This is a genomic window from Thauera sp. DNT-1, assembly GCF_055393985.1.
In genome coordinates, this window is the sequence record NZ_AP043752.1 from 3208222 (window position 1) to 3262453 (window position 54232).

Below are 54232 nucleotides of genomic sequence, written 5' to 3' on the forward strand. Positions count from 1 at the left end.
GCGGCGCGGCGCGGGCACGAGGTGTGGGCGCTGCAGCGCGCCGGCCTCACCTGGCGCGAGGGCGTGGTGGTTGGCACCGGCTGCGTGGCGCTCGCGGTGTGCGACGACGACGCGGCCTGGTATCGCGCGGGCGAGGCGCAGGCCCTGCCGCTGGCCGCCTTCGACGCGGTGCTGATGCGCCAGGACCCGCCCTTCGACTTCGAGTACGTCACCGCCACCTGGCTGCTCGAGCGCGCGGCGCAGGCCGGCGTGCGCGTGTTCAACGACCCGCGCGCGGTGCGCGACCACTCCGAGAAGATCGCGATCACCGAATTCCCGCAGTTCACCGCGACCACGCTGGTGGCGCGCGACCCGGCGGACATCCACGCCTTCATCGACGAGCTCGGCGACGTCATCCTCAAGCCGCTTGACGGCATGGGCGGCAGCCAGATCTTCCGTGTGCGCGCCGACGACCCCAACCGCAACGTGATCGTGGAGACGCTCGCCCACGATGGCACTCGCACCATCATGGCGCAGCGCTACCTGCCGCAGATCGTCGACGGCGACAAGCGCGTGCTGATCATCGGCGGCGAGGTCGTGCCCTTCGCGCTCGCGCGCATCCCGCGGGCGGGCGAGACGCGCGGCAACCTCGCCGCCGGCGGGCGCGGGGTGGCGATGGCGCTCACCGCGCGCGAACGCGAGATCGCCGGGTTCCTCGCGCCGACGCTGTGGGCGCGCGGCCTGCTGATCGTCGGCCTCGACGTGATCGGCGGCCACCTCACCGAGATCAACGTCACCAGCCCCACCTGCATGGTCGAGATCGCCGCGCAGCAGGGCTTCGACGTCGCCGGCCTGGTGATCGACAAGCTGGAGCGTGCGTGCGGCTGAACCTGCGCATCCTTGCATTGGCCGCGTGCGCGCTGCTGCTCGCGGCCTGCTCGCGCGCGCAGGTCTTCCATCACGAGGCCTACGTCTTCGGTACCCGGGTCGATGTCGCGGTGTATGGCGAGAACCAGGCCGAGGCCGACCGCGCCGCCGCCGCGGTGCTGCGCGAGTTCGACCGCCTGCATCGCGCCTACCACGCCTGGGAGCCCTCCGAGCTCACCGCGCTCAACGCCGCGATCGCGCGCGGCGAGGCCGCCACCGTGTCCGACGAGCTCGCCGCTATGCTGAAGGACGCGCAGGCGATCGCCGCCACCGGCGACGGGCTGTTCGACCCTGCGCTCGGCGGCCTGGTCGCGCTGTGGGGCTTCCACACCGACACCTTCGTGCCGCAGCGCCCCGACCCTGCCAAGCTGCAGGCCCTGCTCGCCGCGCACCCGTCGATGGCCGACCTCGTCCTCGACGGCAATCGGGTCGAGAGCCGCAACCCGGCGGTGCAGCTCGATCTCGGCGGCTACGCCAAGGGCTACGCGCTCGACCGCGCGGCGGCGATCCTGCGCGCGCAGGGCGTGGCCGACGCGCTCATCAACATCGGCGGCAACGTCATGGCGCTCGGCGCCAAGGGCGACCAGCCCTGGCGGATCGGCATCCAGCATCCGCGCGCGCCCGCTCCGCTCGCCACCCTGCCTTTGTACGCCGGCGAGGCGATCGGCACCTCGGGCGACTACCAGCGCTACTTCGAGCTCGACGGCGAGCGCTACGCCCACCTGCTCGACCCGCGCACCGGCCAGCCCGCGCATGGCACGCAGTCGCTCACCGTCCTGATCACGCCGCGCGCCAATGCCGGCACGCTGTCGGATGCACCGAGCAAGCCCGCCTACCTCGCCGGAGATGGCTGGCGCGAACAGATCCGCCGCTTCGGCATCGAACATGCACTGCGCGTGGCTGCGGACGGCCGCGTCGAGGTCACCCGCGCGTTGCGCGCGCGCCTGCAGTTCCCGTCGCCGGTGGAGGCGACGGTGGTCGATTGAGATCCACAAAGGAGGGAGGACAACATGGACATGACCCCGCAAACCGCCTGGCTGCTCGCCATTTCCGCCGTCGTCATCGTCGGCGTGATCGCGTTCTTCGTCGGGCGTTCGAGCGCCGGTACCAAGGGACGCATCGACGAGCTCGAGGCCGAGCTGGCGCGCAAGGCCGAGGAGGCCGAGCGCTACCGCAAGGAGGTCGACGCCCACTTCGACAAGACCGCGACCCTGTTCGTGTCGATGGCCGGCTCCTACAAGGAGCTCTTCGAGCACCTGTCCGCCGGCTACGACAAGCTCTCCGGCGCCTCGGCGCGCGAGCGCTTCCAGGAGCGCGTCGATGCGCTGCTGCCCCGCCGCGTGTTCGAGCCCGCCGCGGCCGGCGCGCTGCTCGCGGGGGGAGCGGCGGGCGCTGTTGCGGGTGCGGACGCCGCGGAACCGACGGGATCGAGCGCGGATGCAGTGGTCGGGGCCGCGCCGGTCAGCGTGGTGGATGCGGCCCCTGTTCCGGAGGCGGAGGATCTCGCCGAATCCGTCCCGCCAAGCGTCGGGGCGACTTCCGGAGTGTCTGCGGACGAGGCGGAGAAGGCTGCAGCCGAGTCGGTCGCCGCACCTGCCGGAGCCGAGGAACCCGGAAGTGCTGGCGCCGATGCGGATGCCGCGGAGCGCGTCCGTCGTGCCGAGGGGGCGGCCGCCGAGACCGTCGGCGAGTCGGGCGCCGAGTCCCGCGGCGAGACGCGCTGAGCGGGGCGCGCGCGAGCGGACGGAGCGGGCGAACTTGCCCGCTGCCGGTGCGGTCACAAGCCCCATGTCCGCCCGTGCGCTCCACCGTCTCTTCCTGATCGCCTGCAGCGCGTTGCTGCTCGTCGGTTGCGGTCTGCGTTTCGCGTACTCGCAGCTCGACTGGCTGCTGCCTTGGTATCTGCGCGACTACGTCACGCTCGACGCCGGCCAGCGTGGCGAATTCGACCGCCGTCTGGCCGGCCTGCTCGACTGGCACTGCCGCAGCCACCTCCCCGAGTACGTCGCCCTACTGCGTGCGGCGAACGCGACGCTGGCGGCCGAGCGCGTCGAGCCTGCGCAGCTCGAACGCTTCCTCGAGCGCGGAGAGGCGCTCTGGCGCGAGATCGTCGGGGAACTCGAGCCCGAGCTGCGCAGGCTGGCGGCCGGCCTGGGCGACGAGCAGGTGGAGGAGCTCGCCGCCGCCTTCGTCCGCCGTGGCGAGGAGGCGCGCGCGGAGTTCCTCTCCGGCGACGAGTCCGCGCAGCATGCCGCCCGCGTCGAGCGCATGGAGGAGCGCCTGCGGCGCTGGTTCGGCCGCATGACGCCGGCCCAGCGCGAGCGCATCGCGGCGTGGAGCCGGGCGCTGCAGCCCACGACCGAGGCCTGGCTGGAGGATCGCGCGCGCTGGCAGGCCGAGCTGCTCGACGCCTTGCGCGTGCGCGCGGACGCCGCCGCCTTCGCCCCCCGCCTGGCGCAGGCGCTGGCGCCGCGCGAGGCGCGCTGGAGCGCGCAGCATCGCGCGGCGGTCGCCCACAACCGCGCACGCACGCTGGAGCTGCTCGCCGAACTGCATGCATTGTCCAGCGCAGCACAACGCCGCCAGCTGCGTGACGAGATCGACATGCTCGCCACCCAGTTCGCGGGCATAAGCTGCGCCGAACCGGCTCGCGTTTCCGCGGCTGGCGGCCGATAATCGCGCCCTTCGTCTACCGCCGCCCGCGCCCTGGTGCGGGCTCTCCCGCATGCACAAGACCGAACTCGACCGTCTCGCCATCGGCCTCATGGTGGTGCTGTGCTCGATCTGGGGCCTCCAGCAGGTTGCCATCAAGCTTGCCAGCGCCGGCATCTCGCCGGTGTGGCAGGCCGGCCTGCGCTCGATCGGCGCCACGGCGATCGTCGTCGTTTGGGCGCTGCTGCGTGGGGTGAAGCTCTTCGAGCGCGACCGCAGCCTCGCGCCCGGCCTGCTCGCCGGGGCGCTGTTCGCCGGCGAGTTCGCGATGATCTTCCTCGGCCTGCAGCACACCAGCGCCTCGCGCGGGGTGATCTTCCTGTACACCGCGCCCTTCTTCGTCGCCCTCGGCGCGGTCTGGCTGCTGCCGCAGGAGCACATGCGGAGGCGGCAGTGGATGGGCATGGCGCTCGCCTTCGTCGGCGTGCTCGCGCTCTTCGGCGAGAACCTCTTCGCCGCCACCGAGGGCGCCTGGGTGGGCGACCTCATGCTGCTCGGCGCCGCGCTGCTGTGGGCGGCGACCACGCTGACCGTGAAGGCGAGCGCGCTGGCGCGCGCATCGGCCGAGAAGACGCTGCTCTACCAGCTCGGCGTGTCGGCGCTGGTGCTGCCGCCGCTCTCGCTGGCGATGGGCGAGCCGGGCGTGTTCGCGCCCACGCCCATGGTGTGGGCCAATCTCTTCTTCCAGGCGGCGATCGTCGCCGGCGTGTCGTATCTGGCCTGGTTCTGGCTGGTGCGCGAGTATCCGGCCACGCGCCTGTCCTCGTTCTCCTTCCTGACCCCGGTGATGGGCGTGCTCGCCGGCGGGCTGATCCTCGGCGAGCCGCTCACGCCGGCGGTGTACGCCGCGCTCTTCCTCGTCGGCAGCGGGATCTGGGTGGCGAACCGGTCGTAGCGTGACCGGCTGCCCGGCTGCACTCCACTCTCTTGCGCGTGCGGGCTTGGCGCCCCGCGGTGGGGCGGGGCGCGGGGCGATCGCCTATAGTGACGGCGTCCACCGTCTTCCGAGGAGCCTCCCCATGTCGCGACCCGTCGTCGAGTTCTGGTTCGAGTTCGCCAGCACCTATTCCTACCTGTCGGTGATGCGCATCGAGCGCGCAGCGGCCGCGACCGGCGTGGACATCGAATGGAAGCCTTTCCTGCTCGGGCCGGTGTTCCTCGCGCTGGGCTGGAACGACTCGCCCTTCAACATCTACCCGCCCAAGGGGCGCTACATGTGGCGCGACCTGGAACGTCTGGCGGAGAAGGAGGGCCTGCCCTTCCGCCACCCCAGCCGCTTCCCGCGCAACGGCCTGCTCGCCGCGCGGGTGGCGCTGGTGGGGGTGGAGGAGGGCTGGGTGGCGCCCTTCGCGCGTGCGGTGATGAGCGCGAATTTCGCCGAGGACCGCGAGATCGGCGAGGAGGCGGTGATCGTCGAGATCCTCGGCGCGCTCGGCCTGCCCGCAGCGGAGCTGATGGCGCGCGCGCAGGCGGATGCCAACAAGCTCGCGCTGCGCTGCCAGACCGAGCGCGCAGCCGAACTGGGCCTGTTCGGGGCGCCGAGCTTCCGTGTCGGTGAGGAGTTGTTCTGGGGCAACGATCGCCTGGAGGATGCGCTCGCCTGGGCGTGCCGTGCCGATCGCCGGTAGGCGCGACGCGAGTCGCGAGCGGGCGGTTCGACGGCTGCGGCGCCGGTCCGGGGGCCGTATCGCGACTTGCGTCGCTCCTACCGGGGTTTCGGGATCCGCGTCGGTTTCTTTTGGGAGCGACGCGAGTCGCGAGCGGGAGGTTCGACGGCTGCGGTGCCGTTCCGGGGGCCGTATCGCGACTTGCGTCGCTCCTACCGGGGTTTCGGGATCCGTGTCGGTTTCTTGTGGGAGCGACGCGAGTCGCGATCGGGGCGCGAGCACGACTTGTGTCGCTCCCGCCGGCGTCTCGCCGAGGGTCCTCGATTGCGGGCTTGCGGCAGGTCTTACTTCTTCCCCGCCTGCTCCTGCTCGTACTCGCGCAGGCGCTTTTCGTAGCGCGCGCGGTCTTCCTCGGCCTGGCGGGCGCGGCGGGCGGCGGCGTCTTCGGCATCGCGGCGCGCAGACGCGCGCTCGGCGTCCTGGGCTGCACGCTGGCGTGCCGTGGCGGCTTCGGCCTCGCGGCTGGCCTCGACGCGCTGGGCGCGGATGCGCTCGGCTTCGGCAGATGGCGCGATCGTCGCGTCCCCGCTCGGCCCGGAAGGGACCAGGGGGGAGGCGGCGGGCGGGGCGGCAGGTGGGGCAGGGGGGCTGGGGCGTTCGCCGGCGGCCGGCTTGGCCGCTGCTGCGCGTTGGCGCTCCGCCAGGGTGATGCCGCGGCTTTCGGCTTCGAGCTCGCGGGCACGCCGGATCGTCTCCAGGCGCTGCTTCTTTGCCTGGTCGATGCAACGGTTGACGAGGAACTTCTCGTAACAGCCCGGCACGGTGGCCTGGTAGGTGGCCTCGGCTTCGGCGCGCAGCGCCTTGCCATCGGCTGCGAGCGCCTCCGCGCGGGTACGCTCGGCGGCGCGGATGGCCTCGTCCGCGGTCTGCGCGTGGGCGGGCAGGATCGTGGAGGCGAGTAGCGCCGCGCACAGGCCGGGCATGATGGAGCGGTGGGCGACGACGAGAGACAGGGAGCGGATACGGATCATGCGTGCGGTTTCCGGATTCGGGTGGCCGAGCGGGGCGATCGAAGACATTCATCGCGTTGCTGCGGCCGAGTGGTCGGCTCGGGTTTCCGGAATGCGTGTTCCGGCTTCGATCGAGCCGGCGCGTAGAATAGCGCCTTTGCAACCGCCCGCGGCCTGCCGGCCGTGTATCCGTTCGTGATCAGTCTTCGTAACTTGCGCCTCGCGCGCGGCGCCAAGGTCCTCATCGAGAGCGCCACGCTGCAGATCCACCCCGGCTGGAAGGTCGGCCTCACCGGCGCCAACGGCAGCGGCAAATCCAGCCTGTTCGCCATGCTGCGCGACCAGCTCCACCCCGATCAGGGCGACCTCGACATGCCGCCGGGCTGGGTGATCGCCCACGTCGCGCAGGAAACCCCCGGGCTGGCGCAGCCGGCGATCGACTACGTGCTCGACGGCGACGCCGAGCTGCGCCGCATCGAGGCCGAGCTGGCCGCAGCCGAAGCCGCGCACGATGGCTCGCACATCGGGGAACTCCACGCCCGCCTGCACGAGATCGGCGGCTATGCGGCGCGCGCGCGCGCGGCGGCCCTGCTCGACGGCCTGGGCTTCCTGCAGTCGGACATCGAGCGCCCCGTGGCGGACTTCTCCGGCGGCTGGCGCATGCGCCTGAACCTGGCGCAGGCGCTGATGTGCCGTTCCGACCTGCTGCTGCTCGACGAGCCCACCAACCACCTCGACCTCGACGCGGTGATCTGGCTCGAGGCCTGGCTGCGCGACTACCGCGGCACGCTGCTGCTGATCTCGCACGACCGCGAGTTCCTCGACGCCTGCGTGACCCATATCGCCCACATCGAGCAGCAGAAGCTCGGCCTCTACACCGGCGGCTATTCCGACTTCGAGCGCCAGCGCGGCGAACGCCTCATCCAGCAGCAGGCGATGTTCGAGAGGCAGCAGCGCGACATCGCGCACATGGAAGACTACATCCGCCGCTTCCGCGCCAAGGCCACCAAGGCCCGCCAGGCGCAGAGCCGGATCAAGGCGCTCGAGCGCATGGAGCGCATCGCCGCGGCGCACGTCGACACGCCGTTCAGCTTCGCCTTCCGCGATGCGCCGCCGGCGCCCGACCCCTTGCTGCAGATCGAGGACGGCGCGGTGGGTTACGGCGACAAGACGATCCTGGAGCGCATCACGCTGACCCTGCGCCCGGGCGAGCGCGTCGGCCTGCTCGGGCGCAACGGTGCCGGCAAGTCGACGCTGATCAAGCTGCTCGCGCACGAGCTGCAGCTCGCCAGCGGCCGCCGCCTGGAAGGCAAGGGCCTGGCGACCGGCTACTTCGCCCAGCATCAACTGGAAACGCTGCGCCCGGACGAGTCGGCGCTGCAGCACATGGTCAGGCTCGATCCGCAGACGCGCGAGCAGGAGCTGCGCGACTATCTCGGCGGCTTCGACTTCCGCGGCGACGGCGTGGGCGGCACGTCTACCCCGGCGACCACGCCCTGCGGGCCGTTCTCGGGCGGCGAGAAGTCGCGTCTGGCGCTGGCGCTGCTGATCTGGCAGCGGCCCAACCTGCTGCTGCTCGATGAGCCCACCAACCATCTCGATCTCGAGATGCGCCACGCGCTGACCATGGCGCTGCAGGACTACGAGGGCGCGATGGTGCTGGTGTCGCACGACCGCGCGCTGCTGCGCACCACCTGCGATCGTTTCGTGCTGGTCGATGGCGGCCGCATCCAGCCCTTCGACGGCGACCTCGACGACTACCGCGACTGGCTCGCCAGCCGCCGCGCCGAAGTTGCCGCGGCCGCTGCCTGCCCCGACCAGGCTGCCGACAAGGCCGCGCGCAAGGCCGACCGCGCCCAGGCCGCCGCCGACCGCCAGGCGCGCCTGGTGGCGCGTCGGCCGCTGGTGAAGGAGCTCGAGCAGATCGACAAGCGCATGGCGGCGTGGAACAAGGAGAAGGCCGAGCTCGACGCGAAGCTCGCCGATCCGGCGCTGTACACCGGCCCGCAGGCGGGCGAGGTGCCGGCGCTCAACAAGCGTCAGGCCGAGCTCGCCGAGCGCATCGAGGAGGCCGAGCTGCGCTGGCTGGAGCTGCACGAGGCGCTGGAGGCGATCCCGGCGGATTGAGGGGGCCGAACCCCCTTCGCGCCGGGCGGCGCTCCTGCGCGGCGTCGAGCGTGCAGGCCTACTTCGGTAACCAGTGCGCCGGGTTCAGCTTCCAGGTGGCGAAGTCCTCATGGCCGACGATGCGGTCCTGCGCGTGGCGCAGGTCGAGGTCCTGCGGTGTCAGTGCGTAGCCATCGGTGTGAAACATCACCGTCACCTTCGGCGCGATCAGTTTGTCGGGGTTCTGCGCCTGCACGACCGCAAGGCGCTTGCTTTCGAGCCGCACCAGCGAACCGGCCGGATAGATCCCGACCGCGCGGATGAAGGCGTGCACGAGTTCGGGCTTGAAGTGGAACTTGCTCCAGTCCAGCAGCTTGCGGAGCGCCTCGGTCGGCGGCATGCCCTTGTGATAGACGCGGTTGGACGTAATGGCGTCGTAGACATCCACGATGGCGCCCATCTGGCCATAAAGGCTGATCGCGTCCCCCGCGAGCTTGTTCGGGTAGCCGGTACCGTCGAAGCGCTCGTGGTGCTGGGCGGCGACGTCGAGCGCGATGGCGCTGATGCCGGGTGTGGCCTGCAGGATGATCTTGCTCTGCACGACATGGTTCTTCATCTTCGCGAACTCGGCGTCGGTGAGCTTGGCCGGCTTGTTCAGGATCGCGTCGGGGACGCTGGCCTTGCCGACGTCGTGCAGCAGGGCGCCCACCGCAATTTCGTGGATGACCGGGCGGGGCAGCTGCAGGTTGCGGGCGAACGTGGTCATCAGCGCGCAGACCGACACCGAGTGCTGGAAGGTGTAGGCGTCGTGCTGCTTGAGCCGGGCGAGCGGGATCAGCGCGTCCTGCTGGGTGAAGATCGAGTCGACGATGCGTTCGACGAGCGGCTCGATCAGCTCCATCTCGATCTGTTTGCCCAGGCGCACGTCGGCCATCATGTCGCGGACGATGAGATTGGCCTCGCGGTGCAGCGCGCGCGCGCGCTCGATCTCGCACGCCACCTCCTGCGCTGCAATGCGCGGGGCGGCCTCTGCGGCGATGGCGTCGATCTTCTCGTCGACCTCGTGCTCGATTTCTTCCCGGGTCGGTGCTTCGGGGAGGTCGAGACCGCGCGCGGTGTCGATGTAGATCTCGTGCGTGCCGATCGCACGCACTTTCCGCACGACCGCTTCGTCCTTGACGGCGAAGCGGCTGCGAACGAAGTTGTGCTCCATCCAGCTGCAGTTCAGGTCGTGGACGTACATCCCCGGCTGGAGTTTTTCGATGGGGATGAGCTTGATCATGGTCGGTCAGCGGATGTGATGCGACATTATCGGCGATGCGCTGGAGCGGGAAACGCGCTTGCGTCGCCCGGATCGAGAAATACGCCACGCAGGACGATGCAAATGGGCCGTCCCGCCCTGCGACGTGTCTGCCAACGGGGTATGGATGCGCCGCCCTGCTAGAATCCTGGTCTTTCCGACAAACTGCCCTCAGGAGTCCGCGGTGCGTATCGTCTGTCTCGACCTCGAAGGTGTGCTCGTCCCCGAAATCTGGATCGAATTCGCTGAGCGTACCGGCATCCCCGAGCTGCGCCGCACCACCCGCGACGAGCCGAACTACGACACCCTGATGAGGTACCGCCTGGACATCCTCGCGCAGAAGAAGCTCGGCCTGCCCGACATCCAGGACGTGATCGCCAGCATGGGGCCGATGCCGGGCGCGCGCGAGTTCCTCGACGAGTTGCGCGACGCCTACCAGGTGGTGATCCTGTCCGACACCTTCTACGAGTTCGCCAAGCCGTTGATGAAGCAGCTCGGCATGCCGACGCTGTTCTGCCACAGCCTGGAGGCCGACGCCGGGGGCATCCTGGTCGACTACCATCTGCGCATGCCCGACCAGAAGCGCGAGGCGGTCAGGCGCTTCAAGGAGCTCAACTTCAAGGTGGCCGCCGCGGGCGACTCCTACAACGACACCGCGATGCTCGGCGAAGCCCACGGCGGCATCCTCTTCCACCCGCCCGAGAACGTGATCCGCGAGTTCCCGCAGTACCCCGTGGTGCGCGACTACGCCGGCCTGCGCGCCGAGATCGACAAGGTCTTCGCGCGCGTCTGACCCGCTCCGCTCCCCGCTCCCGACCCCTCACGCCTCACGCCCAGCATGCACCGCCAACGCTTCTTCACGCTGTCCGCCTCCTGCCCCGACCGCGTCGGCATCGTCGCCAAGGTCTCCGGTTTCATCGCCGAGCACCGTGGCTGGATCCTCGAGACCTCGCTGCACGCCGAGCCGCCGCTCGAGGCGGGGGAGGTCGGGCGCTACTTCATGCGCATCGAGATCAAGGCCGATTCGCTGCCCTTCCATCTCGCCGAGTTCCGCGAGAAGTTCCGCCCGCTCGCCGAAGAGCTGGAGATGGACTGGAAGATCACCGACTCCGCGGTGAAGAAGCGCGTGGTGGTGCTGGTGAGCAAGCAGGAGCATTGCCTGTACGACCTGCTCGCGCGCTGGCAGTCGAAGGAGCTCGACATCGAGATCCCCTGCGTGATTTCCAATCACGACACCTTCCGCGGCTTCGTCGAGTGGCACGGCATCCCCTTCCACCACGTGCCGGTCGGGACCGACAACAAGTCCGCGGCGTATGCCGAGGTGCGGCGCATCTTCGAGGAAGTGCGCGGCGACACCATGGTGCTGGCGCGCTACATGCAGATCCTGTCGCCGGACCTGTGCGCGGCCTACCCGGGCCGCATCCTCAACATCCACCACAGCTTCCTGCCCAGCTTCGTCGGCGCCAAGCCTTACCACCAGGCGTACGCGAAGGGTGTCAAGCTGATCGGCGCCACCTGCCATTACGTGACCGCCGACCTCGACCAGGGCCCGATCATCGAGCAGGACGTGATCCGCATCGACCACTCCGACGCGGTCGAGGACATGGTGCGCTACGGCAAGGACATCGAGAAGACCGTGCTCGCGCGCGGCCTGCGCTACCACCTGGAAGACCGCGTGCTGGTGCATGGGAACAAGACCATCGTGTTCCGCTGATGACGGGCGCTTACACCCGATAGGTTTTCAGGTGGATGCTGGTCTCGCTGCTCTGGATGCCCTTGATCAGGCGGATGCGCTCGAGCACGGTCGATAGCTCGGTGAGGTTGGCCGCGCGCAGGCCGACGAGCAGGTCCCAGCGGCCGTTGGTGTCGTGCAGCTCGGCGACCGCGGGCTCGCCGAGCAGGCTGGCGATCACCGCGCGCGTCTCGTTTCCCTCCACCGCGATGCTCGTCCATGCGTGGATGTCGTGCGGCTGCGCGTCGGGGCGCAGGCGAACGGTGTAGCCGACGATGATGCCCTGGTCCTCCAGGCGCGCGATGCGGTTGGTGACCGTGCCGCGCGAGACCTGGAGCTTGTGCGCGAGCGCGGCCACGCTCAGGCGGGCGTCGTTGCGCAGCAGGCCGATCAACTGATGGTCCAGGGTGTCCATTCGATTATTCCGGCAATTCAGCCTGGCGATTTTGCCTAAAGGCTGACGTTTTCGATACAGAGTTGCGGATTCTGTTTGGCGGGGTATTCGGTCAAGATGGCGTCATCGCAGCGCCACATCCGAGAACGAGGACGGAGACCGATCATGAGCGCCCCTGAAGCCAGACGCCTGGACACCCGCTACCTGAGCGCCGAGCATGTCGCCGGGATGGTGCGCCGCAAGGGCCTCGCCGAGTGCATCGCCGGCGTCGCCAGCTACCTGCGCCAGGACTTCCTGCGCTGGAACGATTTCGACAAGTGCGCCCGGGTCGCCACGCACTCCGAAGTCGGCGTGATCGAGCTGATGCCGGTGTCCGATGCCCGCAGCTACGCGTTCAAGTATGTGAATGGCCACCCGTCGAACCACCGCTACCAGCTGCCGACGGTGATGGCCTTCGGCGTGCTGGCCGACGTCGAGACCGGCACCCCCGAGCTGGTCAGCGAGCTGACCCTGACCACCGCGATCCGCACCGCGGCGATGTCCGCGGTGGCGGCGCGGGCGCTGGCGCGCGAGGACGTGCGCAGCATGGCGCTGATCGGCAACGGCGCGCAGAGCGAGTTCCAGGCGCTCGCCTTCCACCACCTGCTGGGGGTCGAGGTCTTCCACCTCTTCGACGTCGACCCCTCCGCCACCCGCAAGCTCGCCGCCAACCTCGAGCGCCTGGGCCTGGCCTGGCGCGCCTTCGGCAGCGTGCGCGCGGCCGTGCGCGGCTGCGACATCGTGACCACGGCGACCGCCGACAAGACCCGGGCCGCCATCCTCACCGCCGACATGATCGAGCCCGGCATGCACCTCAACGCCGTGGGCGGCGACTGCCCGGGCAAGACCGAGCTGCACCCCGACGTGCTGCGCCTCGGCCCGGTGTTCTGCGAGTTCGAGCCGCAATCGCGCATCGAGGGCGATCTGCAGCAGATGCCCGCAGACTTCCCGGTGACCGAGCTGTGGCAGGTCCTCGCCGGCCGCATCCAGGGGCGGAGCGGTGCCGCCCAGGTCACGATCTTCGACTCGGTCGGCTTCGCGCTGGAAGACTACTCGGCGCTGCGCTACATGCGCGACCTCGCGCTGGAGCTGGGCATGGGCGAGCGCCTGGCGCTGATCCCGGCGCTCGACGATCCCAAGGACCTGTTCGGCTTCATCGCCGCGGAGGCCTCCATCGCGGCTGCATCGGGCGCGGCGACGCTGGCGGCCTGCTGAGCCGGTCGGAAGGCCGCTCCGCTTCGGGCGGAGCCGCCCGCGGGCGGCGTGTCCGCTGGTCCGGACGAGAAAATCACGCCGAAATGGCGCCGAATTCGTCCGCAGCTATGTCCATTTCCGCGCCAAAACAATAGGATGACGGGTTTCGGTCGGTCTCTAATCAGAACTGGAACACACGTCATGCAAAGCTCGGGAAAACGGATGATCTCGGTTGAAAAGATCGGTGGCACCTCGATGTCCGCCTTCGGGGATGTGCTGCGCCACATCATGCTCTACGACAAGTCGCGCATCCTCGGCCGCATCTACGTGGTGTCGGCCTATTCCGGCGTGACCAACCAGCTGCTGGAGCACAAGAAGACCGGCGAACGCGGCATCTACGCCCTGTTCGCGGAAGGTTCCGACTACCACGGCGCGCTCGACGCGCTCGCGGTCAGCCTCAAGAAGCTCAACGCCGGCTTCGCCGAGCTCGCCCTGCCGCTGGACGTCGCCGACGCCTTCGTCGACACCCGCATCGGCGAGGTCAAGAAATACCTCGACGCGATGCAGCATGTGCTCGCCAGCGGCTACATCCGCCGCCAGGACGTGCTGCTCGCCGCGCGCGAGGTGCTGGCCTCGGTGGGCGAGTCGCACAGCGCCTTCAACAGCGTCGAGATCCTCAAGGCCAATGGCGTCAACGCCATCCTGCTCGACCTCGCCGGCTTCCACGACGACAAGGCGTGGACCATCGACGAGCGCATCCACAACAGCTTCAAGGGGCTCGACCTCGACAACAGCGTGATCGTCGCCACCGGCTACACCAAGGGCACCGAGGGCATCATGCGCGAGTTCGACCGCGGCTACTCCGAGGTCACCTTCAGCAAGATCGCGGTCGAGGTGCGCCCCGCCGAGGCGGTCATCCACAAGGAATTCCACCTCTCCTCGGCCGATCCCAACATCGTCGGCCTCGAGAATGCGGTGATCGTGGGCGCGACCAACTACGACGTCGCCGACCAGCTCGCCGACGTCGGCATGGAGGCGATCCACCCCAAGGCGGCCAAGCCGATGGAGCTCGCCGGCATCCCGATCCGCCTCAAGAACACCTTCGAGCCCGAACACCCGGGCACCCTGATCACCAAGGACTACGTCGGCGAGCGCGCCCGCGTCGAGATGGTGACCGGCAGCGACAAGGTGACCCTGGTCGAGATCCACGACCCCAGCATGGTCGGCACCGTCGGCTTCGACCTCGGGATCATGGAGATCTTCTGCAGGCACGACATCTCCTACATCCTCAAGGCGACCAACGCCAACTCGATCGCCCACGTGCTGTGGGAGAACTCGGTGACGCCCGCGCTGATCGCCGAGCTCGAGGCGCGCTACCAAGTGGTGACCGTCAAGAACAGCGCGATCGTCTGCGCGATCGGCTCCAACATCAGCATCCCGGGCGTGCTCGCACGCGCGGCGCAGGCGCTCGCCGACGCGCAGATCAACGTGAACTGCGTGTCGCAGACCCTGCGCCAGGTGAACATGCAGTTCATCATCGAGCGCAGCGACTACAAGAAGGCGATCATCGCCCTCAACCATTCGCTGTGCGTGACGCCCGGCGTGCCGGTGCCGCGCGCCTGATCGTTGCCTCGCGCCCTGCGGGGCGCTGCAGGCTGCGGCGCGTATCCGCGCCCGCAAGCCTGCCCGTGGCCCCGGTGCGTGCCCGCCACGCCCGGGGCTGCGCCATTTCTTGCAAGGGAGCATGCATCCATGCCGAAACACTCCACCCCGGCGGAGCTGCCGGTGCAGTTCGAGCCGGAGTTCATCGCCGGCATCCGCGAGATCTTCGAGCAGAAGATCGCCTTCAACGCGCTGCTCGGCCTGCAGATCGACGACATCGGCGGCGAGCGCGTGCATGGCCGCATCGCGATGCGCCACGAGCTCGTCGGCCATTTCGTGCATAACCGCATCCACGGCGGCGTGATCGCCGCCTGCCTCGACGCCATGGGCGGTCTCGTGGTGATGGCCGCGATCGGCGCCCGCCACCTCGACGAACCGCCCTTCCAGCGCCTGCACCGCTTCTCGAAGCTCGGCACCATCGACCTGCGCATCGACTACCTGCGCCCCGGCATCGGCGAATCCTTCCGCATGGAAGCCGAGGTCCTGCGCCTGGGTTCGCGCGTCGCGTCGACGCGGATGAGCTTCCTCGACGCCGACGGCAAGCTGCTGTCCACCGGTTCGGCGGCGTACATCGTTTCGTGAGCGGGGAATGAGCGTCGAGATCCAGGCTGCCGGGCGCGGCAATCTCTTCGCCGCGCTGCCTCCGCCCGCAGGCGGCGAGATCTTCCAGACCCTGTTCGCCAATCCGCGCTGCCGTGTCGAGCGCATCGTCTCGCACGGCCATGCGAGCGCGCCCGGCGAGTGGTACGACCAGGCTGGCGACGAGTGGGTGGTGCTGCTGGCGGGCGCGGCGGTATTGCGCTTCGAGGGGGGCGACGATGACGGCGACGACGTGAAGCTGAAGGCCGGTGACTGGCTCGTGATCCCGGCGCATCGGCGTCACCGCGTCGAGTCGACCTCGGCGGATGCGCTGTGGCTGGCGGTGCACTGCGCAGCCGACCCCGCAAAGTGAAACGGCCCCGGGCGAACCGCCGGGGCCGTGGTGTCAAACCGCCTGCACTGCGACGCGTGTCTCAGGCGCGCTTGCGGCGCAGCCCCAGCCCCGCGAGGCCGAGCGCGATCAGCGCGATCGACGCCGGTTCCGGCACCGCCTGCACGCCGACGCCGAAGTCGGCGGCGTCGATGAAGTTGCCGACCGAGGGGCTGCCATTGGCGGTGCTGATGGCCTGATACGAGAAGCGCGTGGCATTGCCGAGGGCGCTGATCGGCGCCTCGCCGGCGCTCGTGTAGAAGGCCCAGGCGGTGTTGCCGGTCGAGTAGTTCTTGGAGAACAACACCGTGTCATCGCCACCGCCGAGCAGGTTGTCGAGGCCGAGGTCGGTGATCATCATGCGCATCGTGTCCACCCCCGAACGTCCGCGGTGGGCGAACTCGAAGCCGACGACGCTGCCCGTGGCGATGCCGAACACGTCCTGGTACAGGGTGGCGAACTGGGTGGCGTTGATCTCGGCGAACTGGCGCCCCTCGTAGGCGGGCACCGGGCCGCCGCTCACCGAGCTGAAGTTGTTGCCCCAGATCTCGATCTGGTTGTCGGTGGCGGTGGTTTCCCAGCCGGGTACCGCCGACTCGTTGAACAGCGCCCAGTTGGCGTCGGCGACGAAGGGCGTCCCCGTTCCGGTTTCGAAGCCGCCGTTGATCAGGCTGGCGTGGGCGGTGCCCGCCGCGGCCAGACCGCCGATCGCGGCGAGGGTGGTGAGGAGGCGGGGGAGCGAGGCGGACATGGGTGGTTCCTTTATTTTTGGGCGACACGTTCGGTGACGGGCGTCGACGCGAAAGGTCGGCCCGAGAGTTTCGACCAGATCTTAAGCAATGATCGCGCCAGCACGCGCGGTAGAAGGTCACAGCGCGTTGATTCCAGTGGGAAATGGGCCTCTGGAGAGGAATGCACGGGCCATCCCGGGCGTGCTCGAGTTGCCGCAGTGTCAATTTTTCCGACAGCCATCGACCGGGGGCGGCCGCGTCCATCGCGACGGATTCGCCGTTTGCCCGATCGGGTGTCGCAAGGCGCAGCAGGGCCTGCAGCGCGAGGGGGCGCGGCGGGACCTCGGCACGGCGCCGCAACCGCAGGGCCGACCGGCGCTTCAGCGCTCCAGCGCCTTGGCGACCGCGACGATCGGCGCGGGCGTGACCGAGCTCGGCTGCTGGAAGGGGTTGCCCTGGATCAGCACGATGGCGGCGGTGGGGGCGGCGGCGAGCGCGAACAGCAGCACCGCCGCGAAGGCCGCGCGCGGGCGTTCGAGGTGGGCCATGGCCACCGAGACCAGGGTCAGGAAGCCCAGGAAGGCCATTCCCAGCCACTTCAGCGGGTTGACGTGGGTCTGGCTGAGTGCGACGCGCAGGTCGTGGTCGGAACGGATGTCGCTCGCCTTGCGCAGCAGCAGGGCCTGCACGTTGGCGCCCGCGGCCTCGGCGAGCGCGGGGGCGGCGAGCAGCGCCAGCAGCGCGTCGGCGCGGGCGAGCACCTCCGGCGCCTCGCTGCGGCGCGCGAGCTGGGTCCATTCGGCGGCGCTGGCGCGGGCGTAGCCGGCTGCCGCCGCGCGCAGCTCGCCGCCGAGCGGCTCGGGCAGCGTGGCGGCGAGCGCGCCGATGCTGCGCAGGCCGTCCGCCTCGCGATACACCGCGCTCATCGCGCGGTCGTGCGCGCTCCAGGTGTCGTTGGCGAGAAAGGCCAGCACCAGGCCGAAGAGCACGCCGAGCGCGTTCATGAACGGGGGCGCCACCCCCTGCAGGGACTGCATCCATCCCGCCCAGCGCGAGCGCATCATCACCCACTGGATCAGGAACACGGCGGCGAGGGTGCCGAAGAAGGCGACGAAGGCGAGGCCGTAGTGGTCGTAGCTGTGCCAGTCGGAGAAAAGCATGGAGATCCAGGAGGTGCGTTCGGCAGGTCCTCGCAGTCTACCCGTCCGATCGCTCCCCGCCCATGCTCGGGGGCGGTCGCAGCAGTGCGTGCAGGGCTTCGATCGAAGGCCGGGCGCTGGTAGAAGCCGAGCAGCGGGTCGAGTCCCGCGGCGTGCGTGCTCAATCAGTCCGCACTTGCGCGCAGGGCGACATCAGCGAGATCGTCTTGCGGCCGAGGCGTCGGTAGATGCCGAAATTTCTGCCGAGAGTCAGGATGCTGCAGGGCTCGAAGAGCTCGGACATGCGCAAGAGACAGGCGTCGGCCAGCGAGGCTGGCACATTGTCGTCGCGTTCGAACAGCCTGCGCACGGGAGCGATCTGCGACTCCAGTGACAAGGCGATGTGCACGGCGCTCCGTTCGAGCAGCATGAGTGCCCGGGCGAGGTCGAAGCCGGCACGAGCGAGGAGGAGACAGGCCTCCGCGACCACCGCCTCACAAGTCGGGAAAGGTCCTGGGTATTGCGCAAACTGCGCCTTGGCTCATTCATGGTGCGTGTCATCACGGCAAGGCAGGGCGACCCAGGGGCCGGCATCGAGAATCAGCCGGTAACGAGTGCGGCGAGGGAAAGCAGGCGGAGAGGGGCGATCTTGTGACGCATGGGGCGTTGCCTCGGGGTGGATTGGACCCCGGGGATTCTCCCGATGTCATCGTGCGGAGGGTCGAACGGCAAGCTTGCGGTGTCGGTGCCGCTGGCAGGCTTGCGCTGCGCGAATGCCGGCAGGGCGTTGCGCCCGATCGCTTCCATTGGGGGCGCGCCAAAGAAAAACGGCGCCCCGAAGGGCGCCGCGAGTGGATCGGAACCGGAGGAGCACGGTTCCGCAAGCCGGCTCAGTAGCGGTAGGCGGTCTCGCCGTGCGCCGTGGTGTCGAGGCCCTGACGCTCCTCGTCTTCCGGCACGCGCAGCCCGACCAGCAGGTCCGCGACCTTGTAGGCGACGAAGGCGACCACGGCCGACCACACGATGGTCACGAGCACGCTCCAGGTCTGGATCCACACCTGCGAGGCGATCGAGAAGTCCTCGGCGCCGGTGCCGCCCAGGCTGGGCGCGGCGAACACGCCGGTGAGGATCGCGCCGACGATGCCGCCCACGCCGTGCACTCCGAACACGTCGAGCGCGTCGTCCGCACCGAGCATGTGCTTGAGCCCATTCACGCCCCACAGGCAGATGAAGCCGGAGAGGGTGCCGATCACGATCGCGCCCATCGGGCCGACCGAGCCGCAGGCCGGGGTGATCGCCACCAGGCCGGCGACCGCACCCGAGGCCGCGCCCAGCATCGAGGGCTTGCCCTTGATGAGCGCCTCGCCGAGCGACCAGGCGAGCACCGCGGCGGCGGTGGCGACCAGGGTGTTGATGAAGGCGAGCGCGGCGCCGGCGGTGGCTTCGAGGTTGGATCCGGCGTTGAAGCCGAACCAGCCCACCCACAGCAGCGAGGCGCCGACCATGGTCAGGGTCAGGCTGTGCGGTGCGAGCGCCTCACGGCCGTAGCCGATGCGCTTGCCCACCATCCAGGCGCCCACCAGACCGGCGATGCCGGCGTTGATGTGCACCACGGTGCCGCCGGCGAAGTCGAGCGCGCCGTCTTCGAGCAGGTAGCCGCCCGGACCCCACACCATGTGGCAGATCGGCAGGTAGCACAGCGTGAACCAGATCACCGAGAAGATCAGCACCGCGGAGAACTTCATGCGCTCGGCGAAGGCGCCGACGATGAGCGCACCGGTGATGCCGGCGAAGGTGGCCTGGAAGGCGATGAAGGCGAACTCGGGCAGCTTCACGGTCTCGGTGAAGGTGTCGGCGAGCGTCTCGATCGTCACCCCGGACAGGAAGACCTTGTCGAGCGAGCCGATGAAGGGGCTGGCTTCGGTGAAGGTCAGGCTGTAGCCGTAGATCGCGAACAGCAGGGCGTTGAGCGAGAACACGGTCATGACCTGCATGAGCACCGAGAGCATGTTCTTGGCGCGCACCATGCCGCCGTAGAACAGCGCCAGGCCGGGCAGGGCCATCATCAGCACGAGCAGCGTGGAGGTCATGATCCAGGCCACGTCGCCCTTGTGCACCTCGGCCACGGCGGCCGCGGCCTCCTGGGCGAAGGCGCCGCCGGAGACGCCGGCGAGCAGGGCTGCTGCCGGCAGGTATGCGAGGAGTTTTCTCATTTTGCGTTGCTCCCTTACAGCGCGTCCGGGCCGGTCTCGCCGGTGCGGATGCGGATGGCCTGCTCGAGTTCGAAGACGAAGATCTTGCCGTCGCCGATCTTGCCGGTGGCGGCGGACTTCTCGATCGCTTCGATCGCCTGGTCGAGGATGTCGTCGGGGATGGCGGCCTCGACCTTGACCTTGGGCAGGAAGTCGACGACGTACTCGGCGCCGCGATAGAGCTCGGTGTGGCCCTTCTGGCGGCCGAAGCCCTTGACCTCGGTCACGGTGATGCCCTGCACGCCGATGGCCGAGAGCGCCTCGCGGACCTCGTCGAGCTTGAAGGGCTTGATGATTGCAGCGATGAATTTCATGTCTTTCTCCGGTTCCGGATGGGCGATGCTCAGAAGCTCTTGGCGATCGACAGGATCACGCGCTCGTCGGCGAGGTCGGCATTGTCCACGTCTGTGTCGACGTAGTGCAGGCCGAAGTTGAAGCCGCCGAACTCCTTGGTGACGCCCAGCTTCCAGTCGGTGTAGTCGTCCTGGCCCTTGATGTCGCTGTAACCGACGTGGGCGGCGAGGGTGAAGCCGCCGCCGACATCGACCGCGGCGCCGAGGTCGTAGTACTGGCTGCCGTCCGACTTGTCGTAGCCGAACAGGTCGGTGAAGGCGTACGAGTACTTGAAGGACAGGAACTCCCACGACAGGCCGACATAGCCCTCGAGCGTGTTCGGGCTGTTGTAGGGCTTGGGGTAGCTGCCGGGGTAGTAGTACTGCAGCAGGCCGACGTCGTAGCCGATGGCGCCGACCGTCCCCTTGTAACCGCCGTAGAGGTCGAGCTCGAGGCTGTTGCTGACGTCCGTGTTGGCGTCCGACAGCCACGATACGTTCGAGCCCCACACGCCGGCGTACAGGCCGCTGTCGTGGGCGTAGTCGAAGCCGCCCTGCAGCGCGGGACGCTCGTCGGTCTGGCTCCAGCCGCGGTAGGCGTAGTCGGACACCAGGCCGACGTTGGCGGTGAAGGGGCCGTCGCCGGCATGGGCGGTGCCGGCGGTGGCGATCGTGGCGAGGATGGCGAGCGCGGTGGCGAGCGGTTTCGTGTGCATGGTCATCTCCTGACGAGGTTTGGAAAGTTCGCGACGAGACTCCCTAAGCACGTGGCGTGCCAGGGTGCGGAAAGCCTGGTGATTCCTAGGTTTCCGCTTGTCGGCGGGCGGATCTTGCTGCGCTGCGGCAGGGATGGGCGCGCGATTTCGGGGCGTTGCGCACCAATGTGGTGCGCCATTCGTGTTGTGCGAGCGATGGTTGACGGTTCTTGGCGCCAGATCGCGACTTGCGTCGCTCCTACGAAAACCTTCGCCCACCCCTGCGTCGCCCGGGCTCCCGCCGGAGCGACGCAAGTCGTGATCACGGCAATGTCGCGCGCACCGCGCCTGCGCCGAACGTGTGCGGCGGGCCGCCGGCGCTCCAGTCGGCAGGGGCGTGCGTGCTAGACTCCGACGCCTCTGCAACCCGGAATCCACGCCATCATGAGCACGCCCCGCATCCTCGACGAAATCGGTGCCCGCCTCTCCGAACTCGCCGCCAACAGCCCCGTCCGCGACATCGAGAAGAACGCCAAGGCCATGCTCGGCTCGGCCTTCGGCAAGCTCGACCTGGTCACCCGCGAGGAATTCGAGGTGCAGCGCGAGGTGCTCGCGCAGGCGCGGCGCAAGCTCGCCGAGCTCGAGGCGCGCGTCGCCGAACTGGAAGCGAAGCTGGCCGGCGGCGACAAGGCCTGATCCAGCTGCGTTTCCACACGCTGCATTCGCGTCTGGCGGCGCTCCTGCGGAAACCGGCAAGGTTCCCGGAAACCTCGTAGGAGCGGCGCCAGCCGCGAACGGACGGTGGGCGGCGATGGGCGTCGCGACACGCTACATGCTGCGCTCGCGTCTGCATGAAACACCGTATGCGTCTCGTGACCGAATGCCCCCGGTCCCGCGTTCCGCATATTTCTTTGTCATCGACCGCGGCTCCGCTAGACTGACGATTCCTTTCCGTCCGGAGTCGCAGATGTCGCTCGCCCTCGTTCATGCGCGCGCGCTCGACGGGATCGAGGCGCCCCCGGTCACGGTCGAGGTCCACCTGGGCAACGGCCTGCCCCAGTTCCATCTCGTCGGCCTCGCCGACACCGAGGTGCGCGAGGCGCGCGACCGCGTGCGTGCGGCGATCCAGTCGGCGCAGTTCGAGTTTCCCCAGCGCCGCATCACCGTCAACCTGGCGCCTGCAGACCTGCCCAAGGAGGGCGGGCGCTTCGATCTCGCGATCGCGATCGGCATCCTCGCCGCCTCCGGCCAGGTGGCCGAGCGGCTGCTCCCGCGCCTGGAGCTGTGCGGCGAGCTTTCGCTGAACGGCGGATTGCGCCCGGTGCGCGGGGTGCTCTCGGCAGCGCTCGCCGCCGCGCGCGCCGGACGCGCGCTGGTGCTGGCGCCCGCCAATGCGGCCGAGGCCGCGCTCGCGCGCAGCGCCACCGTGCTCCCGGCCGACAGCCTGGGCGCGGTGTGCGCGCATCTCAACGGACACACCCGCCTCGAGCCGGCGCTCGCGGCGGCCCCCGAGGACGAGGATGGCACCGGGCTGCCCGATCTCGCCGATGTGCGAGGTCAACTGCAGGCGCGGCGTGCGCTCGAGGTCGCCGCGGCGGGCGGGCATTCCCTGCTGCTGTTCGGACCGCCGGGTACCGGCAAGTCGATGCTGGCGCAGCGCCTGCCCGGCGTGCTGCCGGCGATGGACGAGGACGAGGCGATCGAGGCCGCCGCGGTGGCCTCGATCGAGGGGCGCCTCGATCCGCGCAGCTTCCACCGCAGACCTTTTCGGTCGCCGCATCACTCGGCCTCGGCGGCGGCGCTGGTGGGCGGCGGCGCGGTGCCGCGCCCGGGCGAGATCTCGCTCGCGCACCACGGCGTGCTGTTCCTCGATGAACTGCCCGAGTTCGACCGCCGTGTGCTCGAGTCCCTGCGCGAGCCGCTCGAGACCGGCACCGTCACGGTGTCGCGCGCGCGCCGGCGCGCCGAATTCCCCGCCCGCTTCCAGCTCGTCGCGGCAATGAATCCCTGTCCCTGCGGCCACCTCGGTGATCCGCGCCGCGCCTGCCGGTGCACGCCCGACCAGGTGGCGCGCTACCGCGGGCGGCTGTCCGGCCCCTTGCTCGACCGCATCGACCTCACCGTCGAGGTGCCTGCGATCGCGCCGGAGGTTCTGCTCGAAAGCCCGCCGGGCGAGCCCTCCAGCGCGGTGCGCGCGCGGGTGGCGGCGGCGCGTGCGCTGCAGGCAACGCGTCAGGGCTGTCCGAACGCCCGCCTGCCGGCCGGCGAGGTGGAGCGCCACTGTCGCCCCGATCCGGGCGGCGAAACCCTGCTGCGCCAGGCGATGCAGCGGCTCGACCTGTCGGCGCGGGCGTATCATCGTGTCCTGCGCGTCGCGCGCACGCTCGCCGATCTCGCCGGCGCGTCCCGTCCGGGGGCAGCCCAGGTGGCCGAGGCGATCCAGTACCGGCGCAGCCTCGACTCCCGCTGAACGACCCCGCGCCCCGTGCGCCGTCGGCTGCGGACGACGACACCAGGAGTCCGCCCGAAGGCGTACATGATCCGACCGCTCACCCACGCCCGCCTCGCTTCGCTGCTGGCAGCCCTGTCCTCGATCGGCCCGTTCGCGATCGATGCCTATCTGCCCGCCTTTCCGGCGATCGCGGCGGCGTTGGGCGCGAGCCGGCTGGAGGTGCAGCAGACGCTGACGATCTACATGGTGGCGCTCGCGTCCATGGTGCTATGGCACGGTGCGCTCGCCGACCGTTTCGGGCGTCGCCGCGTGCTGGTCGCGTTGACGGTGGTGTTCGCGCTCGCCTCGCTGGTGTGCGCGCTGGCGCCGAGCATCGAGTGGCTGTGGTTCGGGCGCGCGCTGCAGGGGCTGAGCGGCGGCGCGGGCATCGTGGTCGGGCGTGCGGTGGTGCGCGACCTGCACGAGGGGCCGCAGGCGCAGCGCCTGATGTCGCGGGTGATGCTGATCTTCGCGCTCGCTCCGGCGCTGGCGCCGATGCTGGGCGCGGGCCTGCTCGCGCTCGCAGGCTGGCGGGCGATCTTCTTCTTCCTGGCCCTTTTCGGGCTCGCGCTCGCGTGGACGACGTGGCGCTTCCTGCCCGAGACGCTCGCCGAGGAGGACCGCCAGCCGCTGCATCCGCGGCCGCTGCTGCGCGCCTACCTGGCGATCTTCCGCCACCCGGCCTTCATGCTGCTGGCGCTCGGGGTGGCGCTGAACTTCAACGGTTTCTTCCTCTACGTGCTCTCGGCGCCGGTGTTCATCCTCGAGCATCTGAGCCTGGGCAGTGGCGGTTTCGTGTGGCTGTTCGGTCCGGCGGTGGGCGGGATGATGATCGGCTCGACGCTCTCCGAGCGCGTGGCCGGGCGCTGGTCGCCGGTGCGCACGGTGGGCTTCGGCTTCGTCTTGATGTTCGCGGCGGTGGTGGCCAACGCCGCGGTGTCGGGCCTCCTCGTCCCCGCGGTGCCGGTCTCGGTGCTGCCGATCGGCTTGTTCAGCTGCGGCATGGCGGTGGCGATGCCGAGCATGAGCCTGCTCGGGCTGGAGATCTTTCCCGAGCGCCGCGGAATGGCGTCGAGCTGCCAGAGCTTCCTGCAGATCGGCTTCAACGCGGCAAGCTCGGCGCTGGTGGCGCCGCTGTTGTGGTCGAGTCCGCTCGGGCTGGCGTCGGGGATGGGCATGTTCACCGCGCTCGGCCTGTGTGCGTGGATGGCATGGTGGCGGCTGGGCGCGCACGTGCGCGAGGGTGCGGCGTAGCAAGGTCGCGCCACGCCCGTAGTGGTTGGCCCCTATTTTTGTCGCGGATGCATTCGGCTAAGGTCACGCCTCGTTCTAGTATCCGTGTGTTATCGACCGCCCTGCTCGGGGCGTCACGTTCATGTGCCGGTGGGCCGGCTCACGCCGCCTCTGTCGCGCTCTTCTCGCCGCAAGGAATCGCAACGCTATGCTCGAAGTGGATGGCCTGGTCAAAGCCTTCGGCGGCTTCCATGCCGTGGATGGCTGCACCCTGCGGGTGGCCAAGGGCGAGATCCTCGGCCTCATCGGCCCCAACGGCGCGGGCAAGACCACGCTGTTCAACCTGGTCGCCGGCGCCCTGCAGCCGACCGCGGGCACCATCCGCTTCCTCGGCGAGGACATCACCGCGCTGCCTACCGACGCGCGCTTCCACAAAGGCCTGGTACGCACCTTCCAGATCCCCCACGAGTTCCACAACCTCACCGCGCGCGAGAATCTGATGATGGTGCCGCCGCGGCAACCCGGCGAGAACCTCTTCGCCAACTGGTTCGCCGCCGGCAAGGTGCGCGCGGCCGAAGAGGCGGTGCGCCAGAAGGCCGACGACACGCTCGCCTTCCTGGAACTGACTCACGTCGCCGACGAGCGCGCGGGCAACCTGTCCGGCGGGCAGAAGAAACTGCTCGAGCTCGGCCGCACGATGATGACCGACGCCAAACTGGTGTTGCTCGACGAGCCCGCCGCCGGTGTCAACCGCACCCTGCTGCGCAAGCTCGAGGAGAAGATCCTCATCCTCAACCGCGAGCGCGGCTACACCTTCATCCTCATCGAGCACGACATGGAGATGATCGAGAAGCTGTGCGCTCCGGTGGTGTGCATGGCCGAGGGCAAGGTGCTGATCCAGGGCGATTTCCATACAGTGCGCTCCGATTCCCGCGTGCTCGAGGCCTACCTCGGCGAGACGCCGACCGCGGTCGAGCGCGAGGCTGCCGAGCACGACCCCAAGGTCGAGGAACTGCGCGAGCAGGAACTGCACCGGGAGGACCTGTGATGGCGCTCCTCGAAATGAAGGACGTGCGCGGCGGCTACGGCGACGCCGACATCCTGCACGGGGTGTCGATGACCGTGGGCGAGCGCGAGATCGTCGTCATCGTCGGCCCCAACGGCGCCGGCAAGTCCACCGCGATGAAATCCGTGTTCGGCCTGCTCACGATCCGCGGCGGCAATATCGTCTTCGACGGCGAGGACATCACCGGCTGGGCGCCCGACCGCATCGTGCAGCGCGGCATCTGCTACGTGCCGCAGGTGGACAACGTGTTCCGCGAGATGACGGTGCACGAGAACTTCGAGATGGGCGCCTTCCTGCGCCGCGGCGACCTCGCCGCCGCCTACGATCGCATCTACGGGCTCTTCCCCGACCTCAAGGCCAAGCGCCGCAACCTTGCCGGCGACCTTTCCGGCGGCCAGCGCCAGATGGTGGCGATGGGGCGCGCGCTGATGCTCGATCCCAAGCTGCTGCTGCTCGACGAACCCACCGCCGGCCTCTCCCCCAAGTACATGGAACAGATCTTCCAGATCACCCGCGACGTGCGCGACGCCGGTGTCTCCATCCTGCTCGTCGAGCAGCACGCCAAGCAGGCGCTCGCCTTCTGCGACCGCGGTTACGTGCTCGCCACCGGCGCCAACCGCCACGAGGGCAGCGGACAGGCCCTGCTCGCGGATCGCGAGGTGGCCGAAATGTTCCTCGGCGGCTAAGGGAGTCCGGCGCTCATGAGCTTCATGGACTTCCTCAACTTCCACATCGTGCCCGGCGTCGTGCTCGGCTCGATCTACGCGGTGGGCGCGATCGGGATCACGCTGGTGTTCGGCATCCTGCGCTTCTCCCACTTCGCCCACGGCGACATGGCCACGCTGGGCGCCTTCGTTGCGCTGGCCCTGGTCACCGCCGGGCTCACCCCGTGGGCGGCGCTGCCGATCGCGATGGCGGCGGTCGCGGTGGTGGCGATCGTCGTCGACAAGCTGTTCTACGACTACCTCAAGGCACGGCCCAAGATCATGACCGTGATGGCCTCGCTCGGCGTCGCGCTGATGCTGCGCGCGGTGGTGCAGGTGGTGTTCGGCGTCGATCCGCGCACCTACGCCAGCGGCATCGTGCGCCCGGACGAATACTTCGGCATCCTGCTGCGCGACCGCGAGCTGTACACGCTGGCCGCGGTGGTGGCGATCGTGATCGGGCTGACCCTTTTCCTGCGCCATTCGCGCTGGGGCAAGGCGATGCGGGCGATGTCGGACAACCCCGACCTCGCGCGGCTTTCGGGCGTGGATAACCGCAAGGTCACCATGCTCACCTGGGCGATCGTCGGCGCGCTGTGCGCGGCCTCGGGCTTCATGCTCGGCATCAACAACGAGCTGCACTCGATGATGGGCTGGCAGGTGCTGCTGCCGATGTTCGCCGCCGCCATCCTCGGTGGTGTGGGTCGGGTCGAGGGCGCGGTGCTCGGCGGGCTGATCGTGGGCATCGCCGAGGAGCTGTCGATCTTCATCCTGCCGGCGCAGTACAAGGCGGCCACCGCCTTCGCGCTGCTGCTGCTGATCCTGCTCGTCCGCCCGCGCGGCCTGCTCAACGGCAAGGTGCTCTGATGGATCTGCTCGGACTCGCCAACTACGCGGTCTTCATGGCCATCCTGATCGGCATCTACGCGCTGCTCGCGCTCGGGCTGAACATCCAGTGGGGCTTCACCGGCCTTTTCAACGCCGGCATCGCGGGCTTCTTCGCGGTCGGCGCCTACACCTCCGCGATCCTCACCAGCCTGCCCGCCACCGGCCGGCTCGGTGGCTACGAGCTCCCCCTGCTGGTCGGCTGGGCGGCGTCCATGGCGGCCGCGGCGGCGATCGCCTGGCCGATCGGCAAGATCTGCCTGCGCTTCCGCTCCGACTACCTCGCCATCGCCACCATCGGCATCGCCGAGATCATCCGCCTTGTGATCCGCACCGAAGGCTGGCTCACCGGCGGCGTGCGCGGCGTCACCGGCGTGCCCCGTCCCTTCGGCGACCTCGACTACATGCCCTCGCAGATCGCCTACCTGGCGATCGTCGCCACCCTGGTGCTGATCGCCTACCTGCTCGTCGAGCGCCAGGTGAAGGCGCCGTGGGGGCGCATGATGCGGGCGATCCGCGACAACGAACTCGCCGCCGCGGCGATGGGCAAGCAGGTCGAGGCGCGCCGGCTGCAGGCCTTCGTGTTCGGCTCGGCGCTGATGGGGCTGGCGGGCGCGCTGTTCGTGCACTTCAACCGCTCGATCACCCCCGAGGCGATCGACCCCATGATCGCCACTTTCCTCATCTGGATCATGCTGATCCTGGGCGGCTCCGGGAACAACCGCGGTGCCATCCTCGGCGCGGCGGTCATCTGGATCATCTGGTCGGTGTCCGAGCTGCTCACCGACCGCCTGCCCACCGAGGTCGCGGTGCAGGCCAAGTATGCGCGCGTGTTCATCATCGGCCTGACCTTGCAGCTGGTGCTGCGCTTCCGCCCCGAGGGCATCCTGCCCGAGCGCCAGGCGGGTTCGCCACCGCAGCGCCCCGGCGCGCCGCGCGACGCATGACCGGAACTTCGTGGCGGGCCCCCTGCGGACCCGCATCGTCCATCAGGTGCTTCGGCACATTCAGGAGGTGACAAAGGTGAAGAGAAAGACCCTCGCTACTGTGGTCGGCGCCGTGCTGGGCGCTGCGGTGATCGCGGCGCCCGCTCATGCGCAGGACGTCAAGCTCGGCCTGATGGCGGCCATCTCGGGCCCGATCGCGGCGCTCGCGCCGCCGATGGCGGCGGCCTCGAAGCTGGCGGTCGCCCACATCAATGAACAGGGCGGCATCCTCAAGGGCGGCAAGCTCGAGGCGGTGCTCGGCGACAGCGCCTGCAACCCGCAGAACGCCACCGACGTCGCCACCAAGGCGGTCAACATCGACCGCGTGCTGGCGGTGGTCGGGCCCCCGTGCTCGGGCGAGGTGCTCGCCGCCGCCAACTCGGTGACCATCCCCGCCGGCGTGCTCATGATCACCCCCTCGGGTACCTCGCCGGAGATCACCAAGCTCAAGGACAAGGACCTCGTCTTCCGCACCTTGCCGTCCGACGACTACCAGGGCCGTGCGCTGGCGCGCACCCTCAAGGCGCGCGGCATCTCCAAGGTGGCGGTGGCCTACCTGAACAACGACTACGGCAAGGGCCTGGCCGAATCCTTCAAGTCCGAGTTCGAGGCCAACGGCGGCACCATCGCCGGCTATTCGGGCCACGAGGAGGGCAAGGCCTCCTACCGCTCCGAGTTGGCCACGCTCGCGCGCGGTGGCGCAGACACCCTGGTCATCTTCGATTACGGCGACGGCACCGGCCTGAGCATCCTGCGCCAGTCGCTCGAGAACAACTTCTTCAAGACCTTCGTCGGCGCCGACGGCATGAAGTCCGAGGGTCTGGTCAAGGCGATCGGCGCGGCCAACCTCGGTGGCTTCTTCGTGTCCGCCCCGGTGGGCGAGGCCTCGGCCTCGCTCGACAACTTCAACAAGGCCTTCAAGGCCGCGGGCGAGAACATCGACGCCGTGTTCGCCACCACCTCCTACGACGCCGCCTTCCTCGCCGCGCTGGCGATCGAGAAGGCGGGGGGCGACAAGACCAAGCTGGCCGAGTCGCTGCGCGCGGTGGCGACCGCGCCCGGCGAGCCGATCCTGGCGGGCGAGTGGGCCAAGGCCAAGAAGCTGATCGCCGAAGGCAAGGACATCGACTACAAGGGCGCCGGCGGCGACCACGAGTTCGATGCCGCCGGCGACGTGCCGGGCAACTACGCCTTCTTCAAGGTCAGCGGCAACAGGTACGAGTCGATCGCCGACATGAAGTGATCGCGCCCGCCCGCTCGGCGGGCGGCTTGTTCCGAAACGCAAGCGTTCGCGGCCGCCGCCGCGAGCGCTTGCGACCCCCGCGTGCGATTGCAAAGCCTCACCATTCCCCGATTGCAAAACGGCTCGGCATCATCGATGCTGATGGCGTCGCTGCGCTCCCGGCCGGGCCCGTGCATGGCTGGAGGGCGTCCCGGCGGCCGCTGGCACATGCCGTCGATCAACGGAGAATCCGGATGAAACGCATCCTCGCCTGGCTTTGTGGCCTGCTGTCCGCGCTCGGCATCACGGCCTGCGACTATATCAACGTGAAGGAGCTCAAGCCCGGGGTGTCCACCTCCGCCGAGGTGCGCGAGCGCTTCGGCCCGCCACACATGGAATGGCGCAACGAGGACGGCTCGCTCACCTGGGAGTTCAGCCGTCAGCCGGAGGGGATCGAGTGCTTCATGATCACCATCGGCCCCGACCAGATCCTGCGCCGCATCGACCAGGTGCTGAACGAGGAGACCTTCGCCAAGGTCCAACACGGCATGAATGGCGACCAGGTGCGTCGCCTGCTTGGCAAGCCGGCGTCCAGCCAGTTCTTCCAGCTCAAGCAGGAGACGGTGTGGGAGTGGCGGATCTCGCGCGGTCCCGACGGCACGAACGATCCGGTCTTCTTCACGGTGTCGTTCAACAACGAAGGGCGAGTGACCGGAACCGGAAGACATACCCAGTTCAAGCGTTAGCAGGGAGGCCTCGATGTATTTCCCCAGCACCCCGTCCGTCCGCGCCCAGGCTTCACCGCTGTGCTGGCTGTGGCCTGTATTGCTGGCCGTCCTGCTCGCAGGTTGCGCGAGCTTCGAGCCGCCGCGTCCCTACACCACCGAGGCCGAGGCCCTGTCCGCGCGCGGTGAGCCCACGCGGCGCTGGAACAACGACGACGGCACGGTCACGCTGGAGTATTCCACCCAGCCCAACGGTCGTAGCTGCCTGATGGTGCAGGTCGACCGGGGCGGGATCGTGCTGCGCCAGTGGGATGCGCTCGCCCCCGAGAATCTCGCCCGCGTCGAGCGCGGCATGGACAAGGAGCAGGTCTCGCGCCTGCTCGGCACCCACCGCTCCGAGCAGCGCTTCCGCAACTCGGGCGAGGAGGTGTGGGACTGGAACATCCGCAACGACGGTCCTGGGATCGCCGTCCTGTTCAACGTGCACTTCATCGACGGCAAGGTGGTGCGGACCAGCCAGACCTACGTGTTCCCGCGTGACGGCGCCCTCCTCGGGGGCTGGAGCGGCTACTACGGCCACCCCTGGGGCTGGGGCATCGGCTGGGGTTATCCCGGCCCCTTCTTCCCGCGGCCGTTCGGGCACCCCTTCTTCTGGTAGGCCGCTGCCCTTGGCAGCGGGCGCATGCTGCCGATAGAATCCTGGGCCTGCCGAGGAGCGCTGCGACCCCCTGATCGATCCGGGGCCAGGCTCGGCAACCGATCAACGGCGCTCACAAACCTTCAGCCGGTTTGTGGCGCCGTTCGCATTTGTGCGTGGCGTTGCCCGGCGACCGTCGAACGACCGAGGACATCCCATGCAAGCCGACCGCAGCATCGAACTCCGCCAGCTTCTCGCCGAGCGCATCCTGATCCTGGACGGCGCCATGGGCACGATGATCCAGCAGGAGAAGCTGGGCGAGGCGGACTACCGCGGCGAGCGCTTCCTCGACCACCCTAAGGACCTCAAGGGCAACAACGATCTGCTGGTGCTCACGCGTCCGGACGTGGTCGCCGGCATCCACCGCGCCTACCTCGAGGCTGGCGCCGACCTCATCGAGACCAACACCTTCAACGCCACCCGCGTGTCGCAGGCGGAGTACGGCCTGGAGGCGCTGGCCTACGACCTCAACGTCGAGGGCGCCCGCCTGGTGCGCCGGCTGTGCGACGAATACACCGCAAAGGACCCCGCCAGGCCGCGCTTCTGCGCCGGCGTGCTCGGGCCGACCTCGCGCACGCTGTCGATCTCGCCCGATGTGAACGATCCCGGCTACCGCAACATCAGCTTCGATGCGCTTGCCGACGACTACTACGCCTCGGCGAAGGGCCTGCTCGAAGGCGGTGCCGACATCCTGCTGATCGAGACCATCTTCGATACGCTGAATGCCAAGGCGGCGGTGTTCGCGATCGAGAAGCTGTTCGAGGACCTCGGCCGGCGCTGGCCGGTGATGATCTCGGGCACCATCACCGACGCCTCGGGCCGCACGCTGTCGGGCCAGACCGCGGAGGCCTTCTGGAACTCGCTCGGCCACGCGCAGCCGATCAGCTTCGGCCTCAACTGCGCGCTCGGCGCCGACCAGCTGCGCCAGTACGTCGAGGAACTCTCCACCGCCTGCGACACCCACGTGTCCGCCCACCCCAACGCCGGCCTGCCCAACCCGCTGTCGCCCACCGGCTACGACGAGACGCCCGAGCACCTCGCCGGCCAGATTCGCGAGTGGGCGCAGAGCGGCCTGGTGAACATCGTCGGCGGCTGCTGCGGCACCACGCCGGCGCACATCGCGGCGATCGCCGAAGCGGTCCGGGGCCTGGCGCCGCGCGCCGTGCCGGTGCTGGAGAAAAAGCTGCGCCTGTCCGGGCTGGAGCCCTTCAACGTCGGCGGCGACAGTCTTTTCGTCAACGTCGGCGAGCGCACCAACGTCACCGGTTCCAAGGCCTTCGCGCGCATGATCCTCGAGGGCCGCTTCGACGACGCGCTCGCGGTGGCGCGCCAGCAGGTCGAAAACGGTGCCCAGGTCATCGACATCAACATGGACGAGGCGATGCTGGATTCGGTCGCCGCCATGGAGCGCTTCTGCAAGTTGATCGCCACCGAGCCCGACATCTCGCGTGTGCCGATCATGCTCGACTCGTCGAAGTGGTCGGTGATCGAGGCCGGCCTCAAGTGCATCCAGGGCAAGGGCGTGGTCAACTCGATCTCGATGAAGGAGGGCGAGGCAGAGTTCCTGCGCCAGGCGCGGCTCGCACGCCGCTATGGTGCGGCAGTGATCGTGATGGCCTTCGACGAAAAGGGTCAGGCCGACACCTTCCGCCGCAAGACCGAGATCTGCGAGCGCGCCTACAGGCTGCTGGTGAAGCCGGTGGCCGAGGGCGGCGCCGGCTTCCCGGCCGAGGACATCATCTTCGACCCCAACATCTTCGCCATCGCCACCGGCATCGAGGAGCACGACAACTACGCGGTCGACTTCATCAACGCGGTGGCCTGGATCAAGGAGAACCTGCCGTACGCCAAGACCTCGGGCGGGGTGTCGAACGTGTCCTTCAGCTTCCGCGGCAACGACCCGGTGCGCGAGGCGATCCACACCGTGTTCCTCTACCACGCGATCAAGGCCGGCTTGTCGATGGGCATCGTCAATGCCGGCCAGCTCGGCGTCTATGACGAGCTCGCGCCCGAGCTGCGCGACAAGGTCGAGGACGTGGTGATGAACCGCAAGCCCGGGGCGGGCGAGGCGCTGGTCGAGTTCGCGCAGACGGTGAAGGGCCAGGCCAAGGAGTCCGCGCAGGACCTCGCCTGGCGCGAGTGGGCGGTCGAGGAGCGCTTGAGCCACGCGCTGGTCAAGGGCATCACCGAGTTCGTCGTCGCCGATACCGAGGAGGTGAGGGCGAAGCTGGAGGCCGCGGGCAAGCCGCCGCTGGCGGTGATCGAGGGCCCGCTGATGGCCGGCATGAACGTGGTCGGCGACCTCTTCGGCGCGGGCAAGATGTTCCTGCCCCAGGTGGTGAAGTCGGCGCGCGTCATGAAGCAGGCGGTGGCGCACCTGATCCCCTACATCGAGGCCGAGAAGCTGCGCACCGGCGCCAGCAGCAAGGGCCGTATCGTCGTCGCCACGGTCAAGGGCGACGTGCACGACATCGGCAAGAACATCGTCGGCGTGGTGCTCGGCTGCAATGGCTACGAGGTGATCGACCTCGGCGTGATGGTGCCGGCAGCGAAGATCCTCGAGGCGGCGAAGGAGCACGGCGCGCAGGCGATCGGCCTGTCCGGCCTGATCACGCCCTCGCTCGAGGAGATGGCCCACGTCGCCGCCGAGATGAAGCGCCAGGGCTTTTCCGTGCCGCTGCTGATCGGCGGCGCCACCACCAGCCGCAACCACACCGCGATCAAGATCGCGCCGCACTACGATCAGCCGGTGGTGTACGTGCCCGACGCCTCGCGTGCGGTGGGCGTGGTCACCGCGCTGCTGTCCGAAGGCCGGAGCGAGGCCTTCAAGGCCGAGGTCGCCGCCGACTACGAGAAGATCCGCGCGCTGCACGCCAACAAGAAGGGCGTGCAGCTGGTGAGCCTCGAGGCTGCGCGCGCCAACGCCTTCCGCGTCGCCTCCGAATACCAGCCGCCGCGCCCGAACATGCTGGGCGTGCAGGCGATCGACGTCGAGCTCGGCGACTTGGTCGATTACATCGACTGGGGCCCCTTCTTCCAGACCTGGGACCTCGCCGGCCGCTTCCCCGCCATCCTCGACGACGAAGTGGTGGGCGAGACCGCGCGCAACGTCTTTGCCGACGGAAAGGCGATGCTGGAGAGGATCGTCGCCGAGGAGTGGCTGCAGGCCAAAGCGGTGTTCGGGCTGTTCCCGGCCAACGCGGCGGGGGACGACATCGAGATCTACACCGGCGAGGACCGCAAGCACCTCGCCATGGTCTGGCACGGCCTGCGCCAGCAGCACGAGCGCCCGGCGGGCAAGCCGCACTGGTGCCTGGCGGACTTCGTCGCGCCCAAGGAATCCGGCGTGCCGGACTGGATCGGCGCCTTCGCGGTCACCGCCGGCCTCGGCATCGAGGCCCGGGTCGCAGAGTTCGAGGCCGCGCACGATGACTACCACGCCATCATGCTGAAGAGCCTGGCCGATCGCCTCGCCGAGGCCTGCGCCGAGTGGCTGCACGAGCGCGTGCGCCGCGAGTGCTGGGGCTATGCCGCCGACGAGACGCTCGGCAACGAGGCCCTGATCCGCGAGGAGTATCGCGGCATCCGTCCCGCGCCGGGCTACCCGGCCTGCCCGGACCACACCGTCAAGGGCCCGCTGTTCGAGCTGCTCGGCGCGCGCACGCGCATCGGCATGGACCTCACCGAGAGCTACGCGATGACGCCGGCGGCGGCGGTGAGCGGCTTCTACTTCGCCCACCCCGAGAGCCACTACTTCGCCGTCTCCAAGATCGGCCGCGACCAGCTCGAGGACTGGGCGCGCCGCACCGGCATGGAGGTCGACGAGGCCGCGCGCTGGCTGGCGCCGCTGCTGTGAGAGGGCGCTCGTCCCGCGGCCCGCTTCGCGCCTTGCGGCGCGCCTACGGAAGACGCGCGAGAATCTTCGTGTAGGCGCGCGGCAAGGCGCGAACACGGCGCTTCAGCCGCGCAGCGCGGCGGCGTGGTGGCGCAGGTGCTCGTCGATGAAGCTGGCGATGAAGTAGTAGCTGTGGTCGTAACCCGCCTGCAGGCGCAGCGTGAGCGGGTGGCCGGCGGCGGCGCAAGCGGTGCGCAGGGCCTCGGGGCGGAGCTGTTCGGCGAGAAAACCGTCGGCTTCGCCCTGGTCCACCAGCAATGGCAGGCGCTCGCTGGCGCCGGCGATCAGCGCGCAGGCATCCCATTCGAGCCAGCGCGCGCGCTCCGCGCCGAGGTAGCGCGAGAACGCCTTCTCGCCCCAGGGGCAGGCACTCGGGTTGGCGATCGGCGCGAAGGCCGACACCGAGCGGTAGCGCCCCGGGTTCTTCAGCGCGCACACCAGCGCGCCGTGCCCGCCCATCGAATGCCCCGAGATCGCGCGCGCGTCGCTCACCGGAAAGTTCGCCTCGACGAGCGCCGGCAGTTCCGTCACCACGTAGTCGTACATGCGGTAGTGGCGGCTCCAGGGTTCCTCGGTCGCGTTCACATAGAAGCCCGCGCCCAGCCCGAAGTCCCATGCGCCGTCCGGGTCGCCCGGCACCCCGGTGCCACGCGGGCTGGTGTCGGGCGCCACGATCGCGATCCCCAGCTCGGCGGCCAGGCGCTGGGCGCCGGCCTTCTGCATGAAGTTCTCGTCGGTGCAGGTGAGCCCCGACAGCCAGTACAGCACCGGCACCGGGCCGGCCGCGGCCTGCGGGGGCAGGTAGATCGCGAACACCATGTCGCAGCCCAGCGCCGCCGAGCGGTGGCGGAAGCGGCGGTGCCAGCCGCCGAAGCTGCGGTTGGCGGCGATCTGCTCAGGGGCGGTCGACATCGCGGTCTCCGCCATCAGTACAGGATCACCGAGCGGATGCTCTTGCCTTCGTGCATCAGGTCGAAGGCCTTGTTGATGTCCTCCAGCCCCATGCGGTGGGTGATGAAGGTGTCGAGCGGGATTTCGCCGCGCTGCGCCATGTCGACGTAGCCGGGCAGCTCGCTGCGCCCGCGCACGCCACCGAAGGCCGAGCCGCGCCACACCCGCCCGGTGACGAGCTGGAAGGGGCGGGTGGAGATCTCCTCGCCCGCGCCGGCCACGCCGATGATCACCGACTCGCCCCAGCCCTTGTGGCAGCACTCCAGCGCCGAGCGCATCACCTTGACGTTGCCGATGCACTCGAAGGAGTAGTCCACGCCGCCGTCGGTGAGGTCGACGATGACCTCCTGGATCGGGCGGTCGTAGTCGAGCGGGTTGATGCAGTCGGTGGCGCCGAGCTGGCGTGCGATCTCGAACTTCTCCGGGTTGATGTCGACCGCGACGATGCGTCCGGCCTTGTTCATGACCGCGCCGATGATCGCCGACAGGCCGATGCCGCCGAGGCCGAACACCGCCACGCTGGCGCCGGCCTCGACCTTGGCGGTGTTGCGCACCGCGCCGATGCCGGTGGTGACGCCGCAGCCGAGCAGGCAGACCTTGTCGAGCGGGGCGTCCTTGCGGATCTTCGCCACGCTGATCTCGGGCAGCACGGTGTATTCCGAGAAGGTCGAGGTGCCCATGTAGTGGAAGATCGGCTTGCCGTCCTTGCTGAAGCGGCTGCTGCCGTCGGGCATCAGCCCCTTGCCCTGGGTGGCGCGGATGGCCTGGCAGAGGTTGGTCTTGCCCGACAGGCAGAACTTGCACTTGCCGCATTCGGGCGTGTACAGCGGGATCACGTGGTCGCCGACCGCCACCGAGCTCACGCCTTCACCCACCGCCTCGACGATGCCGCCGCCCTCGTGGCCGAGGATGGCGGGGAAGATGCCTTCCGGATCCGCGCCCGAAAGCGTGTAGGCGTCGGTGTGGCAGACCCCGGTGGCGACGATGCGTACCAGCACTTCGCCGGCCTTGGGCGGGGCGACGTCCACTTCGGTGACTTCGAGCGGCTGTTTGGCAGCCCAGGCGACGGCGGCGCGGGAACGGATCATGGGATTTCCTTTTCGATTGGGTCCAAACGGTTATTCTAGGCGAAATGCCCGACCGCTCCGTGACCCATGCGGTCGCGCGACGTATCATCGCCCTTCGCTAATATTGAATGGAGCCGCACATGGCCACCCTCGAACTCACCGCCGACAATTTCAACGACACCGTCGCGCACCACCCGATCGTGTTCCTCGACTTCTGGGCGGCCTGGTGCGGTCCCTGCCGCAATTTCGCGCCGACCTACGAGGCGGCAGCCGAGGCCAACCCCGACATCGTTTTCGGCAAGGTCGACACCGAGGCCCAGCAGGATCTCGCCGCGGCCTTCCAGATCCGCTCCATCCCCACCATCGCGGTGATCCGCGAGGGCGTCATGGTGTTCCGCGAGTCCGGCGCGCTGCCCGCGAACGCGCTGAACCAGGTGATCGAGGGCGTGCGCGGCCTCGACATGGACCAGGTGCGCGCCGAGATCGCCCAGCAACAGGCGGACGCGCAGCAGGGCTGAACGACCCCGGCGAGGGATTCCGGCCGACCCTCAGGCCCGCGGCGCGGGCGTCAGCGCGCGCGCGGCCGCGTTGCGGATCGCCTGCATGGCCGGATGCGAGAGCCGGCGCTCGGTGGTGATCGCATAGATGCGCGCGCGCGCATCCGGCACCTCGCCGAGCAGGCGCACCCCGTACTGCCGGCACACGTAATCGGCGATCGTGGTGGGGGCGGCGAACACGCCATCGCCGGCCTGGCCGAAGGCCTTCATCAGCGCGCTGTCGTCGAATTCGGCGACGATCGCCGGGCGGATGCGCATGCGCTCGAACCACTGCAGCAGGGCGCCGCGATGGGCGACGTCCTCGCCCGGCAGCAGGAAGGGCGCGCCGTCGAGCAGGCGCGGGAAGTCGCCCTGCAGGCGCCCGGCCAGCTCCGGCGCGGCGAACACGCTCAGGGTGCTCTCGCCGAGCAGGTGCTCGTGGCCGCGCACGCTGACCTCGGGCGGGATCGGGCGGTCGGCGATCACCAGGTCGAGGCGGTGCACCGCGAGCTCGGCGAGCAGCTCGGACAGCGGCGACTCGCGGCACACCAGCCGGCCTGGGCGCTCCAGGCGCAGCGCCGGCTCGATCAGGCGATGCACCATCGACTTGGGCATCGAGTCCGGGATGCCGATGCGGAAGGGCAGGCTGCGGCGCAGGCTGTCGTCGCGCAGCGTCTCCACGATCTGGTCGCCGAGCGCGAAGATCTCCTCGGCCTGCCCCAGGATGCGCTCGCCCGCTTCGGTCAGCGCCAGGCGGCGGCCGCTGCGGCGGAACAGGGTGACGCCGAGCGTGCCCTCGAAGGTGGCGAGCTGGGCGCTGATCGAGTGCGGCGCCAGCCCGAGCACCCGCCCGGCCTCGGCGATCGTGCCCACGCGCGCGACGGTCCAGAAGTAGCGCAGGTGCTTGTAGTTGAGCTCGCTGTTGCCCATGGCCTTCGGTTCCGTCGAAAAAATCGATCGATTGACTAATCGTAGTCGACTTTTTCGGCGGATGCTTCTGCCTTAGTCTGCACTCGTCGGCCGCGGCGCTTCCCCCGGGAGCGCGCGGCGACGCAAGAGACCGCACACGAAAGGAGACCACGCCATGCGCCACTACGAAACGAACAGCACCCCGGCGGCCGCCCGCCTGCTCGCCCTCACCGTGCTCGCCGACGGCGGCCTGGACCGCAACGAGGTCGACACGATGATGCACGCCGACCTCGCCCGCAGGCTGGGCATCGGCAGCGTGGAGTTCGAGCGCATCCTGCGCGAATACTGCGACGACCTGCTGCTGAGCGCGCACTACCTCGACGGCGTGCGCCTGAAGGTGGCCGACGAGGTGCTCGACCTGCTGCTCGAGGACATCGCCGACCCCAGGCTGCAGCAGGCCCTGTTGCGCACGATGCAGGACATCGTCAGCGCCGACGGGGTCGAGACCTCGGCCGAGGTCGAGGTGCTCGCCCGCGCGCTGGAAAAATGGGGCTCGCGCCCGCACTAGGGCACGCCCGAACGAACCCGGTGGCGAGCCGGGTCGGAACATGATCCGGCGCGCTCGCCACCACCGCCACGGAGGCAGTCATGGAGGAGATGAGGCACGGGCCCGGCAAGGCCCACGACAACCATCTGGGCGATCGTGTCGACGATCCCCTGATCGACCGCCTGCACTGGATCATCCGCCAGGCGATCCGCGTGCTGGCGGTGCTGATGGTGGCGGTGATCCTGTGGACCGTCGCGGACGTCGTCCTCGTGCTCTACGAGAAGCTGTCCGATCCGCCCTTCCTGCTGCTCGACCTCAACGACATCTTCGTGGTCTTCGCCGCCTTCCTGGCGGTGCTGATCGCGATCGAGATCTTCGTCAACATCACGCTCTACCTGCGCGACGACGTCATCCACGTCAAGCTGGTGATCGCCACCGCGCTGATGGCGATCGCGCGCAAGGTGATCGTGCTCGACCTGTCGACGCTGGAGCCGATGTACCTGTTCGCGATCGGCGTGATCGTGCTCGCGCTCGGCGTGACCTACTGGCTGGTGTCGGCGCGGCCCGGCGAGTGAGGGGGACGCGGGCACCTCAGGCCCGTCGGTCGCGGCCGGGACCGGACGCCGAGGGCGTCGGTTGCGATCGAAATTGCTCCCCCTCGCCGCGAAGCTGTCAGAATCCACGCCTTTGCGCCTCGCCTCGCCCCGCGCCCGCCCGTCGTGATCGTCCGCCCTCGTCCGCACTGGATTCACCTTCTCTTCGTCCGCCGCGGCTCCTTGTTGCCGCGCATCTTCTCGCAGCAGCTCTTCGTGCTGTTGCTGTCCTGCGCGGTGGTGCTCGCGCACGGCCAACTCTTCCACGTCAAGGTCACGCTGACCTCCGCGCCGTTCTCGCTGATGGGGGTCGCCCTGGCGATCTTCCTCGGCTTTCGCATCAACGCGAGCTACGACCGCTACTGGGAAGCGCGCAAATTCTGGGGCGTCGTGCTGGTCGAGGCGCGCAACCTGTCGCGGCATGCCCTGACCCTGACGCGCGCCGACGTCGATGCCCGCCCCTTCGTGCTCGGCCTGATCGCCTTCGCAAGCACGATGCGCAACCAGCTGCGCGGCCGTCCGCGCGACGAGGGGCTCGAAGGCCTGCTTCCGGACGCGGTGCTCGGACGCGTGCGGAGCGCCCGCTTCGCACCCGCGCTGGTGCTGCTGTGGCTCGGCCAATGGGTGCGCGACCGGCGCGAGGCGGGCTGCCTGCCGCCGATGCTGGCGCAGCACATGGAGGGCTCGCTCGACGCGCTGTCGGCCGCGCTCGGGGGCTGCGAGCGCATCGCCAACACGCCGCTGCCGTTCACCTACACGGTGATCCTGCACCGCAGCTCGTACACGTACTGCATGCTGCTGCCCTTCGGCCTGGTGGATACGACGGGCTGGATGACGCCGCTGGTGGTGGGTTTCGTGTCCTACACCTTCTTCGCGCTCGAGGCGCTCAGCGACGAGATCGAGGAGCCCTTCGGCACGATGACGAACGACCTGGCGCTCGATGCCATCGTCGCCTCCATCGACGCCAGCCTGCGCGAGCTGCTCGGCGACACGCCGCCGCCCGCGCCGCAGCCGGATGGGGATTTCGTGCTCAACTGAGCGCGCTCCCGCTCACTCGAACAGCGCGCCCACGCTCTGGCCGCTGTGGATGCGCTCGATCGCCGCGGCGAAGAGCGGTGCGACGTTGAGCACGGCGAGCTTGTCGAGACGCTTGTCTTCCGGCAGCGCCACGGTGTTGGTGACCACCACCGAGTCGATCGCCGCCGCGCGCAGGCGCTCGATCGCCGGTCCGCACAGCACGCCGTGGGTGGCGGCGGCGTGGATGCTGCGCGCGCCGGCGGCCTTCAGCGTGTCCACCGACGACACCAGGGTGCCGGCGGTGGCGATCTCGTCCTCGAAGATCACCACGTCGCGCCCGGCCACGTCGCCGACCACCGCACCCTGTTTGACGGCCGTGTCCGACACGCGGCGCTTGTCGATGATCGCCATCGGGATGCCGAGCTTCTCCGAGAAGCGCCCGGTGCGCTTGGCGCCGCCGGCGTCGGTGGCGACCGCGACCATGTTCGACAGATCGTGGCGGTTGCGGAAGTGCTCGGCGATCAGCGACACCGCGGTGAGGTGGTCGACCGGAACGCTGAAGAAGCCGTGCACCTGGTCGGCGTGCAGGTCCATGGTCAGCACCCGGTTCGCCCCGGCGGTCTGCAGCAGATCTGCGATCAGCCGTCCGGTGATCGAGATGCGCGGCGCGTCCTTCTTGTCCGAGCGTGCGTACGAGTAGTAGGGGATCACCGCGGTGATGCGCTGCGCCGAGGCGCTGCGCAGCGCGTCGAGCGTGATCATCAGCTCCATGATGTGCTCGCTCACCGGCTCGGTGAAGGACTGCACGACGAAGACGTCGCGTTCGCGCACGTTCTCCTGGATCTGCACGCGCAGGTTGTCGTTGGAGAAGCGCGAGATGTCGATGCGGCCCGGGCGCAGGCCGAGGCGGTTGCTGATGTCGCACGCGAGCTCGCGGCTGGCGTTGCAGGCGAAGATCTGCAGGCCGTGCTTGATCATCGGTGGAGGCTCCTGTGGTGGGTTCGCGCAGCGCCGGATCGGGGGGCGCGGGCCGCGGTTTCGGGCGCAGGCGCAATGCTACGGGAAGAGGGCGGCCGGGGGCGAATCAGGAAGCTGAATGCTTCCCGAAGCGAGGCTTCGCCGAAGCGCTCGAGGGCAAGTGGCGGGGGCTTGCGGCGCGCCGCTTTTTGCCACATCGTTGTACAAAACACGGCGGTCGGGGACAGCACCCACGAACCCGTCCGAGCCGCCCGGACGAGACTTCGATTCGAGGCGCTCATGAATGCGCAGGCTTCGGCGCTCGCCCGTTTGCGCGGGGACTTCTTCGGCGGCCTCACCGCCGGCATCGTGGCGCTGCCGCTCGCGCTCGCCTTCGGCGTGGCCTCCGGCGCTGGGGCCGCGGCCGGGCTGTACGGTGCGATCGTGCTCGGCTTCGTCGCCGCGCTGCTCGGCGGCACCCGCATGCAGATCTCCGGCCCTACCGGGCCGATGACCGTGGTGTTCGCCTCCGCGCTCGCGGTGGTGGGCGGCGATGCCGCGCTGGCGATGGCGGCGGTGCTGGTGGGCGGGTTGGTGCAGATCGGCCTCGGCGTGCTGCGCACCGGCGGGCTGGTGCGCTTCATCCCCTATCCTGTGGTCTCCGGCTTCATGAGCGGCATCGGCGTGATCATCGTGCTGCTGCAGAGCGCGCCGCTGCTCGGCGTGGCGCCGGCGTCCTCGCCGCTGGCCGCGGTGCTCGCGCTCCCGGGCGTGCTCGCCAAGGTGAACGCCGAGGCCCTGCTGCTCGGCGGGCTCACCCTGCTGATCGTGTTCCGCACCCCGATGACGGTGAGCCGGATCGTGCCTGCACCCCTGGTCGCGCTGGTGGCGATGAGCGCGCTGTCCGCCGTCGCCGACCTGCAGGTGCCGGTGATCGGCGACATCCCCGCCGGGCTGCCCGTACCGGCGCTGCCGAGCTTCACGCTGGAGACCTGGACCACCGTGCTGCTGCTCGGCATCACCCTCGGGGTGCTCGGCAGCATCGACAGCCTGCTGACCTCGCTGGTCGCCGACTCGATCACGCGCACCCGTCATCACTCCAACCGCGAGCTCGTCGGCCAGGGCATCGGCAACCTGCTGTGCGCCTTCGTCGGCGGCCTGCCGGGCGCGGGCGCGACCATGCGCACGGTCATCAACATCAAGTCGGGCGGGCGCGGCCGTGCCTCGGGCGTGGTGCATTCGCTCTTCCTGCTCGCCCTGCTGCTCGGGCTGGGGCCGCTCGCCGAGCGTATCCCGCTCGCGGTGCTCGCCGGCATCCTGATCAAGGTCGGCGTGGACATCCTCGACTACCGCATGCTGCGCCTGGTGCGCACGGCGCCGCGCGCCGACGTCGCGGTGATGGCGGCGGTGTTCGCGCTCACCGTGCTGGTGGACCTGATCGTGGCGGTGGGCGCCGGCGTGATCCTGTCGATGGCGCTGATCATCCACCGCCTCGCCCGCCAGAGCAGCCTGCGCGTCCGTCCGCTCCCCCATGCGGAGGAGGGCGGTCAGACACCCGCCGGCGACGAGCTCCCCGGCCTCGACAGCGGCGTGCGCGTGATCGAGATCGAGGGCGCCTTCTTCTTCGGCTCGGCGAGCCAGCTGCTCGAGCGCGTGGACCAGGTGATCGGCACCCGCGTCGTCGTCTTCGACTGCAGCCGGGTGCCCTTCATGGACCTGTCGGCGCAGTTCGCGCTGGAGGAAATGATCGAGGGCCTGCAGGCGCAGTCGATCGCCGCGCGCGTGGTGGTGCCGCCCGAGATCCATGCCCAGCTGCTGCGCCTGGGTGCGCCGCAGCTGCCCGCCGCGATCCTGCACGACGAGCTCGACGCCGCCCTCGCCGAGGCGCGGCGGCTGGCCGCGGCGAGGCCTCAGCCGGGGTAGAGCAGGAAGGGCCGGCGCGTCTCGACCCACGCCGCCTCGTCGGGGCAGGCGAGCGCGTCGAGCATCGCGGGCGTCGCCGCCGGGTCGTCCACCCACTCGCGCAGCAGCGGCGAGCCGTTGATCAGGTCGATCGCGAGGCGCCCGTGTTCGTACTCGTAGGGAAAGTCGCGCCACAGCGGGTAGTCGGGCCACAACCGGCGGATGGCCTTGAAGGCGAGCGCCTGCACCCGCCAGGGACGGAAAGCGGCATGGTCGTAGTGCGCCGGGTCCTCGACGTGGATGTGCACGCCGTTGCACAGTTTGGCTGCGTGCTTGTGGAAGGTGGGCTCGAACCAGCACTCGCGCAGCACGCAGCCGGCGAGCCACTCGGGCGCGAGCGCGCGCATCTCCGTGACGAGCGCGCGCGCGTTGACATCGGGCGCGCCGAAGAGCTCCAGCGGGCGAGTGGTGCCGCGCCCTTCCGACAACGTCGTGCCCTCGAGCATCACGGTGCCGGCGTAGGCGCGCGCCATCCACAGGTTGGGGGCGTTGGGGCTGGGGTTGACCCAGCTGCGCTCGCCGAGCGGCCAGCCGAAGCCGGGGGCGGCGTCGGGGTCCCAGCCTTGCATCTCGATCACGCGCAGTTCGACGTCCAGCTTCAACGTGGCGACGAACCAGTGCGCGAGTTCGCCCATGGTGAGTCCGTGGCGCATCGGCAAGGGCCCGGCGCCGACGAAGCTCTCCCAGCCGTCGCGCAGCAGCGTGCCTTCGACCGGCCGCCCGGCGGGGTTGGGGCGGTCGAGTACCCATACCGACTTGCCGAGGCGGGCCGCTTCTTCGAGTACGTAGCGCAGCGTGGTGATGAAGGTGTAGATGCGGCAGCCGAGGTCCTGCAGGTCCACCAGCAGCACGTCGAAGCTGTCCATCATCGCCGCGGTCGGGCGGCGCACCTCGCCGTACAGGCTGAACACCGGGATGCCGAGCTGCGGGTCGGTGTAGTCGGGCGACTCCACCATGTTGTCCTGCTTGTCGCCGCGCAGGCCGTGCTGGGGGCCGAAGGCGGCCGTCAGCTGGAGCCCGGGCAGGGCCGCGAGCGCGTCGAGCGAATGCATCAGCGCGCGCGTGACCGAGGCCGGGTGGGCGAGCAGGGCGACGCGTCTGCCCGCCAGCGGGCGGCGCAACGCGGAATCCTCCAGCAGGCGGTCGAGGCCGAAACGGACCGGTTGCGCCATGGCTTCAGGCTGCCTTCTGCGTCGCGGTGGCCAGGGTCAGCACGAAGGTGTCACGGGCATGGAAGTCGGGTTGCGCGGCGGCGTGGCGCAGCGCCCAGTATTCGAGCATGCCGTCCTTGCGTTCGACGACCGCGGTCAGGCTCACCTGCAGGTCGCCGCCGGCCGGCACCGCCGGCAGCAGCTCGGCGGGCACGCGGGCCTCAAGCACCAGGCCGTCGTCGGTCTGGTCGAAGAGGACCTCGGGCTTGGCCGCGGGGATGTAGTCCTCGATGCGCTCGCGCCAGGCGCGGAAGCCATAGACCGCCCACTGTCCCGAGGGCGAGAAGTTGTATTCGCGATAGCCGGCCTCGCCCGGCACGCCGAGGAAGACCTCGAAGCAGGTGTGCTTCCACAGCTCGTCGGCGGGGCCGGGCGTGGCCGGTGCCGGGATCGCGAGCTGGGCGGGGCGGCTCTCCTCGAGGCGGAACTCGAACACCGCGCCGCCTTCGGGGAGGGCGAACATGGTGGCGAGCAGGCGGCCCACCGGGCCTTGCCAGGGCGCTTCGGCGTCCGGGCTGGTGGGGTGGGGGCGCAGGCCCACGGTGATGATGGGGACGCGGGGACGTTCGGTAAGAGGCTGGGTCACGATGTCGGCTGGAAATGAGAGGCTGGCGACGAGGGGCAGGCAGGCAGGGCGGTGCGGGGGCGGTGCGTACCCGCGGGCGGGTGCGCATGCGGCATGAGACGCGCAATGTTAACGCGTTCGGCCGGCCGCGCCCACGGCGCTTCGGCCGGCCGGGCATTTCGTGCGTGCTTGCCGGCCGGTGGGCGTGCATCCGCGGGGTGGATGCGCAGGGGGGCGCCGGGTGCCGCCCCGGACCCGCGCGGCACCCGCCAGGGTCAGCCGCGACGCCGCAAGCCCAGGCCGACGAGGGCGAGGGCGAGCAGGCCCAGCGAGCCGGGTTCGGGCACCGCATTGGTCGCGGGGACCGGATCCGGGCTTGTCGCAGGGTCGCGCACCCACAGCGTGACGTGGGACAGCCCCGCCGGGTTGCCGCCCCGGTTGATCAAGGTCTCGGTCAGATCGTAGCTGCCGAACCAGTTCAGCAGCGGGTCGCTCGCCTTCGGTGTCGCAGCATCGAAGAGTGCGGAGGTGAAGCTGTACAGGGCGAAGCCGTTCCCCGCCTTGAACGAGATCGCGAACTGGTCTATCCAGTTGCCTCCAAGGACGGAGGCGGCGCGCCGTGCCGCTTCCGCATCCGGCGTGAAGGACCACGTTCCCTTGCCGGCACTGGTTTCGGTCACGCTGAAGAAGGAGTCGAGGACCACCGAGCGGTCACCGCCGATCGCGCTCGGGGAGAACTGCCAGCGCCCGCCCTGTGTTTCCGACTTGCCCAGCATGATCCAGCCCGGGTCGTTGGCCGTGCCGTCGCCGCGCAGGTCCTGGAGCGGGTAGTGCTCGCTGATGAAGGCCCCGCCCGGGAACAGGACCGACTTGCTGCCCATCTGGGCGCCGCCGTTGAGCAGTCCGTCGCCCGCGTAGCCGAGATTGGTCTGGGGGTAGTGGCCGTCGTTGCCGCTGAACGCGCCGGCACAGGCGGCGGCGCTGACCGGCAGGGTGTCGAGCGGGATCGGGGCAAGCGCCGCGTCCCGCGTCGTTCCGCTGTAGACGCTGACGCCGGTCACCTTCACGTCGCTGACTTGGCATACGGCGGCTTGAGCCGTGCCCACGGCGGACAGGGCCAGGGCGAGGAGCAGGGTTTTCATCGGTTCGGTCGTCTTCTCTATCGAGCTGGTCGTGTGCATGCAGTCGCCCCACGGGATGGGAGGGCGGGATGTGCCTGAAGGGTCGCCGAGATCCGCTCGAATGACTGTGACAATTTCCCCACCTTTGGTAAAGATCGCGTCTAAAGGAACGCAAGATCCACGTAAATGCTGCGCGGGCGGTGCGACTGCGTCACCCGCTTGCAGTCCGATCCTTGCCTCCCCGCGGGGAGCCGGGAACAATGCGGAAGCCTGATTCGGGCGGTTCCCGGAGTCGCACCCAATGATGAAACCTTGCAAACGCGTGTTCGCCGCCCTTGCCCTGCTTGCGCTCGCCGCCCCGGGATGGACGCAGCCGGTGGTGGACGATGCGCCCGTGCTCCGGCTGGAGTGCGGCGGCATCGGGCTCGAGGAGTCCGAGCGCATGCGCGCCGAGATCGGCATGCATGCGCTGACCGTGTTCTTCTCCACCACCGCGGGCGGCTGGGTCACCGACGTCGAGACGCGGGTCGACGAGCCGCTCTCCGGGCAGCGCGTCGAGGCGTCCTGCGGGCCGATCGGTCAGGTCGATGTGCCCGCGCCGGGGCGCTACCGGATCTCCGCGTCCTATGCCGGCGCGCGCCAGGAACACTGGGTCGATCTCGTGCCGCAGGGCGGCGCACGCCTGTCGCTGCGCTGGCAGGAGTGAGCGAGCTGCGCCCGCGCCTTATGCGCGCGCGCCGAAGCCGTTAAACTCGCGCTCCCTGTCCAGTTTGAGCCGGAGCGATCCATGTCTGTCCAGCGCGTCCTCACCGGGATCACCACCTCGGGCACGCCCCACCTCGGCAACTACGCCGGCGCCATCCGTCCGGCAGTCGCCGCCAGCCGCCAGCCCGGCGTCGAGAGCTTCTACTTCCTGGCCGACTACCACGCGCTGATCAAGACCACCGACCCGCTGCGCGTTCAGCGCTCGACGCTGGAGATCGCCGCCACCTGGATCGCCGCCGGCCTGGACACCGACCGCGTGTGGTTCTATCGCCAGTCCGACATCCCCGAGATCCCCGAGCTCACCTGGCTGCTCACCTGCGTGTGCGGCAAGGGCCTGCTCAACCGCGCCCACGCCTACAAGGCGGCGGTGGACAAGAACACCGCCGATGGCGTCGATCCGGACGCCGGGGTCAACATGGGCCTCTACATGTACCCGGTGCTGATGGCCGCCGACATCCTGATGTTCAAGGCGCACTCGGTGCCGGTCGGGCGCGACCAGATCCAGCACATCGAGATGGCGCGCGACATGGCGGGCAGCTTCAACCATCTTTACGGCGAGCACTTCGTGCTGCCCGAGGCCGCCATCGACGCCTCGGTCGCCACCCTGCCCGGGCTGGACGGCCGCAAGATGAGCAAGAGTTACGACAACACCATCCCGCTGTTCGCGCCCACTGCCGAGCTGAAGAAGCTGATCTTCTCCATCGTCACCGACTCCAAGGCGCCGGGCGAGCCCAAGGACGCCGACGGCTCGGCGCTGTTCCAGCTCTACCAGGCCTTCTCGACCGCCGAGGAGACGCGCGCCATGCGTACTGCCTTCGACGAGGGTATCGCCTGGGGTGAGGCCAAGCAGGCGCTGTTCGAGAAGATCGAGGCCGCGGTGGCGCCGATGCGCGAGCACTACCTGGCGCTGATCGCCGAGCCGGCGCGCATCGAGAAGCATCTGCACGAAGGCGCCGCCAAGGCGCGCGCGATCGCCACCCCCTTCCTCGGCGAGCTGCGCCGCGCGGTGGGCCTGCGCAATCTTGCCAGCGTGGCGGGCGAGGCCAAGGCCGAGAAGGCGAAGACCGCACAGCCCCAGTTCAAGCAGTACCGCGAGGCCGACGGCCGCTTCCACTTCAAGCTGATCGACGCCGACGGCCGCCTGCTGCTGCAGGGCGAGGGCTTCGCTTCGCCGCGCGAGGCGGGCGCGGTGGTGGCGGCGCTGAAGGCGGGGAGCGCCTTCGAGATGAAGGAGGCAGCGCTGTGGCTGGCCGGCGCGCAGGTGGCGGTGCTGGCCGACGGCGTCGACGAGGCCACCCTGTGCGCGGCGCTGGGCGCCTTCGCCGACTGAGCCTGCGGGCGGCAGGCGCCCGCTCGGCTGGCGAAGCGCCGGTTCAGCCCGCCGTGCCGCCCACCGCGTCCGCGACCACCGTCTCGGTCAGCTCGGGCGCGCACAGCTCGATGAAGCGGTAGGCGAAGCCGCGCAGGTAGTGGCCGCGACGCACCGCGATGCGGGTGACGTTCTCGGCGAACAGGTGGTCGCTGTCGAGCTTGCGCAGGCCCGGGTCGCGCGCCGGGTTGAAGGCCATCGAGGCCAGGATGCCCACGCCCAGCCCGAGCTCCACATAGGTCTTGATCACGTCGGCGTCGAGCGCCGACATCACCACGTCGGGCGTCAGCCCGGCGCGGGCGAAGGTCTGGTCGATGCGGGTGCGGCCGGTGAAGCCCTCGTGGTAGGTGATGAGCGGATGCGTGGCGATCGCCTCCAGGGTCAGCGGGTGCGCTTCTTCGAGCGGGTGCCCGGCGGGCACGACCACCGCGTGCTGCCAGCCGTAGTAGGGGAAGGAGGCCAGCTCCGGCACCTCGGCCAGCGCCTCGGTGGCCACGCCGATGTCGGCCTCGCCGTCGAGCAGCATCTGCACGATCTCGTGCGGGCTGCCCTGGTGCAGCTTGAGCAGCACGCGTGGGTAGGCGCGTTTGAAGGCCGCCACGACCTTGGGCAGCGCGTAGCGCGCCTGGGTGTGGGTGGTGACCACCGTGAGCTGGCCTTCGTCGCGCCCGCGGTACTGGTCGGCCAGGCGCTTGATGTTGGCGGCGTCGAGCAGCATGCGCTCGACCATCACCACCAGCTCCTCGCCGGGTGGGGTGAGGCCGAGCAGGCGCTTGCCCTTGCGCACGAAGAGCTCGATGCCGAGCTCGTCCTCGAGGTCCTTGATGTGCTTGGACACCCCGGACTGCGAGGTGAACAGCGCGTTGGCCACCTCGGTAAGATTGAACCCGCGCCGTACGGTCTCGCGGATGATGCGCAACTGCTGGAAATTCATCGGGCGGCTCCGGCCGTCGTGGCGGCCTGTCGCGATTCGAACAGGCTCAGGTGCGAGGGTAGCAGGCGCACGGCCTGTCCTTCCGCGAGACCGAGGCGGTCGACGCGCTCGCGTGTGATCTCCACCTCGAAATGCTGGCCCTGGGCGCCGTTCAGGCCATCGAGTTCGACGCGCGCCGTGATCCCGAAGGCCAGGACGCGGCTCACCCGTGCCGCGATGCCCTCGCCCGCGCCGGCGTCCGGCACGATGTCGAGTTCGTGCGGGCGGGCGAAGGCCAGCACCTCGGCGCCCTCGCCGAAGCCGCGCGCCTGCTGTGGCAGGCGCGCGTCGCCGACGCGCAGGCCCTCGCCGTCGACGCGGCCGTGGAACAGGTTCACCGCGCCGAGAAAACCATATACGAAGGGCGTCGCCGGTCGGCGGTAGACCTCTTCCGGCGTGCCGATCTGCTCGACCGCGCCCTGGTTCATCAGCACCACGCGGTCGGCGACTTCGAGTGCCTCTTCCTGGTCGTGGGTGACGAAGATCGAGGTGACGTGCAGCTCGTCGTGCAGCTTGCGCAGCCAGCGCCGCAGCTCCTTGCGCACCTTGGCGTCGAGCGCGCCGAAGGGCTCGTCGAGCAGCAGCACGCGCGGCTCCACCGCGAGCGCGCGCGCGAGCGCGATGCGCTGGCGCTGGCCGCCGGAGAGCTGGGCCGGGAAGCGGTCGGCGAGCCAGTCGAGCTGCACGAGGTCGAGCAGCGCGTGCACCTTCTCGGCGATCTGCTTCTCCGTCGGCCGCTGGCCGCGCGGCTTCATGCGCAGCCCGAAGGCGACGTTGTCGAACACGCTCATGTGGCGGAACAGCGCGTAGTGCTGGAACACGAAGCCCACCTGGCGATCGCGCACATGCGTGCCTGAGGCGTCTTCGCCGTCGAGCAGCACCTGGCCGGCATCGGCCTGCTCCAGCCCGGCGATCACGCGCAGCAGCGTGGTCTTGCCGCAGCCCGAGGGGCCGAGCAGCGCCACCAGCTCGCCGGTGGGAAAGTCGAGCGACACGTCGTCGAGGGCGACGAAGCTGCCGAAGCGCTTGTGGATGTTGCGAACCTGGATGCTCATGGCTGTCCTTCGTGAATGTCGTGTTGCGTGTGCGCGGCGCGGTGCTCGATCCAGGTCTTGATGCCCAGGGTGACCAGCGCCAGCAGGGCGAGCAGCGAGGCCACCGCGAACGCGGCGGCGAACTGGTACTCGTTGTAGAGGATCTCGACGTGCAGCGGCAGCGTGTTGGTCTCGCCGCGGATGTGCCCGGACACCACCGACACCGCGCCGAACTCGCCCATCGCGCGTGCGTTGGTGAGGATGACGCCGTACAGCAGGCCCCACTTCACGTTGGGCAGGGTGACGTGCCAGAAGGTCTGCAGGCCGTTGGCGCCGAGCACCACCGCGGCTTCCTCTTCCTCCTTGCCCTGCGCCTGCATCAGCGGGATCAGCTCGCGGGCGATGAAGGGGAAGGTCACGAACACGGTGGCGAGCACGATGCCCGGCACCGCGAAGATGATCTTCACGTCGTGCTCCGCCAGCCACGGCCCGAACCAGCCCTGAGCGCCGAACACCAGCACGTAGATCAGGCCGGCGATCACCGGCGACACCGAGAAGGGCAGGTCGATGAGCGTGATCAGGAAGTGCTTGCCGCGGAACTCGAACTTGGCGATCGCCCACGCCGCGCACACGCCGAACACCAGGTTCAGCGGCAGCGCGATCGCCGCGGCGAGCAGGGTCAGGCGCAGCGCGGACAGCGCGTCCGGGTCGACCAGCGCGCTGGCGTAGGTCTCCCAGCCCTTGCGCAGCGCCTCGACGAAGACCGCGATCAGCGGCATCAGCAGGAACACCGCGAAGAAGGTGAGGGCGGTGCCGAGGATCAGCCACTTCACCAGCGCCGTCTCGCGCGTCGCCGCGCGCGCCTCGAAGCGCGTCTGACCGATGGCCTGGGCCGCGCCCAGGCGGAGTGTGGTGGCGCCGGCCATGTCAGCGGTCCCTCCCGGTTCGTTTGGCGGTCCACGCCTGCAGGCCGTTGATGAGCAGCAGCAGGGTGAAGGACAGGATCAGCATCACGGTGGCGATCGCGGTGGCGCCGGTGTAGTCGTACTGCTCGAGCTTGGTGATGATCATCAGCGGGGTGATCTCCGACACCATGGGGATGTTGCCGGCGATGAAGATCACCGAGCCGTATTCACCCACCGCACGCGCGAAGGCGAGCGCGAAGCCGGTCAAGAGCGCCGGGAACACGATCGGCAGGATGACGTGGCGGAAGGCCTGCCAGCGCTGCGCGCCGAGGCTGGTGGCGGCTTCTTCGAGTTCGGTGTCGAGGTCTTCCAGGATGGGCTGCACCGTGCGCACCACGAAGGGCAGGCCGATGAAGACCAGCGCCACCAGCACGCCGAGCGGCTTGAACGCGACCTGGATGCCGAGCGGCTCGAGGAACTGGCCGATCCAGCCGTTCTTCGCGTACAGCGCGGTCAGCGCGATGCCGGCCACCGCGGTGGGTAGCGCGAAGGGCAGGTCGACCAGGGCGTCGATCAGCTTCTTGCCGGGGAAGGAGTAGCGCACCAGCGCCCATGCCAGCATCAGCCCGAACACGGCGTTGATCGCGGCGGCGAGCAGGGACATGCCGAAGGACAGCTTGTAGGAGGCCACCACCCGCGGTGCGGTGACGACGTTCCAGAACTCGGCGAAAGTCAGCTCGGCCGTCTTCAGGAACACCGCCGCGAGCGGGATCAGCACCAGCAGCGACAGGTAGGCGAGGGTGTAGCCGAGCGTGGGCCCGAAGCCGGGCAGTACGCGGAAGGTCTTGGCGGTGGACATCAGCCTTGCTCCACGATCGGCTCGAAGCGGTGGGCGTGGCGGGCCTCGCGACCGTCTCGGCGATTGGCCCGGCGCGTGGCGCTGGCGCGGCAGCGGACGGGTATCGGGCGGGCTTTGCGAGCCATGTCGGACTCCTTTCAAAGGGGATGAAAGCGAGTCTAGTCAGTTGCTGCAGGGCAAAAAAATAATAAAAACCGCGTTGCTTATTCGCTTTTCTGCTAATCGAACCCTCGTGCGATCCGGCTGGCCAGCGTCCTGCGGCGAATGGCGCGGCTTCGTGTGGTGCGGACTCCTCCCGCGCGACGGTCACTCGTCCGCGCCGCTGCTTGCATACAATGCGGGTCCCGCCTTGGGGCCGGTCCCGGCCCGAGCTGGCGAGACCTGATCAAGGAGCACGTAGTGACGGACTTCTTCGGCAATTTCCTGCTGGCGCTGCTGCTGGTCGGGCTGATTCGCTTTCTCTACGCCGTCTGCGCGCTGCTCGTGCGCACCCGCGATGGTGGAAACATCGCCTTCGCGATCGCCTTGCCCGTCGCGCTGCTCTACATCGCGGTGCGCAATCCCGTGCCGGTCGGCAGCTGGGCGGGGCTGGGGGCCGGCACGGTCCTCGGTGCGGTGCTGCTGCTGGCGTTCGCACGCTGGAGACGTCGATCCTGAGAGGGGGCGGCGCGGGCCTGGTCTGCGGACCAGGATAACTAAGCAGAATTTCTTCTTTCAGTTTCGGGGGCGGATCAGCGAGCATCCGCCTCGTTCAACCCCTGCGGAGAGAACCGACATGCCCATCGCAACTCGCGCACTCGCGGCCCTTGCGGCCGCTGCTGCGCTCGCTTTGCCCTTTTCGGTGCAGGCCGCGCCCGACGATCGCCCTGTGCGCGTATGGGCGGCCGCCTGCGCGGCCTGCCACGGCACCGACGGTCACGCCCAGGCCGGCATGACGAGCCTTGCAGGACGGAACGCCGACGAGCTCTACACGCTGCTCATCGAGTTCAAGCGCGATGTGCGCCCGGCGACCGTCATGCATCAGCATGCCAAGGGCTACACGGATGAAGAACTGCAACGGCTGGCGCAGTGGTTCGCCGCCCAGGCAAAGCGCTGAGGAGGCGGGCATGAGCACAATCGATCGTCGCGGTTTCATCCGGTCGGCCGGTGGCCTGGCCCTTGCGCTCGGTGCCGGCGTGGGCGTCGGCGCATGCGCGACCCCCGTCGGCCGCGCCGCGCCGGGGCGCGTCGTCGTCATCGGCGGCGGCTTCGGCGGCGCCACCGCCGCCAAGTATCTGAAGAAGTGGGAGCCCCGCCTCGAGGTGACCCTGGTCGAGCGCAACCAGAACTTCGTCTCCTGCCCGATCAGCAACCTGGTGCTGGCGGGTGTCAAGCGGATCGAGGACATCACCCTCGCCTACGATGGCCTGGCCCGGTACGGCGTGCGCCTGGTGCGCGACGAGGCGGTGGCCATCGACGTGGACAAGCGCGAAGTCCGTCTGGCCAAGGGCGATCCGCTGCCCTGGGACCGGCTCGTCGTCGCGCCCGGCATCGACTTTCTCTACGAGCAGATCCCGGGCCTGAACAACGCCGACGCCCGGCAGCAGGTGCTGCACGCGTGGAAGGCCGGTGCGCAGACCGTGGCGCTGCGCAAGCGCCTGGAAGAACTGCCGGATGGCGGGGTCTTCGCGATCTCGATCCCCAAGGCGCCCTACCGCTGCCCGCCCGGGCCTTACGAACGCGCCAGCGTCGTCGCCCACTACTTCAAGCAGCACAAGCCGCGCTCCAAGGTGCTGATCCTGGACGGCAACCCCGAGATCACCTCCAAGAAGGCGCTGTTCCTGCAGGCCTGGGAGGAGCGCTACAAGGGCATCATCGAATATCGCCCCGACAGCGTGCTGCAGGACTTCGACGTGCGCGCCAATGTCGGGAAGTTCGAGTTCGAGAGCGTCCGCGCCGAGCTCTTCAACGTCATCCCGCCGCAGCGCAGCGGCCTCATCGCCAGCCCCTTCGCCAATGTGGGCGGGCGCTGGGCGGGGGTCGATTTCCGCAGCTTCGAGTCGACCGCGGTGCCGGGCGTGCACCTGATCGGCGATGCCATCGCCACCGCGCCCGGGATGCCCAAGTCGGGCTTCATGGCCAACAACCACGCCAAGGTGGCGGCGGATGCGGTCATCGCCAGCCTCACCGGGCTGGAGCCGAACCCGACGCCGATCATCGCCAACAC

At 69.4% G+C, this 54232-nt stretch carries 55 protein-coding genes and 1 riboswitch (2 of these 56 running past the window's edge); of the genes, 34 read left to right on the top strand and 21 right to left on the bottom strand.

Features of this window, described 5'->3' with window-relative positions; genetic code table 11:
- The 6 genes from gshB to ACZ5PP_RS14800 form a co-directional block, all read left to right on the top strand.
- Positions 1–867 carry the 3' portion of a glutathione synthase gene (gene gshB / locus ACZ5PP_RS14775; protein ID WP_004323530.1) on the top strand. The gene continues 90 nt to the left of window position 1, outside the view, so 867 of the gene's 957 nt are visible here — the last part of the coding sequence; its start codon lies beyond the left edge, outside the window; it ends in the stop codon at positions 865–867.
- The gene (locus ACZ5PP_RS14780) at positions 858–1892 is read left to right on the top strand and encodes an FAD:protein FMN transferase (RefSeq protein WP_004323532.1); all 1035 of its coding nucleotides are present in this window, start codon (positions 858–860) and stop codon (positions 1890–1892) included. The genes gshB and ACZ5PP_RS14780 overlap by 10 nt, the downstream gene beginning before the upstream one ends.
- A 30-nt stretch (positions 1893–1922) precedes the next feature.
- Positions 1923–2630 carry a Z-ring associated ZapG family protein gene (locus ACZ5PP_RS14785; protein WP_464826187.1) on the top strand — a complete coding sequence of 236 codons (708 nt, stop codon included), beginning with the start codon at positions 1923–1925 and terminating at the stop codon, positions 2628–2630.
- A 64-nt stretch (positions 2631–2694) separates the two neighbouring features.
- Positions 2695–3582, top strand: coding sequence for a DUF6279 family lipoprotein (locus tag ACZ5PP_RS14790; protein ID WP_043742595.1), 888 nt, complete (start codon positions 2695–2697; stop codon positions 3580–3582).
- A 49-nt stretch (positions 3583–3631) separates the two neighbouring features.
- Positions 3632–4513 carry a DMT family transporter gene (locus ACZ5PP_RS14795; protein ID WP_012584518.1) on the top strand — a complete coding sequence of 294 codons (882 nt, stop codon included), beginning with the start codon at positions 3632–3634 and terminating at the stop codon, positions 4511–4513.
- A gap of 124 nt (positions 4514–4637) precedes the next feature.
- Positions 4638–5246, top strand: a complete 609-nt coding sequence (locus ACZ5PP_RS14800) for a 2-hydroxychromene-2-carboxylate isomerase (protein WP_012584519.1) — start codon at positions 4638–4640, stop codon at positions 5244–5246.
- A gap of 323 nt (positions 5247–5569) precedes the next feature.
- On the opposite strand, the gene ACZ5PP_RS14805 is transcribed toward ACZ5PP_RS14800, so the two are convergent.
- Positions 5570–6304 carry a hypothetical protein gene (locus tag ACZ5PP_RS14805; protein WP_287470307.1) on the bottom strand — a complete coding sequence of 245 codons (735 nt, stop codon included), beginning with the start codon at positions 6302–6304 and terminating at the stop codon, positions 5570–5572.
- Between the two features lie 126 nt (positions 6305–6430).
- On the opposite strand from ACZ5PP_RS14805, the gene ACZ5PP_RS14810 reads away from it, so the two are divergent.
- Positions 6431–8362 carry an ATP-binding cassette domain-containing protein gene (locus ACZ5PP_RS14810; RefSeq protein WP_287470310.1) on the top strand — a complete coding sequence of 644 codons (1932 nt, stop codon included), beginning with the start codon at positions 6431–6433 and terminating at the stop codon, positions 8360–8362.
- Between the two features lie 58 nt (positions 8363–8420).
- Here ACZ5PP_RS14810 and ACZ5PP_RS14815 read toward each other — a convergent pair whose 3' ends face one another.
- Complete coding sequence (locus ACZ5PP_RS14815; RefSeq protein WP_012584522.1) at positions 8421–9623, bottom strand: HD-GYP domain-containing protein; 1203 nt, start codon at positions 9621–9623, stop codon at positions 8421–8423.
- Between the two features lie 202 nt (positions 9624–9825).
- On the opposite strand from ACZ5PP_RS14815, the gene thrH reads away from it, so the two are divergent.
- Positions 9826–10434, top strand: a complete 609-nt coding sequence (gene thrH / locus ACZ5PP_RS14820; RefSeq protein ID WP_004321157.1) for a bifunctional phosphoserine phosphatase/homoserine phosphotransferase ThrH — start codon at positions 9826–9828, stop codon at positions 10432–10434.
- 45 nt (positions 10435–10479) lie between these two features.
- The gene (purU, locus tag ACZ5PP_RS14825) at positions 10480–11355 is read left to right on the top strand and encodes a formyltetrahydrofolate deformylase (RefSeq protein WP_004321158.1); all 876 of its coding nucleotides are present in this window, start codon (positions 10480–10482) and stop codon (positions 11353–11355) included.
- A 10-nt stretch (positions 11356–11365) separates the two neighbouring features.
- Here purU and ACZ5PP_RS14830 read toward each other — a convergent pair whose 3' ends face one another.
- Positions 11366–11788: an Lrp/AsnC family transcriptional regulator gene (locus ACZ5PP_RS14830; protein ID WP_012584524.1), complete on the bottom strand. Its 423-nt coding sequence runs from the start codon at positions 11786–11788 to the stop codon at positions 11366–11368.
- Between the two features lie 144 nt (positions 11789–11932).
- Between ACZ5PP_RS14830 and ACZ5PP_RS14835 the strand changes: the two genes are divergently transcribed.
- The 4 genes from ACZ5PP_RS14835 to ACZ5PP_RS14850 all read left to right on the top strand — a co-directional run bounded on the left by ACZ5PP_RS14835 (position 11933) and on the right by ACZ5PP_RS14850 (position 15614).
- A complete protein-coding gene (locus tag ACZ5PP_RS14835; RefSeq protein ID WP_012584525.1) occupies positions 11933–13021 on the top strand; it encodes an ornithine cyclodeaminase in 1089 nt (362 codons plus the stop codon).
- 201 nt (positions 13022–13222) lie between these two features.
- Positions 13223–14623 (top strand): aspartate kinase, encoded by a 1401-nt coding sequence (locus tag ACZ5PP_RS14840; RefSeq protein WP_004321164.1) that lies wholly within the window; start codon positions 13223–13225, stop codon positions 14621–14623.
- Positions 14624–14752: 129 nt separating this feature from the next.
- Positions 14753–15244, top strand: a complete 492-nt coding sequence (locus ACZ5PP_RS14845) for a thioesterase family protein (protein WP_464826188.1) — start codon at positions 14753–14755, stop codon at positions 15242–15244.
- A 7-nt stretch (positions 15245–15251) separates the two neighbouring features.
- A complete protein-coding gene (locus ACZ5PP_RS14850) occupies positions 15252–15614 on the top strand; it encodes a cupin domain-containing protein (RefSeq protein ID WP_464826189.1) in 363 nt (120 codons plus the stop codon).
- 61 nt (positions 15615–15675) lie between these two features.
- Here the strand turns inward: ACZ5PP_RS14850 and ACZ5PP_RS14855 are convergent, their stop codons facing one another.
- The 6 genes from ACZ5PP_RS14855 to ACZ5PP_RS14880 form a co-directional block, all read right to left on the bottom strand.
- Positions 15676–16383, bottom strand: a complete 708-nt coding sequence (locus ACZ5PP_RS14855) for a PEP-CTERM sorting domain-containing protein (protein ID WP_004321171.1) — start codon at positions 16381–16383, stop codon at positions 15676–15678.
- A 360-nt stretch (positions 16384–16743) separates the two neighbouring features.
- Positions 16744–17523 (bottom strand): bestrophin-like domain, encoded by a 780-nt coding sequence (locus ACZ5PP_RS14860; protein WP_287470359.1) that lies wholly within the window; start codon positions 17521–17523, stop codon positions 16744–16746.
- 160 nt (positions 17524–17683) lie between these two features.
- Complete coding sequence (locus ACZ5PP_RS14865; protein WP_273421336.1) at positions 17684–17932, bottom strand: hypothetical protein; 249 nt, start codon at positions 17930–17932, stop codon at positions 17684–17686.
- Between the two features lie 460 nt (positions 17933–18392).
- Positions 18393–19619, bottom strand: a complete 1227-nt coding sequence (locus tag ACZ5PP_RS14870; RefSeq protein WP_004326123.1) for an ammonium transporter — start codon at positions 19617–19619, stop codon at positions 18393–18395.
- Positions 19620–19729: 110 nt separating this feature from the next.
- Positions 19730–20068, bottom strand: coding sequence for a P-II family nitrogen regulator (gene glnK / locus ACZ5PP_RS14875; RefSeq protein WP_004326122.1), 339 nt, complete (start codon positions 20066–20068; stop codon positions 19730–19732).
- Positions 20069–20097: 29 nt separating this feature from the next.
- Positions 20098–20802 (bottom strand): TorF family putative porin, encoded by a 705-nt coding sequence (locus ACZ5PP_RS14880; protein ID WP_004326120.1) that lies wholly within the window; start codon positions 20800–20802, stop codon positions 20098–20100.
- Between the two features lie 423 nt (positions 20803–21225).
- Between ACZ5PP_RS14880 and ACZ5PP_RS14885 the strand changes: the two genes are divergently transcribed.
- The 11 genes from ACZ5PP_RS14885 (at position 21226) to metH (ending at position 34646) form a co-directional block, all read left to right on the top strand.
- Positions 21226–21477: an accessory factor UbiK family protein gene (locus ACZ5PP_RS14885; protein WP_004326118.1), complete on the top strand. Its 252-nt coding sequence runs from the start codon at positions 21226–21228 to the stop codon at positions 21475–21477.
- Between the two features lie 271 nt (positions 21478–21748).
- On the top strand, positions 21749–23251 hold the full coding sequence (locus tag ACZ5PP_RS14890; RefSeq protein ID WP_464826190.1) for a YifB family Mg chelatase-like AAA ATPase: 1503 nt from the start codon (positions 21749–21751) through the stop codon (positions 23249–23251).
- Positions 23252–23317: 66 nt separating this feature from the next.
- A complete protein-coding gene (locus ACZ5PP_RS14895; RefSeq protein ID WP_004310400.1) occupies positions 23318–24526 on the top strand; it encodes a multidrug effflux MFS transporter in 1209 nt (402 codons plus the stop codon).
- Positions 24527–24713: 187 nt separating this feature from the next.
- A complete protein-coding gene (locus ACZ5PP_RS14900; protein WP_004310398.1) occupies positions 24714–25553 on the top strand; it encodes an ABC transporter ATP-binding protein in 840 nt (279 codons plus the stop codon).
- Positions 25553–26257: an ABC transporter ATP-binding protein gene (locus tag ACZ5PP_RS14905; RefSeq protein WP_004310396.1), complete on the top strand. Its 705-nt coding sequence runs from the start codon at positions 25553–25555 to the stop codon at positions 26255–26257. Before ACZ5PP_RS14900 ends, ACZ5PP_RS14905 begins: the two co-directional genes overlap by 1 nt.
- Positions 26258–26272: 15 nt before the next feature.
- Positions 26273–27142 (top strand): branched-chain amino acid ABC transporter permease, encoded by an 870-nt coding sequence (locus ACZ5PP_RS14910; protein ID WP_004310394.1) that lies wholly within the window; start codon positions 26273–26275, stop codon positions 27140–27142.
- The gene (locus ACZ5PP_RS14915; protein WP_464826191.1) at positions 27142–28107 is read left to right on the top strand and encodes a branched-chain amino acid ABC transporter permease; all 966 of its coding nucleotides are present in this window, start codon (positions 27142–27144) and stop codon (positions 28105–28107) included. The genes ACZ5PP_RS14910 and ACZ5PP_RS14915 overlap by 1 nt, the downstream gene beginning before the upstream one ends.
- 76 nt (positions 28108–28183) lie before the next feature.
- The gene (locus ACZ5PP_RS14920) at positions 28184–29389 is read left to right on the top strand and encodes an ABC transporter substrate-binding protein (protein WP_464826192.1); all 1206 of its coding nucleotides are present in this window, start codon (positions 28184–28186) and stop codon (positions 29387–29389) included.
- A gap of 233 nt (positions 29390–29622) precedes the next feature.
- Positions 29623–30114: an outer membrane protein assembly factor BamE domain-containing protein gene (bamE, locus tag ACZ5PP_RS14925; RefSeq protein WP_012584531.1), complete on the top strand. Its 492-nt coding sequence runs from the start codon at positions 29623–29625 to the stop codon at positions 30112–30114.
- Between the two features lie 13 nt (positions 30115–30127).
- Positions 30128–30751 (top strand): hypothetical protein, encoded by a 624-nt coding sequence (locus ACZ5PP_RS14930; RefSeq protein WP_464826193.1) that lies wholly within the window; start codon positions 30128–30130, stop codon positions 30749–30751.
- Positions 30752–30797: 46 nt separating this feature from the next.
- A riboswitch (S-adenosyl-L-homocysteine riboswitch) is annotated at positions 30798–30872 on the top strand.
- A gap of 75 nt (positions 30873–30947) precedes the next feature.
- Positions 30948–34646 carry a methionine synthase gene (gene metH, locus ACZ5PP_RS14935; protein WP_464826194.1) on the top strand — a complete coding sequence of 1233 codons (3699 nt, stop codon included), beginning with the start codon at positions 30948–30950 and terminating at the stop codon, positions 34644–34646.
- Between the two features lie 102 nt (positions 34647–34748).
- On the opposite strand, the gene fghA is transcribed toward metH, so the two are convergent.
- Together fghA and ACZ5PP_RS14945 are read right to left on the bottom strand one after the other, a co-directional pair.
- Entirely contained in the window at positions 34749–35597 is an 849-nt protein-coding gene (fghA, locus tag ACZ5PP_RS14940; protein WP_043742772.1) for an S-formylglutathione hydrolase, read from the bottom strand.
- Positions 35598–35611: 14 nt separating this feature from the next.
- Positions 35612–36724, bottom strand: coding sequence for an S-(hydroxymethyl)glutathione dehydrogenase/class III alcohol dehydrogenase (locus tag ACZ5PP_RS14945; RefSeq protein WP_004365246.1), 1113 nt, complete (start codon positions 36722–36724; stop codon positions 35612–35614).
- Positions 36725–36843: 119 nt separating this feature from the next.
- Between ACZ5PP_RS14945 and trxA the strand changes: the two genes are divergently transcribed.
- Positions 36844–37221 carry a thioredoxin gene (trxA, locus tag ACZ5PP_RS14950; protein ID WP_004310378.1) on the top strand — a complete coding sequence of 126 codons (378 nt, stop codon included), beginning with the start codon at positions 36844–36846 and terminating at the stop codon, positions 37219–37221.
- A gap of 30 nt (positions 37222–37251) precedes the next feature.
- Here the strand turns inward: trxA and ACZ5PP_RS14955 are convergent, their stop codons facing one another.
- The gene (locus ACZ5PP_RS14955; RefSeq protein WP_464826195.1) at positions 37252–38169 is read right to left on the bottom strand and encodes a LysR family transcriptional regulator; all 918 of its coding nucleotides are present in this window, start codon (positions 38167–38169) and stop codon (positions 37252–37254) included.
- Between the two features lie 154 nt (positions 38170–38323).
- Here ACZ5PP_RS14955 and ACZ5PP_RS14960 point away from each other — a divergent pair, with 154 nt between their 5' ends.
- From ACZ5PP_RS14960 to ACZ5PP_RS14970, 3 genes are all read left to right on the top strand, one after another.
- Entirely contained in the window at positions 38324–38716 is a 393-nt protein-coding gene (locus ACZ5PP_RS14960) for a TerB family tellurite resistance protein (protein ID WP_004310375.1), read from the top strand.
- 80 nt (positions 38717–38796) lie between these two features.
- On the top strand, positions 38797–39270 hold the full coding sequence (locus tag ACZ5PP_RS14965; protein ID WP_276656772.1) for a phosphate-starvation-inducible PsiE family protein: 474 nt from the start codon (positions 38797–38799) through the stop codon (positions 39268–39270).
- A gap of 144 nt (positions 39271–39414) precedes the next feature.
- Positions 39415–40326, top strand: a complete 912-nt coding sequence (locus ACZ5PP_RS14970) for a bestrophin family protein (RefSeq protein WP_040829102.1) — start codon at positions 39415–39417, stop codon at positions 40324–40326.
- A gap of 12 nt (positions 40327–40338) precedes the next feature.
- Here ACZ5PP_RS14970 and ACZ5PP_RS14975 read toward each other — a convergent pair whose 3' ends face one another.
- Entirely contained in the window at positions 40339–41283 is a 945-nt protein-coding gene (locus ACZ5PP_RS14975; RefSeq protein WP_004310369.1) for a ribose-phosphate diphosphokinase, read from the bottom strand.
- 279 nt (positions 41284–41562) lie between these two features.
- Here ACZ5PP_RS14975 and ACZ5PP_RS14980 point away from each other — a divergent pair, with 279 nt between their 5' ends.
- Positions 41563–43185, top strand: coding sequence for a SulP family inorganic anion transporter (locus tag ACZ5PP_RS14980; RefSeq protein ID WP_464826196.1), 1623 nt, complete (start codon positions 41563–41565; stop codon positions 43183–43185).
- Here ACZ5PP_RS14980 and ACZ5PP_RS14985 read toward each other — a convergent pair.
- From ACZ5PP_RS14985 to ACZ5PP_RS14995, 3 genes are all read right to left on the bottom strand, one after another.
- Positions 43173–44396 (bottom strand): exo-beta-N-acetylmuramidase NamZ family protein, encoded by a 1224-nt coding sequence (locus ACZ5PP_RS14985; RefSeq protein ID WP_464826197.1) that lies wholly within the window; start codon positions 44394–44396, stop codon positions 43173–43175. The two genes, ACZ5PP_RS14980 and ACZ5PP_RS14985, sit on opposite strands and share 13 nt — an antisense overlap.
- Before the next feature lie 4 nt (positions 44397–44400).
- A complete protein-coding gene (locus ACZ5PP_RS14990) occupies positions 44401–45021 on the bottom strand; it encodes a DOMON-like domain-containing protein (RefSeq protein WP_464826198.1) in 621 nt (206 codons plus the stop codon).
- Positions 45022–45275: 254 nt separating this feature from the next.
- Positions 45276–46142 carry a PEP-CTERM sorting domain-containing protein gene (locus ACZ5PP_RS14995; RefSeq protein ID WP_464826199.1) on the bottom strand — a complete coding sequence of 289 codons (867 nt, stop codon included), beginning with the start codon at positions 46140–46142 and terminating at the stop codon, positions 45276–45278.
- Between the two features lie 280 nt (positions 46143–46422).
- Here ACZ5PP_RS14995 and ACZ5PP_RS15000 point away from each other — a divergent pair, with 280 nt between their 5' ends.
- The gene (locus ACZ5PP_RS15000) at positions 46423–46827 is read left to right on the top strand and encodes a hypothetical protein (protein ID WP_004304834.1); all 405 of its coding nucleotides are present in this window, start codon (positions 46423–46425) and stop codon (positions 46825–46827) included.
- 81 nt (positions 46828–46908) lie between these two features.
- Complete coding sequence (locus ACZ5PP_RS15005; RefSeq protein WP_464826200.1) at positions 46909–48216, top strand: tryptophan--tRNA ligase; 1308 nt, start codon at positions 46909–46911, stop codon at positions 48214–48216.
- Between the two features lie 43 nt (positions 48217–48259).
- Here ACZ5PP_RS15005 and ACZ5PP_RS15010 read toward each other — a convergent pair whose 3' ends face one another.
- Genes ACZ5PP_RS15010 through ACZ5PP_RS15030 form a run of 5 tightly spaced genes read right to left on the bottom strand, consistent with a single transcriptional unit; the run spans position 48260 to position 52151 of the window.
- The gene (locus ACZ5PP_RS15010) at positions 48260–49189 is read right to left on the bottom strand and encodes a CysB family HTH-type transcriptional regulator (RefSeq protein ID WP_273421287.1); all 930 of its coding nucleotides are present in this window, start codon (positions 49187–49189) and stop codon (positions 48260–48262) included.
- Positions 49186–50283: a sulfate/molybdate ABC transporter ATP-binding protein gene (locus ACZ5PP_RS15015; RefSeq protein WP_043742704.1), complete on the bottom strand. Its 1098-nt coding sequence runs from the start codon at positions 50281–50283 to the stop codon at positions 49186–49188. Before ACZ5PP_RS15015 ends, ACZ5PP_RS15010 begins: the two co-directional genes overlap by 4 nt.
- Positions 50280–51188, bottom strand: coding sequence for a sulfate ABC transporter permease subunit CysW (gene cysW, locus ACZ5PP_RS15020; RefSeq protein ID WP_043742706.1), 909 nt, complete (start codon positions 51186–51188; stop codon positions 50280–50282). Before cysW ends, ACZ5PP_RS15015 begins: the two co-directional genes overlap by 4 nt.
- A gap of 1 nt (position 51189) precedes the next feature.
- Entirely contained in the window at positions 51190–52026 is an 837-nt protein-coding gene (gene cysT, locus ACZ5PP_RS15025; protein ID WP_004304864.1) for a sulfate ABC transporter permease subunit CysT, read from the bottom strand.
- Positions 52026–52151 (bottom strand): hypothetical protein, encoded by a 126-nt coding sequence (locus ACZ5PP_RS15030; protein WP_269429723.1) that lies wholly within the window; start codon positions 52149–52151, stop codon positions 52026–52028. The genes cysT and ACZ5PP_RS15030 overlap by 1 nt, the downstream gene beginning before the upstream one ends.
- Positions 52152–52425: 274 nt before the next feature.
- Here ACZ5PP_RS15030 and ACZ5PP_RS15035 point away from each other — a divergent pair, with 274 nt between their 5' ends.
- The 3 genes from ACZ5PP_RS15035 to ACZ5PP_RS15045 form a co-directional block, all read left to right on the top strand.
- On the top strand, positions 52426–52683 hold the full coding sequence (locus ACZ5PP_RS15035) for a hypothetical protein (RefSeq protein ID WP_004304866.1): 258 nt from the start codon (positions 52426–52428) through the stop codon (positions 52681–52683).
- A 118-nt stretch (positions 52684–52801) separates the two neighbouring features.
- The gene (locus tag ACZ5PP_RS15040; protein ID WP_004304869.1) at positions 52802–53122 is read left to right on the top strand and encodes a c-type cytochrome; all 321 of its coding nucleotides are present in this window, start codon (positions 52802–52804) and stop codon (positions 53120–53122) included.
- Positions 53123–53132: 10 nt separating this feature from the next.
- Positions 53133–54232: the 5' portion of an NAD(P)/FAD-dependent oxidoreductase gene (locus tag ACZ5PP_RS15045; RefSeq protein WP_004304871.1), read on the top strand. The gene runs 184 nt beyond the window's last position; only the first 1100 of its 1284 coding nucleotides appear in the window; it begins with the start codon at positions 53133–53135; the stop codon falls past the right edge of the window.

Bases quoted from the DNA above. Each gene is read 5' to 3' on its own strand.
- ACZ5PP_RS14785 (WP_464826187.1), top strand. From the start codon at position 1,923: ATGACCCCGCAAACCGCCTGGCTGCTCGCCATTTCCGCCGTCGTCATC.
- ACZ5PP_RS14790 (WP_043742595.1), top strand. From the start codon at position 2,695: ATGTCCGCCCGTGCGCTCCACCGTCTCTTCCTGATCGCCTGCAGCGCG.
- ACZ5PP_RS14795 (WP_012584518.1), top strand. From the start codon at position 3,632: ATGCACAAGACCGAACTCGACCGTCTCGCCATCGGCCTCATGGTGGTG.
- ACZ5PP_RS14800 (WP_012584519.1), top strand. From the start codon at position 4,638: ATGTCGCGACCCGTCGTCGAGTTCTGGTTCGAGTTCGCCAGCACCTAT.
- ACZ5PP_RS14805 (WP_287470307.1), bottom strand. From the start codon at position 6,304: ATGTCTTCGATCGCCCCGCTCGGCCACCCGAATCCGGAAACCGCACGC.
- ACZ5PP_RS14815 (WP_012584522.1), bottom strand. From the start codon at position 9,623: ATGATCAAGCTCATCCCCATCGAAAAACTCCAGCCGGGGATGTACGTC.
- purU (WP_004321158.1), top strand. From the start codon at position 10,480: ATGCACCGCCAACGCTTCTTCACGCTGTCCGCCTCCTGCCCCGACCGC.
- ACZ5PP_RS14830 (WP_012584524.1), bottom strand. From the start codon at position 11,788: ATGGACACCCTGGACCATCAGTTGATCGGCCTGCTGCGCAACGACGCC.
- ACZ5PP_RS14835 (WP_012584525.1), top strand. From the start codon at position 11,933: ATGAGCGCCCCTGAAGCCAGACGCCTGGACACCCGCTACCTGAGCGCC.
- ACZ5PP_RS14840 (WP_004321164.1), top strand. From the start codon at position 13,223: ATGATCTCGGTTGAAAAGATCGGTGGCACCTCGATGTCCGCCTTCGGG.
- ACZ5PP_RS14845 (WP_464826188.1), top strand. From the start codon at position 14,753: ATGCCGAAACACTCCACCCCGGCGGAGCTGCCGGTGCAGTTCGAGCCG.
- ACZ5PP_RS14850 (WP_464826189.1), top strand. From the start codon at position 15,252: ATGAGCGTCGAGATCCAGGCTGCCGGGCGCGGCAATCTCTTCGCCGCG.
- ACZ5PP_RS14855 (WP_004321171.1), bottom strand. From the start codon at position 16,383: ATGTCCGCCTCGCTCCCCCGCCTCCTCACCACCCTCGCCGCGATCGGC.
- ACZ5PP_RS14860 (WP_287470359.1), bottom strand. From the start codon at position 17,523: ATGCTTTTCTCCGACTGGCACAGCTACGACCACTACGGCCTCGCCTTC.
- ACZ5PP_RS14865 (WP_273421336.1), bottom strand. From the start codon at position 17,932: ATGCTGCTCGAACGGAGCGCCGTGCACATCGCCTTGTCACTGGAGTCG.
- glnK (WP_004326122.1), bottom strand. From the start codon at position 20,068: ATGAAATTCATCGCTGCAATCATCAAGCCCTTCAAGCTCGACGAGGTC.
- ACZ5PP_RS14880 (WP_004326120.1), bottom strand. From the start codon at position 20,802: ATGCACACGAAACCGCTCGCCACCGCGCTCGCCATCCTCGCCACGATC.
- ACZ5PP_RS14885 (WP_004326118.1), top strand. From the start codon at position 21,226: ATGAGCACGCCCCGCATCCTCGACGAAATCGGTGCCCGCCTCTCCGAA.
- ACZ5PP_RS14890 (WP_464826190.1), top strand. From the start codon at position 21,749: ATGTCGCTCGCCCTCGTTCATGCGCGCGCGCTCGACGGGATCGAGGCG.
- ACZ5PP_RS14895 (WP_004310400.1), top strand. From the start codon at position 23,318: ATGATCCGACCGCTCACCCACGCCCGCCTCGCTTCGCTGCTGGCAGCC.
- ACZ5PP_RS14900 (WP_004310398.1), top strand. From the start codon at position 24,714: ATGCTCGAAGTGGATGGCCTGGTCAAAGCCTTCGGCGGCTTCCATGCC.
- ACZ5PP_RS14905 (WP_004310396.1), top strand. From the start codon at position 25,553: ATGGCGCTCCTCGAAATGAAGGACGTGCGCGGCGGCTACGGCGACGCC.
- ACZ5PP_RS14910 (WP_004310394.1), top strand. From the start codon at position 26,273: ATGAGCTTCATGGACTTCCTCAACTTCCACATCGTGCCCGGCGTCGTG.
- ACZ5PP_RS14915 (WP_464826191.1), top strand. From the start codon at position 27,142: ATGGATCTGCTCGGACTCGCCAACTACGCGGTCTTCATGGCCATCCTG.
- bamE (WP_012584531.1), top strand. From the start codon at position 29,623: ATGAAACGCATCCTCGCCTGGCTTTGTGGCCTGCTGTCCGCGCTCGGC.
- ACZ5PP_RS14930 (WP_464826193.1), top strand. From the start codon at position 30,128: ATGTATTTCCCCAGCACCCCGTCCGTCCGCGCCCAGGCTTCACCGCTG.
- metH (WP_464826194.1), top strand. From the start codon at position 30,948: ATGCAAGCCGACCGCAGCATCGAACTCCGCCAGCTTCTCGCCGAGCGC.
- fghA (WP_043742772.1), bottom strand. From the start codon at position 35,597: ATGTCGACCGCCCCTGAGCAGATCGCCGCCAACCGCAGCTTCGGCGGC.
- ACZ5PP_RS14945 (WP_004365246.1), bottom strand. From the start codon at position 36,724: ATGATCCGTTCCCGCGCCGCCGTCGCCTGGGCTGCCAAACAGCCGCTC.
- trxA (WP_004310378.1), top strand. From the start codon at position 36,844: ATGGCCACCCTCGAACTCACCGCCGACAATTTCAACGACACCGTCGCG.
- ACZ5PP_RS14955 (WP_464826195.1), bottom strand. From the start codon at position 38,169: ATGGGCAACAGCGAGCTCAACTACAAGCACCTGCGCTACTTCTGGACC.
- ACZ5PP_RS14960 (WP_004310375.1), top strand. From the start codon at position 38,324: ATGCGCCACTACGAAACGAACAGCACCCCGGCGGCCGCCCGCCTGCTC.
- ACZ5PP_RS14965 (WP_276656772.1), top strand. From the start codon at position 38,797: ATGGAGGAGATGAGGCACGGGCCCGGCAAGGCCCACGACAACCATCTG.
- ACZ5PP_RS14975 (WP_004310369.1), bottom strand. From the start codon at position 41,283: ATGATCAAGCACGGCCTGCAGATCTTCGCCTGCAACGCCAGCCGCGAG.
- ACZ5PP_RS14980 (WP_464826196.1), top strand. From the start codon at position 41,563: ATGAATGCGCAGGCTTCGGCGCTCGCCCGTTTGCGCGGGGACTTCTTC.
- ACZ5PP_RS14985 (WP_464826197.1), bottom strand. From the start codon at position 44,396: ATGGCGCAACCGGTCCGTTTCGGCCTCGACCGCCTGCTGGAGGATTCC.
- ACZ5PP_RS14995 (WP_464826199.1), bottom strand. From the start codon at position 46,142: ATGAAAACCCTGCTCCTCGCCCTGGCCCTGTCCGCCGTGGGCACGGCT.
- ACZ5PP_RS15000 (WP_004304834.1), top strand. From the start codon at position 46,423: ATGATGAAACCTTGCAAACGCGTGTTCGCCGCCCTTGCCCTGCTTGCG.
- ACZ5PP_RS15005 (WP_464826200.1), top strand. From the start codon at position 46,909: ATGTCTGTCCAGCGCGTCCTCACCGGGATCACCACCTCGGGCACGCCC.
- ACZ5PP_RS15010 (WP_273421287.1), bottom strand. From the start codon at position 49,189: ATGAATTTCCAGCAGTTGCGCATCATCCGCGAGACCGTACGGCGCGGG.
- ACZ5PP_RS15015 (WP_043742704.1), bottom strand. From the start codon at position 50,283: ATGAGCATCCAGGTTCGCAACATCCACAAGCGCTTCGGCAGCTTCGTC.
- cysW (WP_043742706.1), bottom strand. From the start codon at position 51,188: ATGGCCGGCGCCACCACACTCCGCCTGGGCGCGGCCCAGGCCATCGGT.
- cysT (WP_004304864.1), bottom strand. From the start codon at position 52,026: ATGTCCACCGCCAAGACCTTCCGCGTACTGCCCGGCTTCGGGCCCACG.
- ACZ5PP_RS15030 (WP_269429723.1), bottom strand. From the start codon at position 52,151: ATGGCTCGCAAAGCCCGCCCGATACCCGTCCGCTGCCGCGCCAGCGCC.
- ACZ5PP_RS15040 (WP_004304869.1), top strand. From the start codon at position 52,802: ATGCCCATCGCAACTCGCGCACTCGCGGCCCTTGCGGCCGCTGCTGCG.